The following is a 57,671-nucleotide window of genomic DNA, read 5'->3' on the forward strand; positions in this document are numbered from 1 at the left end:
CCGGGGTTTGGGCCACGTATTTCAAGGATTCGCCCACCAAAGCGCGAAACCCCAGGTAATGGTGAGTGGCCATTAATTCGTCCCAGGTGTTTTCTTCCCCGGTCGTGATCGGTCTTACCACCAGAGAGTCAAGGTTAATCTTCATGAGATGATTATAGATCGCAAAGAGGAAGAAAGCCAGATAAATTTTCCCTCATTCATGGGGCGGGTGGTATTTTTGACTTTGACGGAGTCCTGTCCCTCATTCATGGGGCGGGTGGTATTTTTAACTTTGACGGAGCCCTGCCTTCTCTTCGATCTTCTGGTAAAGATCGGCTATGGCCTGATCTAAAAACTCAAGGTGTGGACGCATACCGAAAAGTAGCTGAGTCGCCTCCGGACCAGCGGCCCAGCACCCTACTTAGCGCACGGGGCCACTCCCCGTGAAAGTGGATAAAGTTGGTCCAACTTTTTTATTATATTGCCATACTAAAGCAATTTTTCCTGCTGAGCCCAAAAAATCGTCTTACCGGCGCGACACATTCTCTTAACAGTGCGGATCTCCCTCTTCCGGGCCTTCTCCTTCTATCTGGAAGTAGGTGCTGGCTATATCCTGGCTATATCAAAGAACAGAAGGTCACCCGTTTTCATCTTCTGTTGGCGCCACCTAGCGGCACGAGTGTCTGTTTTAAGGGAGTAGCGCAAGACAAAGAAAAATTCGAGAAAAATCTTAGCCGAGGTTAATGCCTGGACGGACCCGAGTGTGCAATATTCTAATTGCAGACCTCCAGAGGTTTCTGTAAATAAAGTTACTTAGGAGGCGACAAAATGGCTGAGGTAAAAATCAGGGATTTGAGGGATTGGCTAGCTGAAGTGGAGAAGCTGGGGGAAGTAAAGCATATAACCTAAGGAAGTTGACCCCAAGCTGGAAATGGGCGCCATAACCTACATGAACGGCCAGATTCCCGGGCACCCAACTCTCTTATTTGAAAAACCCAAGGGATACAAAGGAAACTTCGGAGACGTGAAGATTTTATTTAACCCCATCGGAGGAAGCATCAACCGTCTTTCCCTGGCTATGAGAGCCAAACCAGGCCGTACGCCAATCGAGCTGGTTGAGTATATTAAAGATAATTTTACAGTTAAGATACCCCCAGTCACAGTAGATCCAAAAGATGCTCCTATTTACGAAAATGTATTAGAAGGTGATCAAATAGATCTACTTGCCTTACCAGTTCCCCAACACTGGCCAAGAGATGGAGGCAATTATATCGGCACAGCGGATGCCATTATCACCCAGGACCCGGAAACCGGCCGTATCAACCTGGGCACTTATCGTCAAATGGTTCACAGTAAGAACTGTGTAGGATATTATTCTTCACCAGGCAAGGACACGTTGCTTGACCGTGAAAAATGGTGGGCCATGGGCAAACCATGCCCGGTAGTAAGCGTCTACGGTATAGACCCGTTACTCTTTGTTATCGCGTCTACAGGGTTTCCGAAACAGGAGTCTGAATATGACTATGCCGGTGGCATTAATGGAGAACCTATTGAGGTAGTTCCTGGAAAGTATACCGGTTTACCAATTCCTGCGCGGGCGGAACTGTGTATTGAAGGTTTTTCCTATCCCAATAAGGGAATGCCTGAAGGCCCATTTGGCGAGTTCACGGGGTATTATGGACGTCCTGGTCATGCCAATACGCCCTACATCGAGATTAAAGCGATGTATTTCCGCAACAATCCAATTATGACTGCTGCATTAATGGCAGACAAGCCTGGTTCGAATGAGTGTGGTCTTGTCGTAGGGCTTATACGCGGAGCGAAGGTGTGGCGCGATCTGGAAGCCTGCGGCATTCCTGGCGTCAAAGGGGTATGGTCGGAACCTGCTGCGGCAGGCGGATTTGGCCTTACCGTAGTATCGTTGAAACAACAATATCCCGGCCACGCCCAGCAGGCTGCTGCCATTGCAGCTCAATGCGCTGGCGGCGCTTACTATTCCAAGTTTATCTATGTAGTTGATGAAGATATCGACCCGTCTGATCTCCACCAAGTAATATGGGCAGCCTCAACCCGTTGCCGGGTATCAGAAGATATCGATATACTTCGCAACACCTGGTCAACGTATCTGGATCCTAGCAAGAATCCCCCCGAAACTAGACCATTTGGTTCTAAAGCGCTCATTTATGCCTGCAAAGATTTTGCAAACTACGAGGTTTTCGCAAGGAGGACAGGATTAACTAAGGAACAGTACAACAACGTCTGCGCCCGTTGGCAAGAACTTGGGCTCCCCGGTAACCCACCTGCGCTAAGGTACTTTGACGACCTCAAGTAGTTGATGCAAATGCCTGGGGCGGTTCTACAAGTTACCTGTGTCACTTAGCTTGCAGAACCGCCCCTCTGCAAAAGTTGGCAGAGACGGTTCTCATTCAAGCAGAGCGCTAGTTCGTCCACTCAAAATCTATAGCTTAAAGCCAGCCGTAACCTCCAAGCCCTCCAAGCGCCTGATGCTTTTTGCCGGCAAGCAAGTCTTTTTCGGAAGTTTCAAAGACAAAAGTAGAATCAGTTTCAGAAAGAAGGGGGGACGCCGATGACATGGCCTGCAAGGGTGGCGGAAGCCAAGGCAGCAACACTGGATAGAAAGGTGTTGTGGCTTGGCATCGCAGTTTTATTGGGACTGATACTGTGGTTTATGCCTACTCCTCCTGGTCTTACTGTTGCAGGAAAGCATGCACTGGCAGTAGTTATCTTCACCGTCTTTTTATGGGTTTCAGGGGCTGTTCCTACAGGCGTGGGATCGCTCTTAATGATTGGAATTGTAATATGTCTGATGCCGAAAGAGGTCGAACCGGCCAAGTTCTTATCATTCTGGTCGCAGGACACAATGTGGTTTGTATTGGTGTGCTTCATATTTGGCGCTGTCATGCAAAAAAGTGGTCTCGGTAACCGTCTGGCCACTATGTGTTTTCTCTTCGCAACCTGTTTTTGATTGACATTGCTATCTTTGGCCTGAATGCTATCTTTTCAGTAGTGGGCATGGGCGCTTCTTTCCCTAAGATTGCCCTTCTTTTGCCCTTGGTCACCTCAGTTGCCGCTCTATCCGGTATGAGCAAGGAAGACCCCTATATTAAACACGTAGCGCTGATGATCAACGTTCTGGCCAACCAAACCGGTGTGCTGGTGTACTCCGGGTTCATATTGAATCCTGCGCTTGGACCGCTCGGCGGGTTTCAGGTCAATTACACCACTTGGTTCCAGTGGTTTTTTGTGCCCGGGCTGGTTTTAAATATTGTTTCATTTTTTGTTCTCTACTTCTTGTTCGTGCCTCGCCAGGGCACAAAAGGATTTGACCAAGAAGTTATCCAGGAAAGACGAAATGAACTGGGACCTCTAAGGAAAGAGGAGATTAAAGCTATCACCTGGCTGGCTTTCGCGGTCATTCTGTGGGCAACTAGCGGTTGGACTGGCATTCAAACCGGCTATGCGGCTGTTCTGGTAGCTGCCTTACTGATGCTGCCTGGAATAGGAATGATTAGCCTCAAGGAATTTGTTCAGGTAACCGATTGGAACACGGTATTCATGCTGATGGGAGTGCTTTCCATAGGAGCCCTAGGCGCAACCGGGTTTGCCAAATGGCTCTGGAGCCACATACTTCTCAGCCAGATGCCTGACAACCCTATGATAGTTTTGATAATAGTCTCGTTCCTGGTTGAAATACTTCACATCCCTCTGGGCAGCCTCGGAACCACGCAGGCTCTGGCCGTCCCGTCACTGGCAGCCTACGGGCCTACGGTCGGGATGTCCAACATACTGCTAAGCATTGTCGCTTACATGTCGATTGTTGGCCAGTTTTTCTTCGTCTACCAGAACGCTGCCTTGGTAGCGGGGCAGGGATATAGGCTTTGGAAGCCCAAGGATATTCTCAAGTTCGGAGTAGCTATGTTCTTCGTTACTCCAATTACTCTCGGCGTTATTCTCTACCCGTGGTGGGCGCATATGGGGTGGATACATTAGAAACGGCCTCCTTTGTCCGCAGTTGGCATATAACATCCGTGAGAAGGGAGAGGGGAATCCAGTGTCGAATTAAAACTGGTTAGATGAAAAGTTTGAGCATCTTGTGCTGCACGGGACTGAGCGTAAAGAATCGGCTTGTCAACTGCAGTCTTAACCTTGGGGGGAGCGGCATGGCCAAGTTTAAATCGCTTGAGAGCCCCCGCTTCGATCAAGCTTTGGAAGGGCTCATGTCCAGCCTAAAAGCAGAGTACGTAATTCTTAAGAAAAAACGCTTCCACGTTCTTTCGGTCGGCGAGAGTGGCTATATTTGGATAATCTTTTCAGGATGGATGCTGGCAGTTAGAAGTAGTCCGCAAGGCCGGGTGAAAGGCATGGGATTGTTCGGCCCCGGAGACATCTTGGGTGTCAGCGGCCTTGGTGGTAATTCGAGGGATGTTCCTCTTTATGCCGTGACCGACACCTTGGTTAAGCGTGCATTTACACAAGACCTTAGACGCGCAATGAAAGATGACGCCAGATTATGCCAGTACATGTTGAACTATATCTGCAGGCGTTATGCTGAGCTGCTTGATGAGTTGGAGGACAGTACCTTGTTACCGCTTGGGGATCGCGTGAGGTCCTTCCAGAATAAGATCTCAGAGAAAGTGCCGGGTACTGCTCACATCAGCTTGTCTGAACAAGTGGTTGCCTGGGCAGTGGGGGCTCACCCGGTTAGCGTTTGCCGTGCCCTGAAGGGCGAGTAGGTTTGTCTTCCTCAATACTATACCAATGCAGTAGTTCGATACGACTGTCTAAGTAGCCCGGGTGTGCAGAAACATGGGGCTCAACAGGTTGGCGGTTTGTTGCACTGATGCTTACTTTTTACAACAACCCTACAACTATTGATGACATGATCAACCACTTGATTGGGAAGATCATGAGGGTATTCAACCTCAACTTCGATGCTTTTGTTCCGTGGAAAGGGGTTATCGAATAGTTGGCGCGCAGCGGCACGACACCTCAAGCTACATCATACCATGTGGAGTGTCTAGAATGAGCAGGCGGAAAGACCAGCAGAGCTTATTGCCCATTGAAACTCGGAAGAACCAGCATGTGGAGATTGCCCTGAGCAGGGATGTGGAGCAGGAATTCTCCTGGGGCGGATTTCAGGATTATCAGTTAGAGCATTGCGCCTTGCCAGAACTATCACTGTCAGAGATCGATACTTCGACTGTTTTTCTGGGAAAACAGGTTTCTTTACCGCTTGTAATCTCACCGATTACCGGGGGCACACCAGAGACATTCACTATTCTACGGACGCTGGCCGAGGCTGCGGAAGAGAAGAAAGTGGCGTTGGGGGTGGGATCCCAGCGCATAGCAATGGAGAATCAGAGGTCAAGCGATTTCTTTCGAATACGGGATGTAGCGCCCAGCATTCCAATCTTGGCTAATCTTGGTGCAGTTCAGCTGAATTACGGCCTGACTGTTTGCCACTGCCAGAAGGCAGTTGATATGGTAGAAGCTGATGCGCTAGTATTGCACCTGAACCCTCTCCATGAGTCCCTGCAAAACGATGGTAACACTGATTTCCGAAACTTACTGCCAAAGATTGACTCTGTTATCAAGAGCATTTCTGTGCCGGTGATTATTAAGGAAGTCGGTTTTGGCATTTCATTACAGGTGGCGAGGAAACTTGCCAGCATTGGGGTCGCAGCAATAGACCTTGCCGGTGCAGGTGGTACCTCGTGGCCTTTGATCGAGTCATCCAGAGCCCTATCAAAAGAACAGCAACAGCTTGCGCTTTCATTCACATCATGGGGTCTTCCTACAGCTTGGCTTCTCGAACAATACAGAAAAGAGCTAAGGCCGCTTGGTGTGCAGATAATTGCGAGCGGCGGCATCCGAAGTGGCATTGATATTGCCAAAAGTATTGCCATGGGCGCTTCCATGGCCGGGATTGGTTTGCCTTTTTTAAGAGCCTCTGCCGATGGCACTGCATCGGTAACCCGTCTGATTGATCGGCTGAGAACGGAACTCTTGCTCTCGATGTTTAATACTGGATCTCCAAATATTAAGGCCTTATCAAAGGCGAGGGTAATTCCCCTGAGAACTTGATCTCTGTTCGTGGTAGCCTAAAAGGCCACTATGGTAACAGAAGGGGTGCTGTTCTCACCTGGCCCGGAACTGGGCGGCGGATCAATTTTGTTTGCTTGTTGCTATCTGCTGGGCTTCCATGCAGGCGCGCCTTCGCGGGCTTACCACGTTTTCATCCTCCGGCCACAGGCGGGATCAAAGTGACTTCATCACCGGGATTAAGCGGCGTAGCCATCCCTTGCAAGAACTGGATATTGCGACCATTCACCAGTACGGTGATGTCCGGGCGCAGAAAGCCATCTTTCAAAAACGCTTCTTGGCGAAACCGTTCCCCTAGCCGCTCTCCTAAGCGTTGAATGAGCTGTTCCACATTGGCGGCATCGCAGTCTACTTCTTTTTGCCCAGCCACCAATCCAAGAAAGTTGAGCAACCGCACCCGCATACCTGGTTCGCCCCCCTCAAGCAACTGCTCATCTTCTCCACTGCCGTCGTACAACCTCAGGCTGGCAAACGCAAGTAGCGTTAACTCTTGGAACTTGAGGTACTGCATCTTTCGACATCAGCCAACTTTTTCCTGCCTAAGAGAAACGATTCTCCTGCCCATGCCTGTGCGGTAGCGCCCATACTCTGGATGCCAACAATTGCTTGTTGCCGGTGGGGACCTTCGCCTTTCTGCCCTTCTCTATCGGGATCTTTAACCTTCGGTTACAAGAATTCCTGAACTATAGAGTCGCGCTTCCCGGACAGCCTGAAAAAGTCCACCGAGGCGGTGTAGAATCCCTTTCTCTTCAGCCGCCTCAGCACCTCGTGGGCGAGGGAAGTCTTGTCTTCCTCGGAGACCGGGCCACCGAGGGGAAATAGTTTTCCAGGCAAGGCCAACCCTCCAGTCCTGGGTTTCGTTTATTACTAACTACGTAACAAAATATTACATGATGGATAATAAGAGTACAATGGCCCAGCCGCCCGGAGTGCCAGTCAGGTGGAGCCGAAGTTATATCGCCCCCTCCTGCCGACACGTTCTACGTAGTGAAGCTTGAGTTCACCATCGTCGGCAAATTCCCTCGGTTGGCCCCAAGGGCTGTAAGTCCGGGGGCAAGGAGGCCCGGTACCCGCCCTGAATTGTGCGGGACTGGCGCCCCTTGCGCTCCACGATTTCCTAAGCTTTTCAGTTCCCCTTGAGCTTCCCGGCTATGGCAATGGCTTTGTCAGCCACTTCTTGAGGATTTCTGCCCAGGACTAGGATTACCCGCTCCAAATTGACCCGGTCGGGAGTGTCGATGACATCCGGGAGATAACTTTGCCGGGCCAACAGCTTGCGCAGTTCGCCATCAAACTCCTCCTCCGGCTGGATGAAATTGGAGGGCCCAGGCACGGCTACCAACCGGAGACCTAGGTCCCGACATGCCTGGCGGATAGCCGCCGTACTGGCAAAGTTGGCCACGCACCTGGCTTCGGGGAAAAATTCCCGCACTGTGAGGATGGTGCTGCCCATGCGGCGGGAGGCGCCCATTTCTGGCTTCCCCAAGGTGGCCACTTGCCCCCGGAAACGCAGCATGCGCCCGGGAATACCAGCTACATCATCTAAGCCTTTGGCATCGGCCGAGGCATAGGCAAAGTTGGCGCCAATTTCCGGAAGCAAATCGACAATATTGGCAGACTTCAGCCTTTCAATAGCCGCCTCTAGTTCAGCAATTAATTGCGAGTGGGGGGCTTCTTCAGTTGGCTCGTTGCCCTCAGTCATGGCTGCAAAAAATACTTCCCAGAAAGGATCTTCTGGGGGAGCTACCAATGGCTCCTCTCCGGTGGCGGTAACCCATGCTCGCCCCTCGTCCTTGGGTACTACCTTTCCAACTACTGAAGCTTCAATTCCGGCCTCTTGGAAAGCCCGCAGCATAGCTTCGGCTTTTTCGGGATCGCAAGTCATGACCATGGTGCCCTCGCTGATGGAAATGTAAGGGTCAAGTCCAAAGTAATCACAGGTCACCCGTACGTCCTCTGGAACTAAAACCTTGTCTCGTTCAATCCGCAAACCCACTCCCGAGGCTTCAGCCACTTCCCATAGCCCCCGGGCCACCCCGCCCTCGGTGGCGTCGTGCATGGCGTGCACTCCTCCCACCTGCATGGCAACGGCTGCGTCCTTCACCACCGACATTTGGAAGCGGCGTTGGGAGGCTTTCTCTATCAGCTCCAGCGCTACCCCATCTCGGCGCATCCTCTTGCCAAGCTCAGAAGCCAAGATCCCGCTAGCCTCAATGGCCGCTCCCTTGGTAACGATGACCGCATCGCCCACCTGAGCCCCGCTGGGCAGCACAAACTCACTTCCGGTTCCCCAAACAGTTATGCCGCCGATGGTGGGAGTCACTACCGAGGGATAAAAGCCAGTGTGCCCACCTACAATGGCAATACCTAGCTCGCGTGCGGTATTGCTAATACTTTGAACTAGCCTCCGGATGTAGTCTTCTGAAGTACCTGGAGGTATGAGCAAGGAATAGGTCATAAACTGAGGCTTAATGCCCAAGACAGCTACGTCGCTAGCGCCAATGTGAACGGTAAACCAACCGAAATCCTCGGGAGTAGAGGCGGGCGAAGGAAAAATCGGGTCCTCGGCAATGGCCAAGTACTGCTCGCCCATTTTTAAGATGGCGGCGTCCACTCCCATGGTAGGCCCTACCACCACCTGGGAAGATTCGGCTCCGATGAAAGGTAGAATGGATTGGCGAAAGAAACTGTCGTTAACTTTTCCGATCATGGTTTTCATATTGTGCATGGCAGGAAAGCTGCCCGTCTTCCTCCTTCTTTCAAAGTGGTTTTATCCCAGAAAGTCCTCGCCCCCGCCTAAAAAATTCGGCCCCTCACCTGGGTGGCGAGCGGCCGCTGTCATTTGCAATCACGGTCTATCTCTCCCTCCGCAGGTATTACCCTGATCAGGTTCAGCGGGTCAGGTGCTCACAGCCCTTTCTCAGCCCCTAACAGGGGCTCCCCGTCGTTTCTAAGTATGCAATTGGTTAAACTTCCTTGTGCTTACATTATAGCACCTGAGCGCTTCGGTGCCAACGCTTATTCTTCCACCTCTACCGCCGTACCGCTGGCAGTAATCATGAGCATTCCTTCCCGGACTACTTCATAGTCCAAGTCTACTCCCACTACAGCATTGGCGCCGGCCCGCCGGGCTTGATCCAGCATCTCGCTCAAGGCAATTTGCCTGCCTTCGGATAGTTTAGATTCATAGGCTCCAGAGCGGCCGCCAACGATATCAGTAATGCTGGCCAGAAAATCCCTAACGATATTGGCTCCCATGATGGCCTCCCCGAAGACTACCCCCAGATAACGCTTGATCCGCCTACCCTCAATGGTATTGGTGGTGGTAACAATCATTATTCTTGCCCGCCTTTCGCCAAGGGTTTCTGAGCGCTTTCATGTTACCACACTGCCCCCGCTCCGCCAAGGCTCAAATCGATAGACTCATGGTTACAAGTATGTTAGGATCAACTTATCCGATGGTTCCATGGTTCGAAGCTGAGTTGAGAGAGAAGGGCTCGCGATGCGCACCGGAATCGCCAACCTGCCCTTGCATGGGGGAAAATGTCCACCCTGGCTGTTCGAGCGGATGACCAAGCTGGCTGCCGCTTTGGTGGAAGTGATGGTGGCCGACGCCGGCCCGGATCGGGTACTGCAGCGCCTGGCCGACCCCTTCTGGTTTCAGGCCTTTGGTTGCGCTTTAGGCTTCGACTGGCATTCTTCTGGCCTTACTACCACTGTCTGCGGCGCCCTGAAGGAAGCCCTAAAGGGCAGGGAATGGGATACCGGCATCTTCATCGCCGGGGGTAAGGGCAAGACCAGCTTGCGCACTCCAGAAGAACTGAGGGATTATGGGGAAAGGTTTCCCCTGGCAACCAATCCCGATAAGTTGATTTATGCCAGCCGGATGGCCGCCAAGGTAGACAATACCGCCGTCCAAGACGGCTATCAGCTTTATCACCACACTTTCCTTTTCACCGCCTCCGGGTTATGGGCGGTAATTCAGCAGGGAATGAACGAGTCTCTACGTTGGGCCCGCCGCTATCACTGGCTTAGTACCAAGGTTAGCGATTTCACCTGCGAGCCGCACCTGGCCGTGTGCTGCGACCACACCGCCATCACCCTGAACTTGGTAGCGGAGGAGAGCGGGGCCGCCCGCCAGGTTATAACCGAAGTAGCAGGAGAAAAACCGGAAAAGACTTTAGCAGACTTAAAAAAGCTGGGCGAGGCCCTTCGCGCCGCCCGCCGACCCAAGCTACCGGCCGGCACTCCCGCTTCCCAAGCCTCGCTTACTTTGAGCCTTCCCGCTACCCATCCCATTACTTTTCGCGACCTGCACCCCTCTAGCCTCAACCGAGTATTACTCCGGACCTACTCCCGGCCGCCCAAAGACTTCAATCAGCTCCTAGCTACTGAGGGGTTGGGGCCCAAATCATTGCGCGCGCTGAGCCTCTTGGCCGAGCTAGCCTACGGCACTCCGCCCAGTTATCGCGACCCAGTTAAGTATAGCTTTGCCCACGGGGGCAAAGACGGCTACCCTTACCCGGTTGATCGTAAGACTTATGATCAATCGGTGGAATTCCTGCGCCAAGCCCTCAACTCAGCCAAGGTAGGGCGCACCGAGAAGATTCAAGCCTTCCGGCGCTTAGCCAAGTTTGGCTAGGGAGCGTCCGGCCTCACCTTTGCCGCAGAGAAGTGATTCGATAGCTGAGTTGAGCTTGCATGGCCTGCTGGAGGAAATAGATGAGGCCAGCCAGCATCAGCAAATCGCCTAAGCTGCTCCTCTTGGGAACTGGAAAAGGCACGAGGATAACATCCGCCAGCCATTTTAGCTTGGTCTGGTCCGAAATCAACCCGTGGGCCACTACCTGCCCGCTGGTCAGCTCATGGACCAAATTTGCTCCCAGGCCAGTTGCGTCTACTGGCATAATCCCTCCATTGGCGGCAATTACAGCCAGGTTCATCAGCGCCCCCAGGGCCAACAACCAAAAGCCTGGCAGGCGGTAGTTGGCAACCAGAAAGAGCACTAAGAGAGCGTACACGGCCCCATAGAGCCATAGCTGAGCTCCCCGGACCCAATCCCACCCCCAGGCCGGACCCCAGTCCAGCACTACCCTTACTAGTAAAGCCAATAGCGCTATCCAGATGGCAGCGACATCAATTGAAGCTAAGCGCCTCAAGCTACCCTTGCGTAACCAACCAATGATTAGTCCTAGCCCGATGGCTACTAAAATGATCAAATGGCCGTCTCCTCCGTAAAAACATTCATTTCCCTCGTTATACGCCTTTGCCGGCCGCTTCCCCTCTCCAGCCCAGGTGATACTACCTTAGCCGCTCCGTCCAGCACTCAATCCTTGGGTCGTGGGACTTGGCAGGGCATTGGTTATCGAGTCGGGACCAGGCCTACTCCTAGGTGGCATGGGAAGGAGCAGGCGCAGAAATCCCACCCGTAGAGGAGCTAATCTTACCCGCCACCTGGTGGTCAAATCCCAGGCGGTCATAAGCACGAATGAAGGCTTGCACCAGCGTGGGGTCGAGCTGGGTTCCAGCGCTAGCTTTGAGCTCCTCTAGGGCGGCCAACGGGCTCATGGCAGCCCGGTAGGGGCGATTAGAAGTCATGGCATCGAAGGCATCGCAAACAGCAATGATGCGTGACCCTAAAGGAATGGCCTCGCCGCTCAAACCGTGGGGATAGCCACCTCCATTCCAGTGTTCATGGTGGTAAAGCACGATTCGATAGGCGTCCTTAAAGAAACGCAGTTTCTTGGTAATTTCTGCCCCGACCGTAGTGTGGAGCTGGACCTCATTCATTTCCTTCTTGTCCAGCCTGCCCGCCTTATTGAGCACCCCGTCGCGAACTGCAATCTTGCCGATATCGTGGAGCAAAGCCACGTACCGCAATTGCTCCAACTCCTGATCGGGAAGATTGATCTCCTGAGCCAAGGCCACCGCATACCGTGCCACCCGCTCCGAATGGCCGTAGGTGTACGGATCCTTAGCATCCATGGCGGCGCTAAGGGTTTCAATGGTGTCCAGGTAATTCTGGCGCATATCTCGGTAAAGTTGAAAGGCATGACGGGCTAGAAGCAGCGGTATAGACAAGAGCAAGACCCCCGCCGCCCCCATGCTTATATAAACAGTAGCCAGCAAAACCCCTAGCGGAGCCAAACCTATGTAGTTGGGCACCGCCCAGCGAATGTTGGCGCTCAAGATCCGGTGGATGCGGTCACCGCTGGTCAGGGATATGATTACTATTACCGCCCCAGTGTTAATGACCAGACTTACTAGCACCGCTCCTATCAATGGCATCCAAGGAAATGGGCTTAAAACCGAGGCCTGTCCTCCTAGGCTTTCAAAGGCCAGCCCGCCCAAGCCGGCCGCCAAAGAAAGTTGGCCTAGGTTAAACAAATACTTATACCAAGGGATCTTGATTCCGAAGTTCTTGATGCTTAAGGCATCCGAAGCAACCACAAGTAGGGTGGCGGGGGCTGCGCCCCAGAGAATTAGAGCGGCAACGTAGAGGCTAAAGCCAACGGTTACAACTCCGCCCTGCGGCAGTTCGACCGGCAACGAATCCGCTACTACCAGCAAGATGAAGAACAGCAATAACTCCTTCCAGTCAAAACCCCCCAACCAGACTTCCCGGGCCAGATAGGTCAGAAGGGCTACCCCGGCTATGGTTATTGCTGCTATATAAATTCTAGCCTGCCGCGGTAGTTCGCCCACAAGTCATTTCTCCCCGGAGTTATCTGATCTCCAGCAGTAGCTGGCAACCCTAATTCCCACTGACTGTGTTAGTATCGGAAGCAGGCGAATGCAAGGTGAGGCTACGCTTTTATCTTCGGCTTAGGGATACCACTTGAAGAAGGCGCCGCCAGCTAGTACCAGCGTGACCAAAGCGGTGAGGATCTTCAGGATGCGCATCTTCATCCTGTTCACTCCTTCATCTTAAGCTCCGGCCTTTCGGCCGGGCATCGCTCCGCTTTGAGGTCCGCTCCGCTCTTTTCCGCTTCGCTAGGTAGCACTCCCGACCCCCGCATCCGCCCCCATCCGATACTTGCCGATCAAAACTCTTCAGCTAGAGGCAACTAACCCCCCTTCTGCAAAAGCGCTAACCTGCGATTGAGAGCTGCCAGTGTGGCCCGACCAGCTGCCTCCCGGTCATCGCCGTGGCTAAAAGCAGCTCCAAGCAAGGTCTCCACATCCCGGCCGGACACCCTACCAATGCAGACCAGTATAACTTCTTGTTTGGCTAGTACCAACTTGGCAATATCTTCGATAACAAATTGGCCGGGGTCCTCGAGATAGGCTTCCACCGCCTCCAAGGTAGCTACGGCTGCCAACCGCATCTGGTTGCGGGGCGTGCTAAGACCCGCAACCTGGCCCTGGTATACGTGTCCCCCCAGGGCTATTTCCACCCGAATCTCGGCCGAGGTGCCGCTCACGGTCAAGGTCATGCCCACCCAGCGCGGGCGAATGATAGGCAAGGGGTGGACCGCATCTGGCTCTTCCCCTTGAACCCTGGCCACGCTAATCTTACGATGGTCAACTTCCACCCCTAGGCGGGCCATAAGCGTCGATTCAATATCTCGAGCTATTTGCTTGGGATTAACGCCCGATTCGGCCACCGCATGGATCTCGGCAATCTCGCCCCGGAGATCAGTTTTGACTCTAGCAGCAATAATGCCCTTAATTTCTCGGATCACTTCCTCATACACCTGTGGTCCAGGTCCAAGGCGTTGCGGCTGCTTGACCTCATCCAAAAGCGCTTTTCCCTCCCGCACCAGTGTTGGCCTAGTATTCGACATAGATCCTAACTTTTCCTCTAAATCCAAAGCTAATCCAATAAAATTAACAAACAAATAAGCCGAGCCACTTATGCAAGCCGCTCGGTTGACTGCTTACATAAGTGGTCGGCTTATAATCGCAATCTGGTCGATCCGGCCTTTGAGGTCAGGCCTGGACTATTCGGGCTCGATCAATCCGTAGTTGCCGTCCCTCCGGCGGTAAACCACGTTGATCTCATCAGTTTCGGCGTTGGCAAAAACAAAGAAGCTATGCCCAACCAGATTCATTTGCATGATTGCTTCTTCTACCGACATGGGTTTGAGGGGAAACTTCTTGGTACGGACAATTTTTCTCTGTTGCTCTTCCGCCTCCGCCTCGCCCAAAGCCAAGTTATTGGCGTTGACCAGATTTTTAAGGCCTTGCTCCCGCACCCGCTTGGCCAGTTTAGTCTTGTGTTTCTCTATCTGTTTCTCTAGCTTCTCCAATACCAGATCGATCGAGGAGTACATATCCCCCGTCTCTTCTTCGCCTCGCAAGATCAAGCCGTTCAGAGGAATCGTCACTTCGGCCACGTGGCGATCGCCCTCAACTGAGAAGACTACCTGCACCTGGTCTAGAGAGCCAAGGTAGCGCTCCAGTTTTCCCAGGCGCTTGGCCGCGTAATCCCGAAGCGCATCAGTGACGGGTACGTTCTTGCCACGTGTAATCAGCTCCACTATGTACCTTCTCCTTTCCCTTGTGTTACCCCACCGGAAGCTGCTGTTATTGCTTCCAAACTGGATATATTATTCCCTTTATTTGGGTAGAATCCTTCAGTCCTTTCCCTTGGTTGCCATATACTAGAAGCCCCGGTGCCTAGCACCGGGGCGATTTGGCTAACTTCGGATCGGCTCGCGTTAAAGCCTTACTACGTTAGCAGCCTGTGGGCCTCGCGGACCTTCGACAATATCGAACTCCACTTCCTGGCCTTCGTCTAGGGTCTTAAACCCCTCACCTTGGATGGCAGAGAAGTGAACAAACACGTCACTACCGTCATCCTTGGTAATAAACCCATAACCCTTCTTTTCGTTGAACCATTTGACCTTGCCGTGCATGTTGAAGCATTCCTCCTAAACTTAACTCCCTCGGCCTTTAATCTGGCCCGCGAGTGACTTCATTATAACCCTAGCTACAGATACTGTCAAACTTTTAGAACCACTTGTGTAAATTTCCAGCCGGGTCGCTGGTCCTCGCTGGAAATCCCATGCTGAGCCACCTAAAGCTCCATCTCGGCCTGCGATGACTGGGAAAGCGGCAGGGCACAAAGCAAATATTTCCGGGCCAGCCCCTTCGCTCCCACCGACGCTAAAACATCGGCTATTCGCAGGTAATCTTGGCCCCGGCGAGGCGAGATCAGGAGCTCTAATTCATCAGCCACCGCCTGCTCGCCGCCAGTCGCTTTTACAACCCGAGCCAGAGAATAAAGCGGCGGCAGCCAAACCGGGTTGGACTTTAGCGCTTCCCGAAACGCCCGGGCAGCCTCCTCTTTGTGGCCCAAGCGCTCCCAGGCCAACCCCAGCCCGTGCCAGGCCCGAAAAGTGCCAACCCCATTGACCCCGCTATAGTGGGCGGAAGCGTCTCCCCATTGCAAACATGACTGATAGGCAAGGGCTGCTAGTTCCCATCTTCCTTGCTTAGCCAAAATCTCGGCCTTCAGGAACAACAGGTCGGTGAAGCCGGGAAACTGCTTCAAAGCGTTGTCGATCCAGGACAGGGCTGGTTCCAGCTGGCCCAGCTCCATCAAGCAGATGGCCCGCTTATAAGCTACGTCCGAGGCGTACCCAACCGCCTGCTCTAGCCGGAGATTGCTTAGCTGCTTTAAGGCCTCTTGGTATTTGCCCTCCTGGAAGTCTTCCACTGCCAACGCATACTGCCAGTAAGGGTTGGCTGGGTCCTGCCTTCGGGCTCGCTCGAGCAGCCGGCGGTTGCGAGCACTCTTCTTTTTCGCCCCTACCCGCGGATCCAAATAGCCATAATGAAGGATAGTCACATTAGTAAAGCGAATGCTGTCAGGTCCAGCTTGCTCCCGGATGGAGTCAATTACCTGCTCGTGAATTATGCCTCTAAACCTATACTCGGGCCGGCGCCGGAACAGCCGGCAGACATTGTCGGTCACAAAATCAGGTCCCACCGTTGATCCGTAGTAGTTGGCTATGCGTAGGCAATAAGCCTCCACGTCCTGGCGCCAAAGTAGCCGTCGCAGGACTGGGATATCCCTGGCTTGCAATTCCTCATCGGCATCCAATACCAAGACCCAGTCGCCTCGGGCCTGCTCCAAGGCATAATTGCGAGCACGAGCGAAGTCCTCGGGCCACGGCAAGGAAAAAACCCGGGCTCCCGCCTGTTTGGCCACCGCAATAGTTCCATCCCTGGAACCAGTATCGACTACCACAATGTCGTCCACCGCCTGGACAGCGCTGGCCAGACACCGCCCCAGGCTTTCCTCTTCATCGCGGACGATCAGGCACAGGCTGAGGGTAGGACGAGGAGAGGTCAATGTCTCCACCGCCTGGCGTAGCACTTTAAGCTCAGGCCACCGGCGGGCTAAACCACGGCTTTCCTCAACCCACCGGTCAAGCCGGTAGCGTATCAGTCTGATCCAACCCTCCTCAACCCATGGCGTCGCCTTAAGCTGCGGCAGTATTTTCGGCAAGGCACAAAAGGCTTCGTCCTCCCCTCCTTCCCCCAATTGCAGTACCCGAAGAAGAGCTTGAGCTGCCGCTTCCAGTTCCCCCAATTGGCAACAGACTCTGGCTAAAGCAATCAAGGCTCTCCAGCTACCTACCCCCTTTTCGCTGGTAAACCAAGGCGGAGCATCCCCCATGGCCAGGCAGCGCTCCAAAGCCTCCTTTGCTGCGTCCAGCTGCCCCAGAGCGCCTAGGATTAACCCCTCCTGAAAGGGTAGGTCAGTATAGGCAGGAAACTTGGCCTCGGCCTCCCGGCAAGCCGAGAGTGCCTCTTCTAAACGGCCCAAAGCCATCAAGCAATCAATGCGCCTCTTCTCCAGCAACGAGGCAAAGCTCCAGGCCGGATCCAGGTTTTGGCGTGCCTTTTCATAGCTGGCCAGGGCTTCTGTCAGCTCACCAGCCCGCTGCCGTTCCACTCCCAGGTTGAAGAGGACAAAGGGATCATGCGGCCGCTCAGCTAATTCCAACTGTAATAGGCGGAGATTGCGGCGAATCTTGTCTCCGCTAGCCACTTGGGCGGCCAGGTAGCCAAAATGTTTCACTCGCACCCCAGCTATTTCGATGCACCCTTGGTTAGCAGCCACAATGCTGGGCAGGATCTGCTCGTGAACCCGGCCCTGCCAGCGGTACTGGGGTCGCCTCCGAAAAAGGCGCAAAGCTGGGCTTACCACTTGCCGGCCCCGGTCATCGATCAGGCTATGGATTACAAGAAAGTAGGCCTCTACTCCCGGCCGGGATAGCAACTCCTTAAGGAGAGGAGCATCCTCAGGAAAGAGAGTCTCATCGGTATCAAGAAATAGGACCCATTGTCCACCCGCCTTGGAGAGAGCAAAGTTGCGAGCAGCGGCAAAGTCGTCCCGCCATTGGTAGCGATAAACGCGCGCCCCCAACCGCTTGGCCACCTCTTCGGTAGCATCGTTAGAACCGGTATCCACTACCACTATCTCATCCGCCACTGCTTTCGCACCAGCCAGACAAGCCTCAAGGCTTGGGGCCGCATCCTTGGCAATAACGCAAAAACTTAAGCTGGGCGGCATTAGGAATCACCTCGAGATAGGCGCTCCAGGCTCACATCAATTGCCTCTTTCAGCGCCGCCAGCCGCAAGCTTTCGGGGAACTGGCGTTCCCCGTCTGCTAACCAAGCCGCGGCCTCCCGTAACCGGGCTTCTACCAAGAGAAGGCTATTCCTGGGGGTGGGATTGAGCTCCGCTGCTTGTTGGTAGAAGATGGCTGCCTCTCGGTGGAGTCCTTTAGCTGTGCAGATTCTACCCATGGCCAAGCACATCATTTCATCAGCTACTTTGGCTTCCAGCGCCTTGAGGTAAAAGTCGGCCGCCTCCGCTACCCACCCATGGCGGTAATAAAGGTGGCCCAAGCGAAGATAGTCCGCCCCACCCTCTAAAGCCGTGACTATCCGCAGGGCCAAATCCACGTGGCGACGGGAATGAGTCTCCAAGAGCCGCCCCAGAAGATTCCAGGCTTCCCCTCTCTGTTCAACATCCCCGGGCTTGAGCTGGGGCGGAACGGAATCCGCCTCACCCCCCAAACAATAGGAGTAGGCTTGCCAGACATCAGCAACCGCCTCCGTGGCCAGGGATGCTAAGCGCCGCAACAATGAATTCATGAGGCGCCAGCGCTCGCCAAGCGAGGCTGCCAGGATAGCTAGTTTTAGGGCTTCAGAATGGGAAGGACTGGGGAGCCATGCCTTTAGCGCCATGCGCAAAGCTTCTTTCCAATGCCCAATTTGCATCAGGCCCCGAGACTTCAACAGATGCCAATCCTGGACCCCGCCTTCTTCCCAAGCTGGATCTTCGGGAGCAGGAAGGAACATTAACGCCGCTTGGCCTTCTCCGGCATCCAATAGCGCCTGAACCAGGCTCTTTTGTCCGCTATGAACGCCAGGAGATGTCAGCTGCCGAACCGCTTCCGCCAGCTTCGCTCCCCCCAACCCCCGGCCGCGTAGCTCGCTTATAAGGCCACTCCACGCTCCCCCGTGCTCGGGCATCAATTCCAAGGCCTTTAGAAAGCATTGGGCTGCCTTTCGTCCCTGACCCAGCTCCCCATAAATCTGCCCAAGCATCGCTAGAGCAAGGGGACCGTTTACCCCCACCGTGCTCACATAGCGACGAGGAGGATCGGCCATTTGGCAACAATGCTCCAGGATCTGAATTGCCTCCCGGTAGCGGCGCAGGCACCTTAGGGCCAAGGCCCGCAGGTAAAAAAGCTCCGGATAGTCGGGAAAGCGTTGGCACTCTTTCTCGAGAACGCTCAGGGCTTGCTGTGCGTCACCAGCATCCAAGAGGGCGATGGCCAGGTGACGCACCAAGGTGGGATAAAAATTGGTCTCACGGGGTAGCCGGTGGTAGAGCGGCCAAAACAGCTCCAGGGCCCCCTTGACATCCCGCTCTTGATAGCGAGTGATCCCCAAGTGATAACGCAAGAAGACGTCATTGGGGGTACAAGCCAGCGCTGCCTCCAGAATGACTCGGTTCCGAGCTGCTTTAGCCGCATTCTGTGCTTGTAGATACCCGTGGTGGCGGACGACTACCTCAGCTTCCAGGATGCGGGCTTGAGGGCGCGCCGACAGAATTGACGGCAGTATTTGTTCGTGGATAGCCCCAACAAAGGCATATTCAGGCCGGCGCCGGAAGAGACGCAGGTTGAGGTGGCGTAACACCTGAGCCCCTGGCAGATCAGTAGTAGGGCTTTCCACCTGAAAAAGGTAACCCTCCACCTGGTCCTCAGCTTCCAGCAAGCTGGGTATCAGCTCTTTTCCACCGGCCAATTCCTCATCGGCATCCAAGATCAGCGCCCAGTCGCCGGTAGCTCGGGATAGGGAGACATTGCGGGCCCGGCTAAAATTTTCCTGCCACGGGTCGTGGTAGACCAAGGCTCCCAACTGCTGGGCCAACTCCGGGGTACCGTCATGGGAGCCCGTATCAACTACGATGACCTCATCCACCAGACCTCGGGTGCTTTCCAAGCAACGCTTCAAGCGGGGAGCTTCGTTCTTTACGATCATACAAAGACTTAGGGTTGGCCGTCCTGGCATACCCTACCACCTTCTTCTTAAAGCTAAACCCCTCGCGCCTAGACTTGCGCGTTGTAGAAGATGTCCAGCGTAGTGGCGGCCGGAGCAGCATAGGCAATCCGGGTATACTTCATGAACACCCGGGCCACATAGGCTTCGATGGTGCCAGCCGCCAGGGTCTGAGCTGCGGTATCGATATACCAAATATTGGCATCCGGACTGGCTTCAATGCGGATGGTAGCATCCTGGGTGCCGCTGTTATAAACGGCAAAGGTGTATTTGCTCATTTGCGACGTGTCTTGAGCTGGCACAAATGAGTAGTCAGTGCTGGTGGCAACGTTGAGCCAACTCAACTCGGTAAAGGCCCGAGCCTGCAGATTGGTCTGCAGGTTGTTGTTGGCATCCTGGGCCAGCGGCGAATCGGCCGAACCATATACCCGTACGTGGTCAGAAAGAGTCAGGTCCCGGATGTCTAGATTGCTAGCGGTTACGCTTACGACATCAGAAATGCTGGCCACCTGGAGCAGGCCGTCGCTGGTCTGCGCCAAGGCCGCGCCTTGATTGCCATAAACCATTACATGATCAGTAAGGGTCAGGGCCCGGATGTCTAGGCTGGTAGCAACGACGGTAACCGCTTCCGAAATGCTGGCAATTTGCAGAAGCCCGTCGGTAGTCTGGGCTAAGGCAGCTCCTTGGTTGCCAAAGATTTGGGTGCGTAGCTTTTCCGGCTCGATGTTGAACACAACATTGTTAGGCATTTTGCTTCTCCCTCCTTTCTGGTTGGCCTTTCCTTGTATCCCGTTCTCTATCCAGGTTATGAAAGAAATAGAAGCGAGGTGCTTATCCAACTGCAAAGATTTAGGCCTGGGACTGAAACCATATTACTAGGGAAGTGGTGGTTATGGCCTGGTAAGCCAGGCGGGCATAGCGAAGAAAGAAGCGAGGAGCAAGAACCAGAAGCTTTCCTGCCAGTATTGGTTGTTCCGGCGTATCATCCACCCAGTTAAGACCATCGGGGCTAATCTGCATCCTAACCGAAGCAGTGGCAGCGCCGGTATTCAGGACGGCATAGGAGTAGACCCGAAGGGTAGAAACATCGCGATCAGCAGTAAAGGCCCATGTTGGTGTGGCTGTGACTTCTTCCCTAAATTCAGCATAAGCCCGCTGGGCCACTTGGACCTGAGCTAAGCCTTCTGTAGTAGTAGCCAGCGGTGAAGGGCTGCTGCCATACACCCGCACCCCATCGCGAAGGGGGCTAAGGTCGCGAATGTCCGCAGCAACCGTGGCCTGAACGGTTATGGGCAGGGGCCCGGCCAACCGCACCGGCTTTAAGATCTCCCCCACCGTGTCCACATGGCGGACGAAGACTCGACCCTTCTCATCCAAGCGCAGCGCCCGGACGGGGTAAAGGCGATAGGCCTTGATTGCTTGAATACTGATCCGGCCCGGCCCAACTATCCCTACCTCTAGCCAGAAAGAGGCGGTACCGCTGGCGGTAGTAAAAACCCGAGTAAAGGTCTCCGGCTCAAGACCTGGTCTTAGCAGGAATTCGATCTGCGTGGTCAGATAGCCAGCCGCCGTACCCATGTATACCCGCAAATAGCATTCGCTGCCCGGCGGGTCAGCCTGGAGTTGGACCTGAACTTTCCAACGCTGGATTTGGCCAGCCGGTACCGCTACCTCTCGCTCCTGCAGCACTCCTGCCGGCGGACCCGACGGGTGGACGATGACCACGGAACGCGGCCCAGATGGGGTGCCAACCCACTCCCAAGTGGTAGCGGCATCGCCTCCGACCCGGAGCCAGCCATCGGGAAAATTGGGTTCCGCCTCCTGGGCCCATTGGAAATCACCATTATAGACTTGGTCGATTAGCTCTCTGCCTCTATGCACCTGTGTCCCCCAACCCTTCCCAGGCTTCACTGCCATTGTATGCCAGACCTAGGTAAAGGGTTAGCGAATCGCCCAAACCCCTGTGGCAACAGCCGCAGTTTTGGGGTTGTGGGCAAGTTACACTCAACTCTAATTGGGCTTAGCGGGGAACAAAGTGCTGGGAGTAGAATAGGTCGAACCAACCGGTTAACTTCACTTGCCTCAAGCCGTGGTTGATCTTGGCCCTTAGGAATTCGTCGTCTTTCCCTATGGCTATGGCCAGCGGTATCTCTGAGCTCTCCTTGGCGGAGTCCGCCGTCGAGTCGGCTCGCAATCCGCTTTTTGTCAGCTCCAAGCCAGCCAGCACCAATCCCGCCTGAGGATGGCGATCCAGGATGTATACCAGCGATGGCCGGTCTCCGAGCAGTGCTTGGATTTTACCCGATAGCAGATCTTCCCAGGCTTTATCCAGGCTGGGATAGGGTTGGAGCTGAGCGTTATTAGGCAAGCCCTTCAGTTGCTTCTCCTTTGCCAACTGAGCAGTCGGCCCTACCACTCCCACCTTTTTTCCTGCCAAATCCCCTAAGGCTTTGATGGTGGCGCCTCGGGGCGCACAAAGGGCCAGCCTAACTGTCAGATAGGCATCTGAAAAGTCAACCTCTTTGGTAAGCCCCTCGGTAGGAGAAAGGGCGCCAATGGCTGCATCGATGGTTCCAGCTTTGAGGGCTGCCCATAAGCCTTCTTGATCCAAAACTTTGACTTTAACTTCCATGCCTTCCGCTTGAGCTATAGCCCGGATCAGTTGTAGGTCGAAACCAGTGAGCTCGCCGGTTTTCGCATCCCGATAAGTGAATGGTGGATGGGTGGCAGTGGTACCTACCCACAGAATGGACTTAAGCCCGGCCTCTGGCTGGCGAGCGGCTGGCTGGCTACCACACCCCTGTAGGCTGAAGACCGAAAGACTAGCCACCGCCAACCATAGCAAGGCTGCGATTATGTATTTCCCCTTGTTACCCTCATCCAATCCCAACCAGCCCCTTTTTCCCAAAAGTTTCCTCGCCCTCCGCTCCGTCCAGCCCTCAACCGTTCGCGCAGCCCCCGTTTGGTTTTTCATTGCTCGGTTACGGCGCCTGGCCGCATGGAACAGCACGGAGAGAATGAGATGACCCTCCTCTAGCATTCCATGAGGAGGGCCGGTGCTATTCGCCGTCGAAAGACCCTAGCGCAATTCGACAAAGTGGATTAACGGGGCTTGGGATTCTGTGGATAACCTTGTTCATAAGTGCCCTTTTCGGGCCTCTGGCTGTGGATAAGTTTGCGGATATGCGAATGTCGGCGGAAATGGAAATTTCTGTAGCGATCGCTGTCGAAATTTTATTCCCATTTCCAAAACCGAACCGCTACCACTAAGGTGGCCACCGCCCAGGCCACCAGAACCAAAAGGTCGGTGGGCAAAGAGTACAGAGGCGTAGCTTCCACCATGACCTGGCGCAGGGCATCGCCCAGGTAGGTGAGGGGCATGGCCTTTAGCACTGGCTTTAGGAACGCCGGCATGAATTCTACTGGGAAAAAGATGCCGGAGAGAAACATCATGGGGAACTGCACCACGTTGGCCAGCCCCACCGCGCTTTCCTCAGTCTTGCACAGCGACACCAACAGATATCCCAGGCTTACAAAGGTAGCCGCGCCCAGCACTACGATCCCGAGGACCTTGAGCCAACTGCCAATGACGGTAACATGGAAGACCAGATAACCAATAACCACTATGGTTAGAGTCTGCACTAAAGCCATGAGGAACCGTACACTGATCTCCGCACCTAGGAGCGTCCACCGAGGCAGCGGGGTTGCTCCCAGGCTCTTTAAGATTTTCTGTTCCCGCAAGCTGACTAGGTGTAAGGCCCCAAAAATACCTAGCTGCATAAGAGCCATAGCCAGGATGCCCGGGAGGAGGTAATCAATGGTCCTTAGTTCCTTGGGTTGGACTGCTTGGGACTGAACCCTAAAGATCTGGGGGCGATGGGTGATGCCTCTCTCGATGCCATCCAAAACTTGCGCGATTACTGGCACGAGTACTTGCCCCGAAGCCTGCTGGCTGGCATCGTAATATACGGGTATCTGCACCGGCTGGCCGGAGGTCACCGCCGGCCCCACTTCCTCGGGTATAACGATTACCGCCCGCCGGTCCCCCTTGGTCAAAGCATTGAGCTCCTGGTCCCTGGTTCCTTGGTGAATCTTAAACGAAGCAATTGACCCCAGGGCGCGGGATATCTGCTCAGCAACCGGGTCTTGGGACTCAGCCACCAACCCAACGTCAAAGCTGCTGGATCCCTCGTTGGCAAAAACCGCTCCGAAGATGAGAATGAATATAACCGGGAACACCAGGAACCAAAAGATAGCCATCCGGTCCCGGACCAATTCTTTGACATTAGCCACAAACAGCTCGGCGAAAGTCTTCATTCCCGGATCCTCCTGCCTGTAAGCTTTAAAAATACGTCCTCCAGGGTAGCCCGCCTGACCACCACATGATCGATGGGGCTTTGACCGGTGGCTTCTTTTTTCCTAGTTGCATAGGCCATCAGGGCGGCGATGGTACCAGCCACATCAGTACTGTACAGGGTAACCTGGTCGCCCTCCACCTGTACCCGATTTACCCCTGGCAAGTGCTGGAACTCATCTCCATCAGTAGCCGGAGAATTGGTAAACTCGATGGCTTGCTCTCGAAAATTCTCATCAATCAGCTCGGACGGCGATCCACAGGCCAATACCCGGCCATGGTCAATGACCAGCACCCGGTCGCATAGATGCTCCGCCTCATCCATGAAATGGGTGGTGAGAAAGACGGTCTTGCCTTGGCGCTTAAGATCCAGGATGGCGTCCCAAAGGGTGTGGCGCGCTTGCGGGTCCAGACCAGTGGTGGGTTCATCTAAGAACAAGATATCACCGCCGCTGACCATCGCCAGCCCCACTGCCAGGCGTTGCAGCTGCCCACCGGACAGGGCTTTAGTTTGGACGCGAGCTTTATCCGCCAATCCTACCCGTTCAAGTATTTCTGGTAGCGAGATTTTCCGAGGATAAAAGCTGGAAAAGAGCTTTAAAGTCTCGAGGACAGTAAGGCGGGGGTACATCCCTCGCACTTGCAACTGCACGCCAATGCGCGACTTTACCGCTTGTGGCTCGCGGCCAGGATCTTTCCCCAATACCAGGACCTCGCCGGCGTCCCGCTCCCTTAAACCTACTAGGATCTCCACAGTGGTGGTCTTGCCGGCGCCGTTTGGTCCCAGCATGCCGAAAATTTCCCCGCTTTCCACCGCAAAGTCTACCCCGTCTACGGCCCGGACTGGGCCATAGCTCTTACGCAGTCCGGAAACGGTGATGCTTTCCACCTGACATAATCCCTCCCCACTAAGGCGTTTCCCCAGTAATCATTACACCATTAAGCCCAAAATAGTTTCCCAAAGCCCGGTTAAGGTTAACGCGCCAAGGCGATACTAACGCTGGTAAGTTAAGAAAACGAGAAACTTGGGTAAGAAAAGGGGTGAGCCCACTAAATGTTGCTGCCGCTTACGGCCAAAAATGTGGTTTTGAAGCTGCTCGGGTTCGGATCAGTTTTGGCACTGGGAAAGAGTTTGCGCCCCACCCTCTACCCGTCGGCCCCACCCATCCTGGCTACTGCCACAGTCCTGACCTTGGTAGGAGCGGTAGCTGACCTAGTGATCGTGCCTAAATTGGGCAACCTGCCTTCACTCAACCTTGGCTTTCCCGGCATGACCAGCATAATCTGGGGAACGGCCAAGCTGTGGCCCAGAACCAACGTTTCCTTGGCCCAGGCAGCTACCTTAGCCCTTATGGCAGCCCCGATTGAGTACATCTTACATAGGATGGTTTTACAAAATATAGGCCGGCAAAGCGCCGGCCACCGCTAGCTGGATCTACCTTCTCTTAGAAAGGCAGCCAGAGCTTTATCCGCCCCCATGATATGCTGGGTTAACCAGTCCACCACCTTACGGTTGATAACCACCACCAACCTTAGGGTAGCCCCTTCACTCTCAAACTGCTGCTTGAGATTGCCGATGTCCTGGATAAACTGATCGTGTAACTGCTTGTGGGTTGGGTACTCAGGGTAATGATGGTCTTGTTGAAGTTTCTCCTCAGCGCGGAAATGGGTTTTTACATAGTCTTCCAGGAAGTTGAGCATTTCTTCCACTACTTCTTTGCCTTTACCTTGGTTACATGCCTCAAGCAGCTGGTTGATCCGCTTGATCAATTCCTGGTGCTGCTGGTCAATTAGGTCTACACCGGTGGCAAGGCTGGCGCTCCATTGCATGGCCAAGACGTCCCCCCATCAAGTTAGTTGCCATAGAGATTCGGCGTTGGCTCTAGTTTTCCTTCACTTTGCTTTAGGAGCTCGATGGGGTGGACGGCAGATATGCCGGTGTGGCCCCAAAGCTGAACTTGGCACATCCCGCACTCGGTGGCTACCAGACGGGCATTGCTGGCAGCCAAGGATTCAACCAAGGAGCGGGCGATGCGCCGGCTAGCCGGATAGCGTTCTTGCTTCAGGGCATAGGTCCCCGCCGCCCCACAGCAGCTATCCGCTAGCGGTACAATATTGAGGCCGACCACCCGGCGCAGTAGCTCAAGTCCAGGAGCTCCAATGCCCTGGGCGGCCAGGTGGCAAGGCAGGTGATAGGCCACCGGCAACCCCGGCGGCCGGGGCGACCGCTGACCGCCGGTTACGGAATTCTCCAAGACAAACTGGCAGGCGTCGACCACCGACCGGCTTAGGCTAAAAGCAGCAGGTCCCGGAACCAGGCTAGGATAAACCTCCTTTAGCACTAGGGCACAGCTGGGGCATAAAGCCAAGACCGGCAGGTCCGGATGCAATGCCCTGCCCAGAGATGGAGACGGTAGCAGAGTCAGCAGCTGCTCAAAGTGGCGCAGGTTACTTCCGGCCCACCGGGTCGCTTGCCGGCTGTCTCCGTTGGCCAGAGCCGGGAGGCCACAGCAGGCTGAATCCAACAGATAAAGCTGGCATCCCCATCCACTAAGAAGTCTTTTTAAGGCCTGGAAGGCTTGAGGTCGGCAGTAGCGATAGAAGCAACCCAGAAAGACCGCCACTACTTGCGGTAATGTTGGGGTGAAGCTACTTAGCTGGCCGGGCCGGTCAAGGTGGCCAGGTTCAGGTCCGGCCGAAGCCGGTTGAGCGGCAGCTACCCTAACCCACCCAAAGGTAGTTTCCGGGCGGGAGCTAAACCGGGGTAAAGGCTGGTCGGGGCTTATTCCTAGCCCCCAAGCCAAGGCCTTCCGGACCAGGTGGCGCCGCCCTAGCCAGTTAACGACCCTGGCCAGCAGCGCCGCCCATCGCCCCCACGATGACCCCCGAGCCAAAAACCACTTGCGCAAAGATAGCATAAGACTAGGGAGCTTAGCTTTAGGCCTCCAGGACTGGATCAGATCCGCTACTGGTACTCCAGCCGGGCAAGCGATTTGGCAGCGCCGGCAACCGTTGCAACCCGCCAACGCCGAGTAGGGCGGCACCTGATAGGAAGGATGTCGTCGCCACCAGGCCACCAGCGACTTGGGACCAGGAAAGGTGGGGTCTATACCATAAACCGGGCAAGCATCTAGGCAGATGGCGCAGCGCAGGCATGCCTCAAGAGACCAAGAAGCCCGAGCTAGCCCATGTTCTTCGCCCCAGCTTGGAACTTGCTGGCCTGTTGCCATGACGCCCACCTACCTACCTACTTACTTACTTACCTAGTAAGCTTTGGCCCCTTTTATCTTTTCCCAGCGGCGGCTTGCAGGCCGGCCCAGTAGCCAGTTATGACCGCCACCGCATTTCCCCACCACCGCTGGGTGAGATCGATTCCCGTACCCACGGCCGCCCTGCCCGCCGGCCAGAAATTAAAGTTTATCCAACTTGGGTTCTCTTGAGCTAAAACTGTATCCCGAAGGCCGCCGGCCCGGTTAACCTCCGCACCTCCGCCTACCAGCCCGCCAGTTGCCAGGATTAAGCTCCGGCCTTCGGCCCCATATGGGGCACCAATGCCAGTGACTGCCGCTTGCCACCTGTTCCCTACCCTTTGAGCTACCACCGGAAAGCCAAGCACCAGGGTTATTCCCAGTTCCCGGGCACGTTGCCGCAAGGCCTGAGCCACCCGCAAACCCGACACCGACGGCGGCAGCGTAGGTATTTCCACCACTCGGCAGCCCAGCAACGCTTCCAGCTGCCCTATGATCGAGCTACTCTTTCCCAAACCCAGGACCGCCGGGAAACCGAGGGCGTCTCCTCGACGGGCGACTGACCCCTTGCTCATGAGGGCCTGGCGGATCTGGCGGCCTAACCTTAACAAGCAGGAAGGGTTCTCGGAAAACTCATTCTCGAAATACCGGGCCAGTTGGACGGTCGACCAACCCTGGACCCCAACGCCTAAGTCTTTTAGTTTTAAGCGCACCAGGTCCAATCGGCCATCCCAGTCCGGCTGAGCCATCAACGCTGGGTAAAAGCCTTGCAACTCTTCCCAAGTGATGATCGGAAACCGGGTAGGATTGCCTAGCTCCGGTGGCACCAATAAGCTCTCCGGAGCCCCCCATACCGGTACCCTATTGCCCCAGGCGTCAATCATCCCATGGGGAGTTCCTTCCTGGCCGACCCAATAAGGCAAGCCTGCCGCCAAAAGCTCTTCCCGCAAAAACGCCAAGGCTTCCAGGACTTGCTCCGGTGTTAATCTCAGCAGGTGAGCTAGCTCTTCCAGATTGGGGCGGCTGCCCGGCGGCCCAGCCGTAATGGCACCCGAGGAAAGTTCCAGCAAACCCCACCCTTGGGCCAAAACGGCCACCCGTACGCCCCGCCGGGCAGCCGCCAGGGCTGCCACCAGCCCGGCCAACCCGGCCCCTATTACCAAGACATCAAATCGCTTCCAGTAGTTGGGCTTGAAGGTTTCCCTTGCAGCGGCCGGCTCCGCCGGCTTCGCTGGGCCAGGAAGCGCAGACTCCCAAGCCGACCTGGTCTCCAGCAGGCCTTTGGCCCCCAACCTCAACAGCTCCGCCTGGAGCAACTGAGTCCCCCGCGCGACCGGCTGCATGCCCCGAAGCCGCTCTTCCCAGAACTCCCTCAGCTGCAGCCGCCCCTCCAGGGGCGAAAGCAGTCCCGCTGCCACCAGCTCTCCTGCCGCCCGGTACCCGCACCAAAAGCCCTGACAACTGCCCATGCCTAGGCGGGTCAAGTGCCGGATTTTCACTAGACTAACAGCTTTGCCCTGCCCGCTTCCCTGGGATGGATGGCCAGCAGCGCTAAGGAGCATTTCTTTGGAAACCCCTTCGCATTCGCATATCAGGCCTAGCTCCCGGGCTGGCTCCAGCTTTGCCCCTGTCAGCTTAGCCTCAAGCCCATAAGACTTTCCCATTATAACCTTTCTTGCTTCCTTCGCGCCGGAGCCGAACATTATTAAGTCAGCAGCCTTCTCCGCCATTAGCCGGGCAGTTATCAGCTTCCCACCTACTACCGAATAGAATCCCCATAGCCCTTCTTGTTGCCCGTGATCGATGATATGAAAATCCCGGCTTATGGCCCGCCCCGATTTAGCGTTGCCTTTACAGCTGCTATTACCGCTGCCGCCAGCCCCGCCGCCAACCGGCTGCCCAGCACCTGCCTCCGCTGCCGGAGCACATAGGGGCCTAACCCCCGAAAAGGCTCTGATCAGGCGTTCCCGATCGAGCGCTGGTATCAGCTCCCGTCCCAGCTGAAGCAGCTGCTCAATCTCGGTGGACGTAGCCTCAAAAGCACTGGGCTGCTCCACCGCTAAAGCGGTGGTGCCGAGAATCGATGCCGTACGGTGGGGCAACAATATATCTCCGTCCCCTGGGGGTCGCAGTCGATTGAGAGCCCGCTGCACTAATCGGCGGCCAAATACCAAAAGGGTGCCTTTGGAAAGAGCCAGGGGTACCTTACAATTAGCTAGCTGGGCTACCTGGGCCGCCCAAGCGCCGGCCGCATTGATTATGGCCCAACCGGGCAAATACTGTTTTTCCCCGGTCCTGGTGTTGGTTGCCCATACCCCCGCCGCTCGACCCTCAACCACCTCTATGGCTTCCACTCGGGTGTGGGGATAGTACTCAGCCCCCCGGGCCAGGGCTTCGGCTACCACCTCCCGCACCCACAAAAAGGGATCGATGGCCCCGTCCGGCACCTGATAAACAGCCGTCACTTCTGGACTTAAGAGCGGTTCCTGTTCCCGAGCTTCAGCTAAAGCGATGGAGCGGACTGGAATACCAAGGTGGCGACAGCCTTCCAGCCACTCCTGGACATAATCAGGGTCATCTTGGGCCAGCGACACAAACCAGCCCCCAGTGGGATCAACGGCAAAGCTGGCCAGGCGGCGCAAAATTTGATTCTCCCGCCAGCATTCCTGAGCAGCAGCCGGATCGGTGACAGCATAGCGGGCTCCGCTGTGGAGAAGCCCATGGCATCGGCCGGTGGCCCCAAAGGCCAATTCTTCCTGCTCCAAAAGGCTAGCGGCAACCCCTCGCCGGGACAATTCCCAGAGCAAAAGCGATCCGGTGGCCCCACCCCCGATGATTATTACTCGTCGGTCCTGGCTTTCAATCACTACCTGCTCACCCTTTGATGCTCCCATTCACCTTTAGTGCCTGCCAAAAAGAAAAGCCCTACTGGCCTGCGCCCCTACAGCGCCGGCTCGTAGGACTTCTCGCCTTCTCCAGCCCTAACTATCAACTTTATAGATACAAGATATAGATACAAGAATAGACATACGCCACCCGGGCCGAGAATCCTGCCTGCAACCCCACCCCATTAGTCGCCAGTATAATTCCAAACTGCCCGGTAGCTAGTACTGACCGCCAAAGCTCCAGCTGCCAGCGCATCCCTGGCTTCTTGAGGCTTTCGGATCAGTCCTCCGGTAATGATGGGAAGCTTAAGCGACTGGCATATTTGGGCAATAATCCGGGGCGGGAGCACCCCCGGCAATATCTCCACCGCGTCCGGGTGGCAGGACCGGGCCATGCGCACCCCAGTCCGAATAGCATCAGTATCTACCAGGAATAGTCGGATTATGCTGAGCAGGTTTTCCGACTTTCCTGCCTCGACTAAATTAGCCCGGGTGGTAATGAGGCCGTCAGCACCCAAGCGGGCTAAGTACCTGACTCCTGCCGCATCCTTACCCAGGCCCTCAATTAGATCCAAGTGCACCAGGATGAACTTACGCCGCCGGTGGACGCTCTCAATGGCTGCCGGTAGCGACATTAAGTCGCCGCTAAGTAGGAAGATGGTGCGCAGGCGAGGATGGCTTACCACCTCCGGTAGGTCTTCTAGCCGCCGCACCGCAGCGATGAGTGGAAAGGGACCTACCAATTCTTCTAGGCTTGGTTTCTGGGTTGACCTTGACGGCCAGCTCTCCGTGGTCATGTTTGCCCCCTGCCTACCCGCCCTAACCAGGCTAGCATTCCAGGCTAGCATCAGCTTGTCAAGCCCGGCCAGGACCATTATATCCTGAATATTGCCGGCCCGCCACTACCCTTCCACCCTCGCTGCCAAACGGCCAGGCTACCTTGGTGACAGCAAGGGTGGAGGCGGGCCAGCGGAGACTCCCAGCCAACGAGGGTGCCAGGAAGCATAGTTCGCCAGCGCCCAAACTTCGTACTTGAGATGCTAGGCGAAAGAACCGATAAAAAACTTTTCTTATTTTCTAGCAGGAATGCGGGCACATTTGTTTAATTATAATAGCGTGGAGTTTTCCGACCTTTAGCATCGATAACTTGACCAAGGCCGGGCTGGGAGAAGGCTGAGACAGCCCTTACTAAGCGCCAACCCAAAACCTAGGGCGCTCTGGTAAGGGCTTACTTAATTCCTGGGTTGCTATTCTAAGGCAGTGCCTTATGGGAGTAGCTGCACAAGCAGGCATGAAAAGGCACGTAGGGGATGCTGGGGCGCTGGTCCGGAAGCGACATTAAGCCGAGCGGCTAAGCCACCTTAGCGACGGCGAGGGTGGAGGCAGGTCAGACCCAGCACTCAACTCACGAATCCAGGCATGAGGTCCGCCTTGGGCAGGCAGCAGGTTAATTAGAGTGCTGTGGTCTGCCGGCAGTTGAGTGCTGGGGGAGCCGGCCACGGACATGGAAGTCCGATTGGCCGGGTAGCCTGCCGGAACCTGAGCTGGAGCTTTAGGTGGCTCCGCGCAGGATTACGGAGCGGAGGAACAGCGGGCCAGCTGGAAATATGCTTTTGGGAGGAGGCAAAGAAAATGGAGGAAGGCTGTAAAGTAAAGCTTTGGTCGCCATCGGAAAATCTTTCTCCCCGGGTCAAGAAGCTGCGCGATGAATACTTTAGCTACCCCCACCGAGAATTTAAGAATACGGTTCTAGCTTACACTACTGGAGCTCCTTGGGACCGGGTATATCGCAACTACGAAGACTATGTAGTTCCAGAGATGGTCCCCTTCATGAGCGGGATAGCGGACTCCCTCTTGGCTCTAGCCCAACCGGTAGATCTGCCGGCCAATTTCTTCAAAGAGCCCCTGATCGTGCGCCGGGCTTTATTTACCCAGGCGGTGCTTCGCCAGATCCCGGTGGATATTTTGGAGGGAGAGCTAATTGTCGGCGGCCGCTTCAATACCGCCATGTCCACCTGCCTCAACCAGGAAGAAACCCAAGCCTTTGAAGCCGTCTACCAAGAATACTGCGCCAAGACCGAACGCCTGATCAACCTCGGCATCTCCAACTGCGGAGCAGTGGGCTGCCACATCATCCAGGACTTCAAGCGGCTTTTGTCCATTGGCTTTAAGGGAGTTGAAGCCGAAGCTAGACGCTTATTGCAGGAGACCAGGGACCCTGAGAAAAAAGCTTTCTATCAAGCCATCATCATCTCCTGTGAAGCAGTCAAGGAATTTACTGCCCGCTATGCCGCCGAGGCCCGCCGGCAGGCAGAGGCCATCGGCAAAGCCGATCCAGTCCGTCAAAAGGAGCTTCAGACCATTGCCGCCATCTGCGACCGGGTGCCCTATGAGCCACCCCAGACTTTTTATGAGGCGGTTCAGGCCTGTTGGTTCATCCACATGATTGACATGATTGCCGAGGGTTACCACGGAGCTGGCTTGTCGTATGGCCGCTTTGACCAATACCTTTACCCGTTTTATGCGCGGGACCTAGCCGAGGGTCGAATTACCCGCGACCAAGCTAAAGAAATCCTACAATGCTTCTTCATCAAGCACAACTATGCCTATGATCGCCAGCCCGCCCACGGCAAGCAGGGCATCAACTCTGGCTATGGCCAGCTAATAACCTTAGGCGGTATGGGACCCGGCGGGGTAGACCTCACCAACGACCTCACCTACTTGATGCTGGAAGTAATCATGGAAATGAACTTACTAGAGCCCAAGTGCACCTTCCGAATACACCAGGGAACTCCTGATCTCTTGTTTAAGCGCATCCTCAAGGCCATCCACCAAGCCCAGGGATCACCCTTCCTGCTCAACTTTGATGAGCCCAGCATCCTGGGCTTGGAGAAGGAAGGGATTTCGCCCGAAGAAGCGGTTGACTATGGGGTAGTAGGCTGCATCGAGAACACGTCTGCTGGCAACGACCTCTCCGGCACCGTTGATGTCAACATTAACATTGCCAAAGCGGTAGAGCTGGTTCTCAACAATGGCCGCTGCCTGCTCACCGGCGAACAGATCGGCCCCGCCACTGGGGATCCTGCTAGCTTCGCTAGCTTTGATCAGTTTTTCGCCGCGTACAAGGCTCAGCTTCAGGCCATCATCCAGCAAACCTTAGAGGTAGCCTCCACCTGGGACGGCTTACGAGCTACTTACGTTCCCGTCCCCTATCTTTCCGCCACCATTGGCGGTTGTCTAGAAAAAGGCCGCGACGTCCGGGCCGGAGGAGCCAAATACAACTTCATTACCGTGGAAGGCGTAGGCATCGCTACCGCAGCCGACTCGGTAGCGGCAGTGAAGAAACTGGTATATGACGAAAAACGGCTGACTATGGAGGAGCTAGTAGAAGCGCTCAAGGCTAACTTCGAAGGCAAAGAAGCGCTACGGCAGCTGCTTTTGAATCGCGCTCCCAAGATGGGCAATGATGACCCCTATGTTGATGATATCGCTCGGGAAATATCTCGTTTCTGGGGACATGAGGTACAAAAGCATGTCTCCCCCATTACCGGCCGTCGCTACATGGGCGGTTACCTCTCCTGGAATTATTTTGTGGGCATGGGAGCAACCACCGCTGCCACCCCCGATGGCCGTAAAAACGGTGAGCCCCTGTCCAACGCTGTAGCCCCCGCCCAGGGCCGGGACGTAAACGGACCCACCGCCGCCATCAAGTCGGTTACCCACTTGGGATTTGATGCTCAACCGCGCGGAGTCTCCTATACCATTACTTTCAACCCAGCCATGCTACAAACCGAAGAGCAGTTGGCCAAGTTGGGAGCGCTGCTGAAAGCCTACGGTCAGCTGGGCGGAACCTCCATCCAGCTCAATCTGATCGACCGGGAAACCCTGATTGACGCCCAGCAGAATCCCGAAAACTACCAAAACCTCTTGGTTCGGGTCACCGGTTACAATGCTTATTTCGTTACCCTGGGGCGAGCCATGCAGGATGAGATTATTGCCCGCACCGCCCATGCGGTTTAGGTGCCTACGAAAGAAGTATCAAAATGCGGAGATGCTGGCGTAAGGCGACTTTGGGCGAGTCGCGCGAGCCGTTGGCGGGGCCGGGCCCGGAGGTGGGGCCGACCCAGCACTCAACTTACGAACCTGGTAATGGGGTTACCCTGCCTAGAAAGCAAGTGTCTATGGGCCATGGTATCTTTTTGTAGCTGAGTGCTGGGGAGGCCGGTCGGGTTAGTCAGTTGAGTGCTGGGCGCCGAAGGGTGAGGAGAAGCCATACGGATCGCTGGCGAAGCATCTTGCGCCGGCGCCAGCGCCCCGGCATGGGGAACGTTTCGGAAGAACTGCAGTTTAAGCGGGAGGGGAAAAGGTTGGCAGACATAGAAACCACCGCCCAGCTGGTGGCAGATCCGGGAACAGCAGAAACAGATATGGATAGAGACGAATTGGCGGTTTCGGGGCTGGTGACCAATATACAGAAGTATTCCACCGAAGATGGTCCCGGCATCCGCACCACCGTCTTTCTCAAGGGCTGCCCCCTGCGCTGCCTTTGGTGCCACAATCCCGAAGGCCAGGAAACTAGGCCGGAATTAATCTATTACCAGGTCCGCTGTATTGGCTGCGGGGCTTGCGCTGAAGTTTGCCCCCAAAAGGCTATTACCCCCGACCCGGCCACCGGCTTTAGCCCTGACCGCCGCCGCTGCACCGGCTGTGGGACCTGTGCCGACGCTTGCCCGGCCAAGGCGAGAAAGCTAATGGGCAGCCGCCTCACCGTAGCCGCATTGTTGGCCGAGGTGGAAAAGGACGTTATCTTCTATGTCCAGTCGGGCGGTGGGATCACCCTTTCCGGCGGAGAACCCACCATGCAACCTGACTTCTGCCAAGCTTTGCTCTTTTCGGCCCGAAAGCGGGGCATCCCTACCGCTTTAGATACTTGTGGCTGGGTTAGTTGGAGCACCCTCAAAGAGATGCTCCCTGCGGTTGACCTAGTCCTGTTTGATCTCAAGCAGATAGATCCCGAACTGCACCGCAAACAGGTAGGAGCGAGCTTGGAACCCATTCTAGCCAATCTTCAGCGCCTGGACGCCGCCGGCAAAGCCATCTACATTCGTACCCCAGTGGTACCCGGCTATACCGACCAAGCGGAAAACATTGCCGCCATCGCCCGGTTTTTGAGGCCGCTTGAGCAAGTGCAGGTTTGGGATCTGCTTCCCTTTCATCAGCTAGGGGAAGCCAAATACCGACAGCTGGGAAAGAAATACGCCCTGGCCAACCTTAAGCCGCCAACCACCGAAACCATGGAGAGGCTGGCCGCCATCGCCCGGTCAGAGCTAGGCCAGTCGGCCGGGCGCATCCAAGTCAATGTCGGAGTCAGCTGACTAGAAGAAACAGCGCCTCAGCTAGAAATATATGTTTTGCGGAGGAGGGTTTATCATGGCTAAGATGCCAGACGTAGTAATGCAAAAGTTTCAGGATCTGAAGAATCCCAAATTCATGGCTACCGTGGATGCCGAGGGCAACCCCAACGTGGTTCCGGTACTTTCGGTCACCGCCATTGACAACCAGTACCTTATCTTTGCTGACATCATGATCAATAAGACCAAGAAGAACCTCCTTGATAACGGTAAGGTGGCTGTAGCTGTCATTACCGATAAGGGCGAAGCCTACCAGGTGAAAGGTAAGTTTTTAGGGTTCCAAACCTCGGGGATGTTGTTTGACGCCGTAGCTTCGGCGCCGGAGCTGAAGTACAATGCCTACTTTGGCCCCAATGGCGTCGGCGTCATCGAGGTGACCGAGGTTTACACCGCTACCCTGCCCCTGCCTGGAGAAAGAATAGCCTAAGGAGGTAGGATAGCTTGCCTGAGTTCATCTTGGCCCTGGACCAGGGCACTACTAGTTCCCGGGCCATAATTTTTGACGCCTTTGGCCAACCCATTGCCCAAGCCCAGCAGGAGTTCCCCCAGCATTTTCCTCAGCCGGGTTGGGTAGAGCAGGACCCCAATGATATTTGGGAGAGCCAGCTGGCCTGCGCCCGAGCCGCCCTCGAAAAGGCGAGGCTGACAGCCAAAGATATTGCCGCCATCGGCATAACCAACCAGCGGGAGACTACCATTCTTTGGGACCGCAAGACCGGACAACCAGTGCACAATGCCATCGTCTGGCAGTGCCGCCGAACCGCTCCTCTGTGCCATGAGCTCAAGTCCCGGGGCCTAGAGCCAATAGTGCAAGAGCGCACCGGGCTGGTCATCGATGCTTACTTCTCCGGTACCAAAATCCAGTGGCTGCTCCAGACCTACCCGGAGATAAGAAAGCGGGCCGAGAAGGGTGAAATCGCCTTTGGCACGGTTGACTCTTGGTTAGTATATAAGCTGACCGGCGGACGCTTGCACCTTACCGACTATACCAATGCTTCCCGCACCCTCCTGTTCAACATCCATGACTTGAAATGGGATGAGCTGCTCTTGGAAGAACTAGGCGTCCCCGCTGAAATCTTGCCGGAGGTTCGGCTCTCTTCCCAGCTATACGGGGAAACTGACCCCCATTGGCTGGGAGGACCCATTCCTATCGGCGGAATTGCCGGCGACCAACAAGCAGCCTTATTTGGACAGGGTTGCTTTAATTCCGGACAAGCCAAGAACACCTACGGCACCGGATGTTTCCTTTTAATGAATACCGGAAGCCAGGCAGTCAACTCCCGGCACGGGCTGATTACCACCGTTGCCTGGGGTATCCCCAACGGCCAGGCTCGTCCCCGCATCGTTTACGCCCTGGAAGGCAGCATATTTGTAGCTGGAGCCGCCATCCAATGGCTCCGGGATAGCCTGGGCCTGTTGGAAACCGCTGCTGCTAGCGAGACCTTGGCAGCCTCGGTGCCGGATAACGGCGGCGTCTATTTGGTGCCGGCCTTCACCGGCTTGGGTGCCCCTTACTGGGACATGGAGGCCCGAGGCACTATCGTGGGCCTGACCCGGGGAAGCACTCGGGCCCACCTGGCTCGGGCCGCTTTGGAAGCCATTGCTTATCAAACCCGGGATGTTCTCGAAGCCATGGTTGCCGACGCCGGCACTCCTTTAAACATTCTTAAGGCCGATGGTGGGGCTACTGCCAACAACTTTCTCATGCAATTTCAGGCCGATATCCTGGGAGTGCCGGTACAAAGAGCCGCCATCGGTGAGACTACAGCTTTGGGCGCAGCTTACTTGGCCGGCCTAGCTTCAGGCTTGTGGACCCTCTCTACCTTGCCGGGAACCCGAGCCGGAAGCGAAGGTTACTTTGTCCCGGCAATGGATGCCATTAGCCGCGAGGCGCTTTACCAGCGCTGGAAACAAGCGGTAGCCCGCTCCCGCCAATGGGCTAGCTGACAGGCCTTGGCGAGATTTACCAAGAGGGATAACCACCTCTGCCTAGAACTGTTTATAGCACATTAATATTCCAGCCATTCCGGACCCGACCTCAAGTTGTAAGCGCTTCCGGAAAGGCAAAGGGGAGAGGTGGTTATGCCTAAACCAAAAGCTTGGCTGGCTGGGACTCTGTCGGTAGTGTTAGCAACCGGATTGTGGGTCGGATGGGACGGCAGCGCCGCAGCCGCCACCCAGACCGGCGCGGCTAGCGCTACTGCCGCCAGCGCCACGGTGGCCTACAGGCCGGCAACCATTGCTTATCGGGTTGCCCCCGGCGATACGCTGTGGCTGTTGTCCCAGCGCTACGAAACCTCAGTGGCCGCCATTATCAACACCAATCGCCTGAGAAGCAATTACCTGCAAGTAGGCCAACCCCTGTTCTTACCTATCCTCTACCAGCCAACCCAAAACCAAGGTTATTACCTCTACCGGGTCCAAAAAGGAGATACCCTTTGGCTCCTGGCCCAGCGTATTGGTACCATAACCGTGAGCGATATTCAGCGAGCCAATGGAATAACATCCGATTATTTATGGGTGGGACAAGCCTTAAAGATACCTGTAGCCAAAAGCGGGTATCAAGCCTACCAAGTTCAACCAGGCGACAGCTTATACTTGATAGCTCGGAAGCTAGGAACCACCGTGGATGACTTGGTAAGGGTCAACCGGTTAAGCGGCTACGACCTCCTGGTCGGCCAAGTGCTGATGCTTCCAGGTCAACGTAGTAAGCCGGCACCGCCGCCCACGCCCGCTCCCCAGCCCGGCCCGACCCCGGCTCCGGTCCCTCAGCCAGGACCACAACCAGAGCCCCAGCCCGCTCCGGCCCCCCAGCCACCAGCGGCAGAGCTATCGGTTTACCGGGTAGTAGCTGGCGATACCCTCTGGGGCATAGCTCAGAAATTTGGTACCACCCAGAATGCCATTTATCAGACCAACCGCCTCCATTCTGATATCCTCATGCCCGGCCAGCCCCTCTACATACCCCCAGGGGCCGAGCCGGTACAAGTTGAAGGTCCACGAGGAACCCAGAAGCCCGGTTATGGCGAGCTTCTGGAGTGGGATTGGGCGCGATGGATTTATAACCCCGGCTGTACAGCTACGGTCATCGACTTCTATACCGGCAGGAGCTTTCGGGTTCGCCACCTGGGCGGCTCCAACCACGCTGACTCTGAGCCCCTCACCGCCGCTGACACCGCGGTGATGAAGAGCGTTTTTGGCGGGCAATGGTCTTGGGCCAAGCGACCTATCCTCCTGCGAGTGGGTGACCGGCTTTTGGCCGCCTCCATGGCGGGAATGCCCCATAGCGTTGAGACTATCTATGACAACAACTTCCCCGGTCATTTTGACCTCTATTTCTATAACAGCCGTAGCCACAACACCAACGCTCTCGACCCGGTCCACCAGGCCAACGTCCTCACCGCCGCTGGCCAATAAAGCGCAAACTAGCTACTTGCCATAATCCGGCCCTGCTCTGGCCAACAACCGGGCAGGGCCTTGATTATGCCGGCGGCTCAGAACTGGAGACGGCCTCGCATCGAGACCAACGGCTATCTCTTGCCCAGCTCTCCCAAGACGACCAATGCCGCCATTATAGCTAAGGCCGTGCCTTCACATGGTCTGATTTGAGGATCTCAAAAGCGTGATGCTAAAGTACGAGCTGGTAAAGAAATGCCTGAAGAAAGCAAATGGTAATACTAAGGCCAGGCAGGAATAAATTAGCAACATAGAGAACTGATAGAGACAGGCTACGCGAATTGTCTCCAACCTCACAATGGGTCGCATATGGAGTGAAGTAGTTGAACCTCTGGGACACCTTGAGTCAATCCATCAATTACTTTCTCCCCTGGGGCGGGTGGGGATTATTTGTTTTGGCTTTCATGGAGGCATCCTTCTTCCCCGTCCCCCCCGATGCCCTACTTATCCCCCTAGCTATCCTCCGACCCGGCCGGGCCATATGGTATGCCGCCATCACCACGGTAGGTTCAGTTATGGGAGGATATTTTGGCTATGTCCTGGGAGTCAAATTTGGCCGGCCCTTGCTCCGGCGATTGATTTCCGAGGTCCGGATGCAGCAGGTGGATGACCTGTTCCAGCGGTGGGGCGGGTGGGCAGTGCTTGCCGCAGCCCTTACTCCCATCCCCTACAAGGTCTTTACCATTGCTGCCGGCATCGCCCGGATCAACTTGATAACCTTCGGCATTGCCTCATTGGCAGGCCGGGCCCTGCGCTTTTTTGCTGAAGGGGTGGTTATCTTCATCCTGGGACCAATGGCCCAAACTTACCTGGCCGAGTACCTGGATGTTGGGACCGTGGTGCTCCTGGCCGTACTGGTAGCTGGCTACCTATTGGTAAGAATGGTGCAGGCCAGACGACCAGTAGTCATTCGCCGCCAGGATTTTCAGAAAGCCCGGGCCCGCAGTCAAGGTGCTCTGGCAAGCCGGAATTCCCGAGCCGGATATGAGGGCTATCCCAGGGGAGAGAAGAAATACAGGTAATGAAAAACCAGCTATTTGGCCCCTGCCCGGCTATCCCTGGGGAGGTTCCGAAGGGTAGGTGCAAGGGCTGGTCGCTGGAAGTAAATGGTTTTTGGGAGGAGGGTCGTCGATGGAATTGATGCGTCACATTTGGGCTCTTTCCCAGGAGATTGGCCCGCGCGGTTCTACCACCCCAGCCGAGGCCCGCGCCGCCGACTACATAGACCAAGAGATGAGTCGCTGGGCCAGTGAAGTGCGCCGGCAAGAGTTCATGTCTCCAACCAGCTTTTCCTGGATTTACGGCGCCCTTTACCTTTTAGGAGGGCTAGCCGGGTTGTTGTACTGGGTTAATCATTGGCTGGCTACAGCCATTAGCCTCTTGGCCCTTATCCTTTTTGTTATGGAGAATAGCTCCCGGGGAAGCTTCTGGAAACTCTTTCCCAAAAAGCCCAGCCAAAATGTCATCGGCATAGTTCGGCCTAAAGGCGAGGCTACCAGTAGCACTTCTTCCTCGCCCATCTCCATACCCAGACCCATTCCCAAGCGGGTGGTACTGGTAGCTCACCACGATTCCTCCCGCTCGGCATCCATGTTTAGTCCCGAGCAAGTTCCCTATTTCCGCCTGACCTTTCTCCTGGGCACCGCCTGCTTAGCTGTGGTTCCCTTACTCAACCTGCTTAGCTTGGTCTTCCCTCGCTGGCTTTGGATACCCTATGCTCAAACCCCGTTTTACTTGTACCTTCTGGCTGCTTTCCTGCTGATGGTGCACCGGGAGCTAAGCGGCGAGTATACCCCTGGAGCTAACGACAACGCCTCGGGAGAAGCAGCTATGCTAGCCGTAGGGGAAAGATTGGCTCAGGAAGGGCTCAATCACATCGAGCTTTGGTGCGTCTCCACCGGATGCGAAGAAGTAGGAACCATCGGCATGATCTACTTCCTAGATGAGTATGGCCCCCAACTTCGGGATGCCTATTTCATCAACCTCGACAACTTGGGTACCGGTACCGTCAAGTATACCACCGGTGAAGGGATGCTAGCAGTCTACCCCTGCGATGAATATTTAGTCGGGGTGGCCCGGCGCGTTAGCGCGGGCCACCCCGAGTGGGGAATCCAAGAGGCTGTAAACCAGATCATGATGACCGATGCCAATCCCGCCCTAGCTCGGGGATTTCGCATTCTCAGCATCCGGGCCGAAGATGAAAATGGTTTGCTGCCTAACTGGCACTGGTATACCGATACTTATGACAATATTGACCCCAAGACCATGGGAGTGGTCGCCAACTTCCTTTACGCTTTGGTCCGGGCCATTGAAGCCGATTAGGCTTCTTCTTGGGCGGCACCCGCACCACCCATGCCTGCCGCCCGCAGTTCGGCGCCGGCCGAGCCAGTGGGTTCGGCTGGTGCTCTCACCCCCGACACCCTTACCTCGGGCGCCCCTGCCGGCGCGATGCTTGGGTTTATCGCTACCCTCGCCATTCCCGGCTCTGCCGCTACCGGCCGCAACACCGCTTCCTTCCTGGCGACTTTCTTGGCTAACTTCTCCTTCCGCTTTTCCTCCCGCCGGGCTCGGCTAGCCTCCAGGAACCGCTCGTAGGCGGTTATAGTGTTGTTAACCATTAGGTTCCAATTGTAGTTCTGGTGCACTGACCGTAAACCGTTTTCAACTAAACGGCCGGCCAGCTGAGAGTCGGAAAGGATCTGGATGATCCGGTCAGCCAGCTCCCGGTGATCGCTCCGGCCTACCACGAAGCCGTTGTAGCCATCCTTCACCACCTCAGGCATACCGCCCGAATAAGTAACCACCAACGGCTTTCCTGAAGCCATCGCCTCCAGCATCACCAGCCCGAACGGTTCCTGATTGATGGAGGGATAGATACAGACGTCGCAAATCTTGTAGAACTGGGGCATCTCGTCCCAGGAGAAAAGCTTGATAAACACGTGGTCTCGGAGATTAAGCTCGTTGATTAGGTCAGTGATCTCCTTGATTTCCTTGGGCTGATGGCGGCACCAATCGACAATGTTGCCGCTGCCGGCCATGGCCAAAACTGCGGTAGGGAATTGCCGGCGCACCAGGTCTAAGGCTCGGACGCTAACATGGCAGCCTTTGGCTTTACCCATGCGCGCCGGGTGGAAAATAATCTTTTTGCCTTCCAGCTCTGGATACTGGTTGCGAATAGCTTTTTTCTCTTCCGGGGTAGCCGGGGCAAAGCGCTCGGTATCGATGCCGTGGTAGACTACCCGCAAGCGATCTTTGGGGTATCCCGCCTTCTCCATCTCGCGCCGGATGTAATCGCTGACGCAGATGATGCCGTCCCAGGCCGAAGCAAACTGGAGCATCTCCTCAGCAGTCTCATCCTCCCACACGTTGTGGGCAGTAAGGATAAGGGGAATGCCCAACCGCTCCTTAATCTCCACCAAAATTTTGGTGTGCAAAGGGCTAAAGTAGTGCATGTTGTGGGCATGGATGATCTGGGGTCTGGTCTCTTCTACAAAGTTATGGATCTCGCGCCGGATGGCATCTTCCTTGGCTCGGATGCTCTCGGGCGTCAGGTGGTTTAAATCCATGAGCGGGGTGCGCCGGATGCGCATGCCTTCCCAATGGTAATCCTCGATCATGTCCGCGTCGCTGGCCGTACCAGTAAGGAGGCTAACTTCCAACCCCTTGCGAACTAGACCCTTACCTAGTAAAACCAGGTGAGTTTCCACCCCTCCGATAGTGGGCGGAAAGGCCCAGTGCAGTTGCAGAACTCGCATGCCACCCACTCCTTCCAAAATACGTGCATTATGCCAATATCTACCACTTAGAATGTATAGCAATAACAATTTTCCATGGACAACCTTGGTAAGCGGCGCTGGCAAGAAAAACCTCGATCAAATGCACCCAAGAAATTAGCACTCAACATAAATGAGTGCTGAAGGACCTGCTATCCAAACTTTTAGTTTACCGCTTTCTTGAGCCAATGCCAATAAGCTCCTGTTCCCTTGGAATTCAATTACCAAGCGCCTCGGTTAGTTTGAAGCAAATGGCTCCAATATATGCAAGCAGACAAGCTGATACATAGGCTAGAACCGGCCATAGATTAGCTGGTAGAGGATCTTGGTCAGCTCAGCCCGGGTTATATACCGTTCAGGACCAAAGGTCCCGTCCCCATAGCCGCTGACGATGCCAGCCTGATAAGCGCGATCGATTTCCGCTCGGGCCCAGCTGTATCGGGTGTCAGAGAACGGGGCCCGGGGCACAACCGTCCCAGTCTCCGGCAGCAAACGGCTAATCATAACCGCCAGCTGGGCCCGGGTCAAGGGCTCGTTGGGATGGAAACTGGTTTCGGAGTAACCCATTACCACTCCGGCCTCGGCAGCAGCGCCAACATACGGGCGAGCCCAAGCCATATCCTGACCCTGCAAGTCAGCGAACTTACTGGCGGCTTGGGCGTTAGGAGTCAGGAAGATCCTAAGCTCTTGCCCCTCTTCTCTTGCGGCCTCGGTTGCCCTTACTATCATTTTGGCGGCCTGAGCCCGGGTAACCAGCTGGCCAGGCTGAAATTGGCCATTGGCATAGCCATGGATGACCCCGATATAGCCGAGCACCGAGATGAAATGTTCGGCCCAATAACCGTCGATGTCGGTAAAGCGCCTAGCAGAGCCCTGGATTGAGGTCACAGGAAGTTTTAACCCTTGCTCGAGGGCCTGCCGAAGGGCGCTGGCCGTAGCCGGGCCATAACATCCATCTACATCGAGCCCCATGGCCTTCTGCAACCTAGCTACGGCAATCTCGGTAGGAGCATCATAGGTCCCATTCACCTCTAGATCCACACCCAGGGCCCGTAGGCATTCCTGCAACCTGTTGACTTCCTCACCCCGGGCTCCCCAAGGTAATCTGACCGTGGGCACCACTAGACCGCCGGGGCCCTGCTCGTGAGCGCTGTAATAGGCTCGCAAGCCATTGAAAATGCCCTGGGCCAAGCGCTGTTGAAAATACACGTCCTTGAGCAGGCTTTCCTCCTCCGGGTTACTTATAAACACCCCTTCAATTAGCACGGCCGGCATCGGGCTTTGGCGCAGTACATAGAAATTGGCGGAATGAACTCCCCGGTCAAAGCGAGAGATGGAGCTAACCACTGCTTTCTGCACATAACTAGCGATGGCCTGGCTGGTAGCCACATAGGGAGAGCCAGGAGCACCACCCACCTTATTGTTATAGTAGTAGGTCTCAGTGCCGTTGGGCCTCGGGTCGCCAAAAGCGTTGTTATGTATGGAGATAAAAAGCTTGGCCCCTGCTCCTCGAGCTTTGGTAACCCGGTCAGATAAAGACACGTCGTAGTCACCATCCCTAGTCATGACTACCTTGACGCCCTCGGCCTCGAGGAGTTGGCGCAGGTGCAGGGCAATAGCCAAGTTAGGAATCTTCTCTTTAAGTCCAGTCGGTCCTATTGCCCCGGGATCCGATCCTCCGTGCCCGGGATCTACAGCAATTATAGGTGGTAGTGCCGCCCAGGCCCAGGCATTAAAAGGCAGGAGCACTGCCATTATTAAGGCCACTGCTCCTGTCCCGATCCGCGCTAATTTGCTAACCCTGAGATTAGATCCTTCCCGCCTCATGGTCAAAGCCCCCGTGCTTTCTCTTTATGGCCTCCTGCCGGCGAACCGGTCTTCGGCCGTCATTCTGGTATTCAATTCCCAGACCCGTAATCCTGCCTTACATTTGCTATTTCGACAGAATTTGGTGTAGGCTTGACCAGACCTAACGGTTATTATCATTATCCTAGCGGTACGGACGTACCGGTTTGGGAAGCACGAAGACCAGTAAATGCCTTGACCACTTCCACTACCACTATGGACATGAAACTTAAGCCCACTACTATCAGCCAATCGCTGGCAGTCAACAGGGCGGTGTCAAATATCTCTCTAAGCGGTGGCACCAAGATTACCGCCAGCTGCAAAGCAGCTGATAAACCGAAGGCACCGACCAGATAGCGATTGGACAGTAGCCCCATCTTTACCAGCGACATTGGCCCTCGTACATTGAAAGCGTGGAAGAGCTGGGAAAGGCTCATGGTTAAAAAGGCCATGGTGTGGGCCTCCACCAGGGATCGCCCTCCTGCTATAGCCAGAGCATAAGCCGTAAAGGAAAGTCCGCCGATGAGTATGCCTTGCCAACCGATCTGTATACCTAAGCCGCCGGCAAAGATGCCCTCCTTGGCTCCCCGCGGTGGCCTCTGCATAACCCCCTTTTCAGCCCCTTCCAAGCCCAAAGCTAGGGCGGGAAATCCATCGGTGACCAAGTTCAGCCAAAGGATCTGGATAGGAGTTAAGGGGCTTCCCATACCGATGACGATGGCCAAGAAAATGGCAACGATCTCACCGATATTACAGGAAAGGAGGTAATGGATGGTCTTGCGAATATTGGCATAAATAGTTCGCCCTTCTTCGATGGCGTTAACGATAGTAGCAAAGTTATCGTCCATGAGTACCATATCCGAGGCTTCCTTAGCTACTTCCGTTCCGGTGATTCCCATGGCCACACCGATGTCGGCCTGGCGGAGCGCAGGAGCATCATTTACTCCGTCGCCGGTCATGGCTACCACCTGCTGATGGGCCCGGAGAGCCTTGACAATTCGAAGCTTGTGGTGAGGCGAAACTCGGGCATAGACTGAGGTCTTTAAGACCGCTGCCTCCAATTCTTCATCACTTGCTCTTTCTAGGTCCAGCCCAGTTAGGACCTGGTCTCCCGGACGGTAAATGCCGATCTCCTTGGCTATAGCCACTGCCGTAGTCTGATGGTCGCCGGTGATCATAACCGGACGGATACCCGCCTGGCGGCTAACCTCTACCGCCCGGGCTACTTCTGGCCGGGCCGGGTCTTGCATGGCAAAAAGCCCGACAAAGGTCATATCGGACTCCACCGCCTCGGAACTCATCTCCTCCGGCACTTGCAGCCAAGACCGGGTGGCCAGCGCCAAGACCCGCATGCCCTGTGAGGCCAGCTTAGAGTTGGCCTCTAGAAGCTTCTGTTTGTCCGCATCATTCAGGGGAGCAACCTCGCCATCGGGACCGTACCAAGACTGGCACCGTTCCAGCACAATATCAGGAGCTCCCTTGGTAAAGCTTACCACAGGCGCACCAAATCGGTCCGGCGGTACCTGGTGAAAAGTGGTCATCATCTTCCGGTCCGAGTCAAAGGGTACCTCGCCCACCCGGGGGTAATCCCGGTTGAGGCCCTCTCGGGTGAAACCAGCCTTGGCAGCGGCTACTACTAGCGCCCCTTCGGTAGGATCACCAACGATTCGGTAATGGCCGTGATTATCCTGAGTTAGCCAGGCGTCACTTGCCAAGGCTCCGCCTATAAGCATCCGCTCCAGAGCCGGAGCAAAGCTGCCTTGGATCCCGGTTGCATCCAAGGCTTGCGCAGCTTTCTCCCCGGTCTGGTCAACGGCTTCCTCAGAACCCTCTGTCACCGGCTTAGACTCCGGTCCAGAGTGGACGACGGCAATAAATTCGCCTCGAGGGGCGTAGCCAACTCCCGTCACTTTCCAAACCCCTTCCGAGGTATAGATCTGGGCCACAGTCATTTCATTCTTGGTCAGGGTGCCGGTCTTGTCCGAGCAGATGGTCGTGGCTGTACCTAAAGTCTCTACGGCTGCCAGCTTGCGGATGATGGCCTGGCGCCGGCTCATCCGTTGCACCCCCAGGGCCAAGACGATGGTGACCACTGCCGGTAGGCCTTCCGGCACCGCCGCTACCGCCAAGCTTACCGAGGTCATGAACATCTCCAGCAGCTCTTCGCCCCGCAGTAGCCCGGCTATAAACACCACCGCTACCACAGCCAGGGCAATGACTCCCAAGTATTTACCGAGTTCGGCCAAGCGGCGTTGCAAGGGGGTGGGTTCCTGCTCCACCTGCTGAAGCATGCTGGCGATGCGCCCAATTTGGGTGCGCATGCCGGTATCCACTACTATGGCCTGGCCTCGTCCGGCGGTGATCACTGTGCCCATGAAGACCATGTTCTTTTGGTCGCCTAGCGTCACCTCCTGGCCTGATAAGACCTCCGCCGTCTTTTCCACCGGCACCGATTCCCCGGTTAGGGCCGATTCGTCCGCTGCCAAGCTAGCCACCTCAATCAGGCGGGCATCGGCCGGGACATAGTCTCCGGCTTCCAGCAATACTACATCCCCAGGCACCAAATCCGCCGCCGGCACCTGATCCGGCCTGCCGTCGCGCAAAACTTTGGCCATCGGCTGGGTGAGCTTTTTCAGGGCTCGCAAAGCTTGCTCGGCCCGGCTCTCCTGAAACGCCCCTAAGGCAGCATTGAGAACCACGATGACCAGGATTACCCCGGAATCTTCGATCTCTCCTAAAGCTGCCGATATGATGGCGGCAGCAATGAGAATTAGCACCAAAACTTCTTTAATCTGGGAATAGATCATTTGGATAAGGCTGCGCGGTGGTGGCTCTTGCAACTGGTTGGGCCCGTACTCCCCCCGCCGTTTGGTGGCTTCATTGGCCTCGAGTCCTTGTTTCAAGTTAGAATTGAGAGCCATAGCTACCTCTTGAGCTGATCTTTGGTACCATTTCTTTTCAGCTTGGACGTTGGCAACTTCTGGTAGGATGGCGGCACTAGCTTCGGACGCTGGTGTCGACAACAACTTATCCTCTCCCCTCCCAAGTTTAGCCGTAGACTTAAGTTGTCTTGCCTGCAAAAGGGGACAGATCAAAAAAGACCTTTGTGCATCCTCAGATGCCCAAAGGTCTCGCTTCCGGATACCCCAACTGGGGAACCCGCCAACCTAGCGGGAGGTAGCCTCCGATTGTGCCTTGGAGGTCTAGCTCCGTACTGGCGCTAGGCCGGTAAGTCGCTACTCCCCTTTTGCAATACTAAGGATAACATGGCCTTGTCCAAACCGTCAACCATTTCTTCTCGCAAGAGTCACAACATGCAAACAAATTCTGCTGCACCTAAACTAAAGCTTTCAGCCCGAGCAGAAATTAAATATACTAGTAGCTAGAAGTGCTGCGCCTGCCAGGCAGGTTCCGCCCATGTATGCTTCAGAGGTGCCGAGATATGAATCCGAGCCTGGAAAGGCTTTTAAATGCATTTGATCAGTACCGGCACGCCCGGCTGCAGTTTATGAAAATCTTGGGCTGTCCCGCTTCCAACCGGGATCCTTTGGCGGAGTTCAGTGAACGTCTGGTGGCAACGCTGGTGGGAGGGCAGCTGGCTGCGAGCAGGGTTCAGAAAGGCTATGATGTGGTTGGATCTCAGGGGGAGCGGATTCAGGTCAAGTACTTAGCTAATCCTCCTGGGCGCTGGGTCAATGAACACCATTTACGCTTTACCGCCGACATGGACCAGTATGCTCTGGTGTTGTTTGAAAACCTGGACGCCAAGGCGGTAGTCATCTTTCCCCAGGCTACTTTATCCCAAGTTGGCCAAGCTCTGGGCAAGCACCACCCCCATCAGGACCACACCCTGCAGCTCACCCGGCATAACTGGCAGCAAATCCTTGCTAGCCCCGAGGCCTTTGCCCGCTTAGGGGTAAAGATTTATTGCCCTATACCGCCTGGCGGAGTACCATCCGAGTAAGAGCCGTGCACCCCAGGCCTGCCCTTTATCGCCCTTTCTCAGGGTATGCCCACGTCCCTTTCCTGGTCTTCTGCTTTGCTCAGGTATTCTACGATGGCTTCATTTACGATTTCTGAGTACCCTCGCATCCCTCTTTTGGCAGCCAAGGCCATCAGTTTGGCCCGGGTCTCATTGCTGATCTCAATGGTGGTGCGCATATCGTTCACCTCACCTAAGCATTCTAATACTCACATGCTTGCATGTTTTAATTATACCAACCGCCACGTGTTGCCCCTTGAGAAATTTGAGGGTATTCCGACAAATTGGCTTCGCTTCGGAGACTGCTTCTATCCAGCTCGAGTGTGATTACTGAGGTTTAGAGGGACATTAAAGCCTAGGAACACGTTAGGCAGCAGATAAGCTTAGGTGGACTTACCAGCCCTAGATTCTTTACGTTGTGACCGAACCCCGGGGATCGATAGCAAAGCGCTAAGGGTAGTGAAGAGGGCGCCAGCCAGATAGGCGTCCCGGAGGGCAGGGACGAAGGCATGATAATGGGCCTCCCTAGAAGCAAATATTGCCCCAGCCAAAGCTACCCCTAAGACCATGCCCACATTGCGGATTACTGATAGCACTCCGGAGGCAATCCCAGTCCGCTCCCGAGGGACGCTCCCCATCACCGCGCTGTTGTTGGGAGATTGAAAGATGCCGGTGCCAAGTCCAAACAAAGCCAGGCCGGCCACTACCAGCCGTAAGGGCTCAGCGGCCTGAGAACCGACCCTGGCGGTTATACCCCCAGCCGCTGCTCCCCCGCCGCTTCCGCCCAAAGCCAGCCAGCCCAAAGCCACCGCGCACAGGCTAGCCCCCAAAATCGAAAGGCCACGAGTACCGATCCGGTCCGATAGGGCCCCAGACCAGGGAGCAGTGAAAAGAACTACTGCTGGGAAAGCAGTCATGAGCAGCCCTACTTGTCCGGGGAGCAAGCCCAAGTAATCCCGAAGATAAAAGGGGGTCAAAAAAACCAGAGTATACTGGCTCATGAAGTTAAACAGCGCTGCCAAGTTGGCGCAGCTGAATAGCCGGTTCTTAAAGAGGCTGAGATCCAGCATGGGCTGGGGCACCCGCCGCTCCCACAGGACGAACAACGCGGCGCCTACCAAGGCCAAAAGCCCAACTGCCAGGCTGGTAGAGGACCATAGACCCCAGCTGGGGAGGCGGTTGACCCAGAGCAAAAAGCTAAACAGGGTCACAAAGGCTAGAACCGCTCCTAGGCCGTCAAAGTGTTCAGTTGGCCGAGGCCGATCAGGTGGTAGGAGCCGCCGCGACCAAAAGAAGCCGATGATGCCAATGGGAACGTTAATGTAGAATACCCACCGCCAACCCCACCAGCCAGTAATCGCTCCGCCCAGGGATGGCCCCAAGGCTAGCCCAAATGCCACTGACATGCCGTTTAGGCCCAAGGCCCGGCCCCGCTCGCTAGCCGGAAAGGTAGTGGTAATGATGGCCGGGATGACTGCCATGAACATGCCGGCTCCAACCGCCTGGAGAGCACGAGCGCCGATCAAAAACCCCATGGAGGGAGAAAGGCCGCACAAAGCCGATGAAATCACAAACAGGATGATGCCCCCTAAGAACAAGCGCCGGTACCCCCACATATCCCCCAGCCGACCATAGCTCAACAGCAAGCTGCTGAGCACTAAGAGATAGGCCATGGGTACCCATCCAGCTAGAGACATAGGCGCATGAAAAAACCCGGCTATGGTAGGGAGATTGACGTTAATAATGCTGGCATCTAAAGGGCCCATGACGCCCGCCGCCAACACCGCTGCCAGCACCCGCCAACGCCTAGGGTCGGCTGACTCCGTCATCAGCGCCTGCCCCGTCCTCTTCCCCACTGAGGTCATCCCCTTTCCCAATAGCTATTCACCCGACCGTCGATCCCCTGCAATTTCAGTTGGACTTCACGGCCATGCCCCCCAAGCTGAATACTAGGTTAAGGACCGGCGAAAACCCCGTCGCGGTCTTTCGTAGCTAGCATTCAACGTACCCAGGTTGGTTGTACGGCTTAGCGTGAACCAGTAGGCTAGCTACGACTTATGTTAATTCGTTTCCTTACTAACTATTTCCTGCTTGTCAAACTCTCCTAGGACATGCTAAAAAGAGAAGGGTCCACCCATTCATCCCCTGGAAGGGAGATATCTATGTCCATCCTACTCGCCTTTAATGCTGTCCCCGCCTCGGCCCGAACTGGAGCCTTCAGCGAGTGCCTAGCTCCCCAAGTGGTTTCCGCCATTAGCGCACCCTTGGCGGAAGCTGGACTAGACATAATCCTTTGCAACTTGTACTCACCCCGGGATTTGGTAGAAACGCTGTCCGCTCACCCAAACATCAAGCTAGCCCTGGTACTGGCAGAAGGTTACCTCAAGTTTCCCTTTACCTTGCACAACGGCACCGGTCCCGCTCACATCCGAAGATTGCTTAGAGCCTTAGGAAAACCCTTTTCCCATTCCGGGCCCGAAGCCATGACGGTGTTAAGGCATAAAGACATTACCTACCAGGTGTTGTCTGAGGTAGGAATAAGGGTTCCTTTCTACTTTAAGGTTGAGGCCAGCCTGGCTGTAACCAACAGGATAGAACAGCTCCCGCCGCCTCATGTGCTGCCCTTTCCGCTGTTCGTCAAGCCAGCAGGAGGAGGTGCCAGCCTGGGCATAGACAGCCAATCCATAGTCTACACCCCTGAAGAACTGGAGCGGCAAGTAAGGAAAGTGGCTCAAAGTTTTAAGGCCGATGTCATCGTGGAAGAATACTTGCCTGGACGTGAATACACCATTGGGGTTATCGGTAATGAACGGCCTACAGTGCTGCCAATCCTAGCTTTTCCGCCCCACTACCCCATTCGCACTACCCAGGTCAAGCGTAGCGAGCACGAGCAAAGGGATCTGTTTGAGCTTTTTACCTCTTCCCATCCCCTTTACGCTCCCCTGGCGAGCTTGGCTGAGACCATATTTCGGACCGTAGGGGCCCAGGATTGTATCCGTATCGACCTCAAAGAAGACCAAGAGGGCCGGCCGGTGGTAATTGATGTCAATGGTACCCCGGCCTTGGCCCCTACCTCGTCCCTGGCCTTTGTGGCCAGCGCCGCTGGTCTATCATACTCTGAACTCATCAACCTGGTGTGCGGCGAGGCCATGCTGCGAAACCAGATTGACCCGCCCCCGGATATGGCCGCCATCCTTAGCGCCGCCTACGTCAAGCTGGAAACCTACCGCCAGCAGGTAGCTTAGCTGTGGGCCCTACTGCTCCGGGTTAGGGAGCGGGCCATGCGCTCCAGCCTGAAGACGGTCATAAATTCCACATTCTTGTTGATCCAGGGCTGCCGGTATGTCGGTATCTTCTAAGGCTCTGGCCTCATATCACTTCTGTCCCTGATTCTAGGTTGCTTCCAGGCCGAACAGCGCCCGGCCAAGCTGCTGCCAGCCAAAAAAGATATTCATCGCCACAAATGCTAACCGCCTTTAAGTGTCACAGTTGAGATAACCAGGCAATAAGGCCGGTTACTCGTATACTTTTTCCTCAACGGCATCAGCTTCAGCCGCATCGGCTTCTACGTCCCGGCCTAGCACACCGGCCCGGTCAAATTCTTGGTAGAATTCATGTTGTATAATTAAATCCATGACTTCGTTGGTACCGGTCCAAATCATAATTAGGCGGGCATCGCGAAGCAACCTCTCCACCGGGTAGATGCTCGTGTAGCCGATTCCACCCATGACTTGCATGGCATGATTAATGACTTCCCAGGCCGACTCGGTAGCAAACTTTTTGGCCTCGGATACCATGCGCCGCTGCAAAGAGGAAGGCATACCTTCATCGATGGAGCGAGCGGCAGCATAGACCAAGGATCGCGCCGCATCCAGCTTAGTGATGGAGTCGGCGATTTTAAAACTTACCGCTTGAAACTCTTTAATGTGGCGGCCGAAAGCTTTGCGCTTGGTGCTATAACGGGTAGCCACCTCCAGCGCCGCCCGAGCCATGCCAATGGCTCCGGCGGCGCTGGTCATGCGCTCAGGAATCATCATTTGATAGAAAATCGGTGCGGCTCCGTGGAGTTCGCCCAATAGGTTTTCTTCAGGAACGAAGGCATCCCGAAACAACAGCCGGCCCGCGCCCCCACCTCGGGTACCCATGAGCCCATAGACGTGCTTGACTTCCACCCCCGGCCCCCGGTCAACTATGAAGGCGCTGATGGCCTGATGGGGAGCTACCGCCGGATCTAGGTTGGTGCGAGCATAGACCATAAAGTAATCCGCTCCTTCGGCGCCGACCACAAACCGCTTCTGGCCATTTAGGATAAAGCCCCCTTCTACCTTCTCCGCCTTGGTGGTAGCGCCAAAGAAGTCAGAGCCGCCTCGGGGCTCAGTTAAAGCCTCGGCAGTGCAAAGCTCGCCAGCCAAGGTGGGTCGAAGGTACTTCTCCTTTAGCTTGGCGCTTCCAAAACGGTTAATAGCCTCACCCACAATGGTGGGTAGAGAATAGAGGCAAGCCAGGGAAGTACCAAGGACCCCCACTTCTTCAAGAGCTACGATTTCTGAACTCCAGCCTAAACCTCGGCCGCCGTATTGGCTCGGAAAGCGAAGGCCCAACAAGTTCTGTTGCCCTAAGGCCCGAACATAACCCCGAGGGTAAACTATCTTCTCAGCGTCCATATCCAAAATCAGTTGGCGGTCCACACGGGCAACAAACTGTCTAACTTCATCGCGAAGCTTCCTTTGATCCTCATTTAACAAGAAATCAAACAAGTCTGACAACCCCTTTCCCAAGCGTTCTTAAGCCGTGCCCTACCAAGCCGCTTTCAGGTTACCCGGCTCAAGTCCCCTTCGCGGGCATCCCCGCCCCTACGGAAGGCCTCAGGAATTCTCCGGCCTCTCCCAGTGCTCCCCAGACCCTCGGCAATTCTTGTCTGCTACAACAAGTCCTGGCACTTTCTCCCCGGTCACTCCGGCCAGCAGAGCTGACAAAGCAGGACTTTCCAACTTGCCGTCCCTTGCCTACACCTCCCCTAGTTCCCTCGCCTTTTTTAACCCCACTCTTCTCCTCAAGGAGCTTGGCAAACTGCTCTCGAAACTCCAGCATTTCCGCTTTCAGCTGCTGGAACTCGTGAATCATCTCGTCAATCTCCCTGATTTTGGTCACCATATTCGATGGTACGGACCAGCTGCATCTTCTGGGTAGGATCGACTTTCCGCCCCCGAGCTTCAATACGTGGTGGCGCCCATGCCGCAACCGGGAAAGGGCTTTTGAACCCGAAGCTCACACTGCTGCATCCCTTGGCTGGTGTCGGCGGCGGAACTCAGTAGGGGCCATCCCATGGGCTTTGCGAAATACCCGGGCAAAGTAATTGGCATCGTCATAGCCCACCTGACGAGCAATTTCATAGATGGGAGCATCAGTATTAAGGAGGAGATCAATGGCTTTTTTCAAGCGTACCCGTTCAAGATACGCCTTAAAACTGGTTCCAGTTTGCTTGCGGAAAAGGGTACTGAAGTACGACGGGCTCAGACAAACAGTGCGGGCTACTTCCTTTAGCGTAATGCTGCGGCCCAGATGCTTTTGTACGTATGCCTCAGCTTCAGCAACCATTTGCTCCGCGTGACTCATTCCCGTTTGGCTTGCCAGGACAAGAAGAGCAGTGATGGTTTGTCGCATCCATTCCCTCAGGCTTGTTTCTCCTACAACTTTCGCTAACCAGCGCAGCTGCCGACAGCTCAAATGGAGCACCTCCCTGGGGTCGACCATACGGCTCAAGGTAGCCCGCGAGGCTATGGCCAGGATCTCCGCTGCCCTTGCCTGCCTTTCGCCAACGTAGGGGGAGTTGTGGATAACCTCATCTAGAAGCTGCAGGGCCAGATGGATTGCCTGGTCAGGCCTGCCCAGCCGGATGGCAACGGCAAGCTCTTCCTCCTTTTCCCACGGGTAAACCCAGTTGGAGGGGCCAGCTGCCTTGATGCTACTGAAGCTCAGCCACGGCTCCCGGAGGCGATTCCGGGTAGCCTTGAGGAACTCCAGGGCCTGGAGGGCCTCAGCATACGAGACGGTTAAAGAAGAAGGATCCGGTACGGGCCTGCCGATGCCGATCAAGGTGGTGGTACCGCACCTTTCCAGGAGGCCTGAATACATCCGTTCCCCAAGCTCTGCCACCCTTTCAGGCGACGGCTCCTCAGCAGAAGAAGAAAGGAGCAGTACCAGCCTGCCATCCACGGCAGCTCCAAAGGCGCCCCACGGCCAGGCTAGATCCTTGGCGGTATCGATCCACTCCCGCCAGTCTGCTCTGCCGTCTTGGGACTCTATAACTAGGCAGACGTGATGCAATTGGCAAGACTGGGAATTGCTTCTATGGGACGGTTTAGCTGAGGGATCGGCCTGACTTCCGGTCCCCTGGGGAATCAGTGCATGGACTAGGTACTGCTCAAGCAGTTGGCAGGTAGACTTAAGGTTGGCAGCAGCACTTCTTTGTGCTTCGCTAGCGGCAAGGGAATCGATGCAACGTTGGAGGGCCTGGTGGAGCTGTTCGTCTTCTACCGGCTTGACCAGGTAATCAAAGGCTCCATGCCGCAGCGCTTCTTGGGCATAGTCGAAACGGTCATAAGCAGTCAAGATTACCAGCCGAGCTTCTGGAGAGACTTCTTGCAGTTGCTCCATAATCTCTAGGCCGCTCGGGCCCGGCATACGAATATCCAAGAAAACGAGATTATGCCTGTGTTTAGCGGCTGCAGCCAGTGCCTCCCTCGCGTTGGCCGCTTCATCTATGCGTTCCCAATTCACTCCTGACTCGCTCAGCATGAGAGCAAGGCCCTGGCGCACCACTGGCTCGTCATCAACGATCAGTGCTCTAAGCTGCATCCCTTCACTTCCCCCATGCTGTCAATATAGGGCAGAAAAAGACGGACTTCAGTGCCGTTGCCGGGGGAGCTCTGCAAGGTAAGGTCGCCCTGTTGGTCAAACATCAGCCGGTACCGGTGGTACACGTTGAGGAGGCCAGAGCTGGTACCATTAAGCGACCGCTTCATGGCACGCCGGATGGCCAGCACCTTCTCCCGGCCCATGCCTACCCCATTGTCTCGTACGCTGAGGCACACTCTCCCGCTCTTATCCAGGCAGCCACTGATCCATATGGTTCCGCCCGACTCCAGCGGCTCGATGCCATGGACCAGGGCGTTTTCCACTAGAGGCTGTAGTGACAGCGGCAAGATGAGTACCCGCAATAGGTGCTCGGGCACCTCCTTGGCTATGTGGAGGCGGTCACCGAAGCGCACCTTCTGGATGGAGAGGTAGCTGTCCACCAGCTCCAGCTCTTGGGCCAGCGGGATCAGGGGATCCTTGGGCCGGAATGTCAGCTTCAGAAGCCGTGCCAGCATCTGGGTCACCTGTCGGGTCTGGGGAGCGTTCTCGATCAGGGCCAGCATGGCGACTGTGTTGAGGGCATTGAATAGGAAGTGGGGGTTGATCCGGGCTTGCAGGGCTTTCAGTTCAGCCTCCCGGCGGAACTTTTCCGCCTCGGCCCGCTCTCTGGCAGAGACCGTAATAGCTACTTTGACAAAACAATTGCTAAGAGCGTCGAGTATTTCGCCAGTGACTCGGAGCCGCTCGTGATTCCAGACGGGTAGCTCGCAGAAGGCTCTTAATAGTTCATTGCTATCGACGCCTATCTCTCTGGCAAGACAGGAGATGGTCTCCAGCTGCTTCTCTGTTGGCTTCTCGGCTACGATCTCGCCGCACACCAGGGCTCCGATGCATTTGCCTTCGACGGCTATGGGCACTGTGATCCGCCTCGCCTGAGCATGGCAGTGGCTATAACGGGCGCTCATGTCGGCGGAGCACTCGACAATTGCCTGCCTGGCCGATGCCTTGCAGCGCTCTCGTCCCGCCGGAGTGCTGCGAACCAGTTGGCAGAACCGGCATGGCTGCTTAGTATCGGGAGTGAGGATGTATTCCCCGTCGAGATCGACAAACTTTAACCATAGGTCGAAGAACTCTCCTATGGCGTCCACCAGGGGCTGGAGGATTCTGATTGGCACTGCCAAGGGGTTAGACTGCGCCTTCTTGGCCATATTGGCTGCCTCCGTGCTCCATCCTATCTATCAAAATCCGTTTTCTAGATATTCGCTCTTTTGTTGGTTTATCCTGCCGGCTGCGCTTCTAACTGGGCCCGTTAAGCCAGAAACTTAAGCCTTCGGAAACGTAGCCTTGTGCCTACACTGGGTTCGGGGTTCAGCTGGAAACTTTTTTGATTAATGAAGACAAATTTTCGGTGCTAGTTATCTTGTGCTATTGCTTATAAGTAATAATTACTATTTTTTTTAGGAAATCACAAACGAATCAAGGTTAGCAATATGAAAATTCAGAGGTTAGAGGCCGACGGGGAGAGAATAAGCTCCGAGGATCCGTTGGGAGGGCCTAGGGCCGCTCGCCAGTTTGGATAAGCTATCACCTGGCAGGCCAAGCCCACTTTTACGAACCACAATTAAGAAAGGGGGTATAAAGGTGGCCAAGTTAACGGAAGAAATGAAAACTGTTCTCAAGGTGGTAGGCAAGGGTGGAGCGGTGGTACATCTTACCACGTGCAGCGCTGACGGGGAGCCGAACATAGTCGGCGAGCGATTTGTTACTCACTACAAGGATGAATATATCCTCATCGCCGAGATGTACGCTCAGAAGACCAAGGTGAACCTGAACGAAAACCCGGTGGGATGCATCTCTATTGCCAACCCGGTGCGCGGCCACACGTGGGTATTCCGGGGTCCCTGCACCATCATCCGCCACGATGCGCCCGACAACTACCAGTGGTACGGAATCAAGGCTGGCGAGGTGCTCGAAGAGTGGGGCAACTGGGCGGAGAAAGAACCGCCCGACGAGGTGCCGCCGGATATCAGGCCTCCCAAGCTGGTGCAGCGGGGCCTGATTGCGCTCAAGGTGGACGAGGTGTACAGCTGGGCGCCCGAAGAGGCGGGACGCAAGATCCTTTAGGCAGGAGGGGTGAGAATGGCTGTGCCATTGACGCCGCGGATGAAGGATTGGCTAGAAACGTTGGGAGCACACATTGCCACTGCGACTAGGTCAGGCTTTC

General features: G+C 55.4%; 45 protein-coding genes, 2 pseudogenes and 1 riboswitch (1 of these 48 running past the window's edge). Of the genes and pseudogenes, 18 read left to right on the forward strand and 29 right to left on the reverse strand.

The genetic code is table 11. The annotated features are described in order from the left end of the window. The first annotated feature begins 886 nt into the window (after nt 1-886). The 5 genes and pseudogenes from H5U02_01100 (at nt 887) to H5U02_01120 (ending at nt 6,084) form a co-directional block, all read left to right on the forward strand. Nucleotides 887-2,311: pseudogene (locus tag H5U02_01100) on the forward strand (UbiD family decarboxylase). 255 nt (nt 2,312-2,566) lie between these two features. Further along, nucleotides 2,567-2,965: an anion permease gene (locus tag H5U02_01105; protein ID MBC7341048.1), complete on the forward strand. Its 399-nt coding sequence runs from the start codon at nt 2,567-2,569 to the stop codon at nt 2,963-2,965. Continuing rightward, nucleotides 2,938-3,990, forward strand: coding sequence for an anion permease (locus tag H5U02_01110; GenBank protein MBC7341049.1), 1,053 nt, complete (start codon nt 2,938-2,940; stop codon nt 3,988-3,990). Before H5U02_01105 ends, H5U02_01110 begins: the two co-directional genes overlap by 28 nt. 170 nt (nt 3,991-4,160) lie before the next feature. Next, nucleotides 4,161-4,733 (forward strand): Crp/Fnr family transcriptional regulator, encoded by a 573-nt coding sequence (locus H5U02_01115; GenBank protein ID MBC7341050.1) that lies wholly within the window; start codon nt 4,161-4,163, stop codon nt 4,731-4,733. A 289-nt stretch (nt 4,734-5,022) separates the two neighbouring features. Next, nucleotides 5,023-6,084 carry a type 2 isopentenyl-diphosphate Delta-isomerase gene (locus tag H5U02_01120; GenBank protein MBC7341051.1) on the forward strand — a complete coding sequence of 354 codons (1,062 nt, stop codon included), beginning with the start codon at nt 5,023-5,025 and terminating at the stop codon, nt 6,082-6,084. A gap of 151 nt (nt 6,085-6,235) precedes the next feature. Here the strand turns inward: H5U02_01120 and H5U02_01125 are convergent, their stop codons facing one another. The 4 genes and pseudogenes from H5U02_01125 to H5U02_01140 all read right to left on the reverse strand — a co-directional run bounded on the left by H5U02_01125 (nt 6,236) and on the right by H5U02_01140 (nt 9,438). Continuing rightward, nucleotides 6,236-6,613, reverse strand: coding sequence for a MoaD/ThiS family protein (locus tag H5U02_01125; GenBank protein ID MBC7341052.1), 378 nt, complete (start codon nt 6,611-6,613; stop codon nt 6,236-6,238). A gap of 179 nt (nt 6,614-6,792) precedes the next feature. Beyond that, nucleotides 6,793-6,936 (reverse strand): annotated as a pseudogene (locus H5U02_01130) (ATP-binding protein). 292 nt (nt 6,937-7,228) lie between these two features. Further along, nucleotides 7,229-8,812, reverse strand: a complete 1,584-nt coding sequence (locus H5U02_01135; protein MBC7341053.1) for an AIR synthase — start codon at nt 8,810-8,812, stop codon at nt 7,229-7,231. Between the two features lie 135 nt (nt 8,813-8,947). Next, nucleotides 8,948-9,056, reverse strand: a riboswitch (TPP riboswitch). A 64-nt stretch (nt 9,057-9,120) separates the two neighbouring features. Next, entirely contained in the window at nt 9,121-9,438 is a 318-nt protein-coding gene (locus H5U02_01140; protein ID MBC7341054.1) for a YbjQ family protein, read from the reverse strand. A gap of 166 nt (nt 9,439-9,604) precedes the next feature. Between H5U02_01140 and H5U02_01145 the strand changes: the two genes are divergently transcribed. Beyond that, entirely contained in the window at nt 9,605-10,744 is a 1,140-nt protein-coding gene (locus tag H5U02_01145; GenBank protein MBC7341055.1) for a DUF763 domain-containing protein, read from the forward strand. Between the two features lie 13 nt (nt 10,745-10,757). Here H5U02_01145 and H5U02_01150 read toward each other — a convergent pair whose 3' ends face one another. The 12 genes from H5U02_01150 to H5U02_01205 form a co-directional block, all read right to left on the reverse strand. Next, nucleotides 10,758-11,321, reverse strand: a complete 564-nt coding sequence (locus tag H5U02_01150; GenBank protein ID MBC7341056.1) for a DUF5317 domain-containing protein — start codon at nt 11,319-11,321, stop codon at nt 10,758-10,760. A gap of 169 nt (nt 11,322-11,490) precedes the next feature. Next, nucleotides 11,491-12,807: an HD-GYP domain-containing protein gene (locus H5U02_01155; GenBank protein MBC7341057.1), complete on the reverse strand. Its 1,317-nt coding sequence runs from the start codon at nt 12,805-12,807 to the stop codon at nt 11,491-11,493. Nucleotides 12,808-13,169: 362 nt separating this feature from the next. Next, entirely contained in the window at nt 13,170-13,889 is a 720-nt protein-coding gene (locus H5U02_01160) for a hypothetical protein (GenBank protein ID MBC7341058.1), read from the reverse strand. Between the two features lie 156 nt (nt 13,890-14,045). After that, the gene (gene raiA / locus H5U02_01165; GenBank protein MBC7341059.1) at nt 14,046-14,585 is read right to left on the reverse strand and encodes a ribosome-associated translation inhibitor RaiA; all 540 of its coding nucleotides are present in this window, start codon (nt 14,583-14,585) and stop codon (nt 14,046-14,048) included. 180 nt (nt 14,586-14,765) lie between these two features. Further along, nucleotides 14,766-14,963 (reverse strand): cold shock domain-containing protein, encoded by a 198-nt coding sequence (locus H5U02_01170; GenBank protein MBC7341060.1) that lies wholly within the window; start codon nt 14,961-14,963, stop codon nt 14,766-14,768. Between the two features lie 161 nt (nt 14,964-15,124). Then, complete coding sequence (locus tag H5U02_01175) at nt 15,125-17,632, reverse strand: glycosyltransferase (GenBank protein ID MBC7341061.1); 2,508 nt, start codon at nt 17,630-17,632, stop codon at nt 15,125-15,127. Beyond that, complete coding sequence (locus tag H5U02_01180; GenBank protein ID MBC7341062.1) at nt 17,632-19,647, reverse strand: glycosyltransferase; 2,016 nt, start codon at nt 19,645-19,647, stop codon at nt 17,632-17,634. The genes H5U02_01175 and H5U02_01180 overlap by 1 nt, the downstream gene beginning before the upstream one ends. A 38-nt stretch (nt 19,648-19,685) precedes the next feature. Beyond that, nucleotides 19,686-20,384, reverse strand: a complete 699-nt coding sequence (locus tag H5U02_01185; protein ID MBC7341063.1) for a hypothetical protein — start codon at nt 20,382-20,384, stop codon at nt 19,686-19,688. A gap of 100 nt (nt 20,385-20,484) precedes the next feature. Continuing rightward, the gene (locus tag H5U02_01190) at nt 20,485-21,516 is read right to left on the reverse strand and encodes a hypothetical protein (protein MBC7341064.1); all 1,032 of its coding nucleotides are present in this window, start codon (nt 21,514-21,516) and stop codon (nt 20,485-20,487) included. Between the two features lie 139 nt (nt 21,517-21,655). After that, the gene (locus H5U02_01195; GenBank protein ID MBC7341065.1) at nt 21,656-22,519 is read right to left on the reverse strand and encodes a transporter substrate-binding domain-containing protein; all 864 of its coding nucleotides are present in this window, start codon (nt 22,517-22,519) and stop codon (nt 21,656-21,658) included. Between the two features lie 350 nt (nt 22,520-22,869). Then, on the reverse strand, nt 22,870-23,952 hold the full coding sequence (locus H5U02_01200; protein MBC7341066.1) for an ABC transporter permease: 1,083 nt from the start codon (nt 23,950-23,952) through the stop codon (nt 22,870-22,872). After that, complete coding sequence (locus H5U02_01205; protein MBC7341067.1) at nt 23,949-24,878, reverse strand: ABC transporter ATP-binding protein; 930 nt, start codon at nt 24,876-24,878, stop codon at nt 23,949-23,951. Before H5U02_01205 ends, H5U02_01200 begins: the two co-directional genes overlap by 4 nt. 165 nt (nt 24,879-25,043) lie before the next feature. On the opposite strand from H5U02_01205, the gene H5U02_01210 reads away from it, so the two are divergent. Next, nucleotides 25,044-25,418, forward strand: coding sequence for a DUF2512 family protein (locus tag H5U02_01210; protein ID MBC7341068.1), 375 nt, complete (start codon nt 25,044-25,046; stop codon nt 25,416-25,418). Here the strand turns inward: H5U02_01210 and H5U02_01215 are convergent. The 4 genes from H5U02_01215 to H5U02_01230 form a co-directional block, all read right to left on the reverse strand. Further along, nucleotides 25,415-25,825: a hemerythrin family protein gene (locus H5U02_01215; GenBank protein ID MBC7341069.1), complete on the reverse strand. Its 411-nt coding sequence runs from the start codon at nt 25,823-25,825 to the stop codon at nt 25,415-25,417. The two genes, H5U02_01210 and H5U02_01215, sit on opposite strands and share 4 nt — an antisense overlap. A gap of 17 nt (nt 25,826-25,842) precedes the next feature. Next, nucleotides 25,843-27,219, reverse strand: a complete 1,377-nt coding sequence (locus H5U02_01220) for an anaerobic glycerol-3-phosphate dehydrogenase subunit C (protein MBC7341070.1) — start codon at nt 27,217-27,219, stop codon at nt 25,843-25,845. Between the two features lie 53 nt (nt 27,220-27,272). Beyond that, complete coding sequence (locus H5U02_01225) at nt 27,273-30,131, reverse strand: FAD-dependent oxidoreductase (protein MBC7341071.1); 2,859 nt, start codon at nt 30,129-30,131, stop codon at nt 27,273-27,275. A gap of 176 nt (nt 30,132-30,307) precedes the next feature. Then, nucleotides 30,308-30,919 (reverse strand): glycerol-3-phosphate responsive antiterminator, encoded by a 612-nt coding sequence (locus H5U02_01230; GenBank protein MBC7341072.1) that lies wholly within the window; start codon nt 30,917-30,919, stop codon nt 30,308-30,310. 835 nt (nt 30,920-31,754) lie between these two features. On the opposite strand from H5U02_01230, the gene H5U02_01235 reads away from it, so the two are divergent. The 7 genes from H5U02_01235 to H5U02_01265 all read left to right on the forward strand — a co-directional run bounded on the left by H5U02_01235 (nt 31,755) and on the right by H5U02_01265 (nt 41,311). After that, nucleotides 31,755-34,142 (forward strand): formate C-acetyltransferase/glycerol dehydratase family glycyl radical enzyme, encoded by a 2,388-nt coding sequence (locus H5U02_01235; GenBank protein ID MBC7341073.1) that lies wholly within the window; start codon nt 31,755-31,757, stop codon nt 34,140-34,142. A 239-nt stretch (nt 34,143-34,381) separates the two neighbouring features. Continuing rightward, complete coding sequence (locus H5U02_01240) at nt 34,382-35,497, forward strand: glycyl-radical enzyme activating protein (GenBank protein ID MBC7341074.1); 1,116 nt, start codon at nt 34,382-34,384, stop codon at nt 35,495-35,497. Between the two features lie 55 nt (nt 35,498-35,552). Continuing rightward, the gene (locus tag H5U02_01245; GenBank protein ID MBC7341075.1) at nt 35,553-35,960 is read left to right on the forward strand and encodes a pyridoxamine 5'-phosphate oxidase family protein; all 408 of its coding nucleotides are present in this window, start codon (nt 35,553-35,555) and stop codon (nt 35,958-35,960) included. A gap of 14 nt (nt 35,961-35,974) precedes the next feature. After that, a complete protein-coding gene (gene glpK / locus H5U02_01250; protein MBC7341076.1) occupies nt 35,975-37,480 on the forward strand; it encodes a glycerol kinase GlpK in 1,506 nt (501 codons plus the stop codon). A 135-nt stretch (nt 37,481-37,615) separates the two neighbouring features. Then, complete coding sequence (locus H5U02_01255) at nt 37,616-38,950, forward strand: LysM peptidoglycan-binding domain-containing protein (GenBank protein MBC7341077.1); 1,335 nt, start codon at nt 37,616-37,618, stop codon at nt 38,948-38,950. 362 nt (nt 38,951-39,312) lie between these two features. Then, nucleotides 39,313-40,011, forward strand: coding sequence for a DedA family protein (locus H5U02_01260; protein MBC7341078.1), 699 nt, complete (start codon nt 39,313-39,315; stop codon nt 40,009-40,011). 109 nt (nt 40,012-40,120) lie between these two features. Next, nucleotides 40,121-41,311: a M28 family peptidase gene (locus H5U02_01265; protein MBC7341079.1), complete on the forward strand. Its 1,191-nt coding sequence runs from the start codon at nt 40,121-40,123 to the stop codon at nt 41,309-41,311. Here H5U02_01265 and H5U02_01270 read toward each other — a convergent pair. The 3 genes from H5U02_01270 to H5U02_01280 form a co-directional block, all read right to left on the reverse strand. Beyond that, entirely contained in the window at nt 41,308-42,744 is a 1,437-nt protein-coding gene (locus H5U02_01270) for a glycosyltransferase family 4 protein (GenBank protein ID MBC7341080.1), read from the reverse strand. The two genes, H5U02_01265 and H5U02_01270, sit on opposite strands and share 4 nt — an antisense overlap. A 309-nt stretch (nt 42,745-43,053) precedes the next feature. Further along, nucleotides 43,054-44,589, reverse strand: coding sequence for an N-acetylmuramoyl-L-alanine amidase (locus H5U02_01275; protein ID MBC7341081.1), 1,536 nt, complete (start codon nt 44,587-44,589; stop codon nt 43,054-43,056). 158 nt (nt 44,590-44,747) lie between these two features. Then, nucleotides 44,748-47,633 carry a cation-translocating P-type ATPase gene (locus H5U02_01280; protein ID MBC7341082.1) on the reverse strand — a complete coding sequence of 962 codons (2,886 nt, stop codon included), beginning with the start codon at nt 47,631-47,633 and terminating at the stop codon, nt 44,748-44,750. 416 nt (nt 47,634-48,049) lie between these two features. Here H5U02_01280 and H5U02_01285 point away from each other — a divergent pair, with 416 nt between their 5' ends. Continuing rightward, nucleotides 48,050-48,571 carry a hypothetical protein gene (locus H5U02_01285; protein MBC7341083.1) on the forward strand — a complete coding sequence of 174 codons (522 nt, stop codon included), beginning with the start codon at nt 48,050-48,052 and terminating at the stop codon, nt 48,569-48,571. Between the two features lie 38 nt (nt 48,572-48,609). On the opposite strand, the gene H5U02_01290 is transcribed toward H5U02_01285, so the two are convergent. After that, nucleotides 48,610-48,768, reverse strand: coding sequence for a hypothetical protein (locus H5U02_01290; GenBank protein ID MBC7341084.1), 159 nt, complete (start codon nt 48,766-48,768; stop codon nt 48,610-48,612). 204 nt (nt 48,769-48,972) lie between these two features. Continuing rightward, nucleotides 48,973-50,418, reverse strand: coding sequence for an MFS transporter (locus H5U02_01295; protein ID MBC7341085.1), 1,446 nt, complete (start codon nt 50,416-50,418; stop codon nt 48,973-48,975). Between the two features lie 333 nt (nt 50,419-50,751). Here H5U02_01295 and H5U02_01300 point away from each other — a divergent pair, with 333 nt between their 5' ends. Then, nucleotides 50,752-51,834 (forward strand): hypothetical protein, encoded by a 1,083-nt coding sequence (locus H5U02_01300; GenBank protein MBC7341086.1) that lies wholly within the window; start codon nt 50,752-50,754, stop codon nt 51,832-51,834. Between the two features lie 270 nt (nt 51,835-52,104). Here H5U02_01300 and H5U02_01305 read toward each other — a convergent pair whose 3' ends face one another. From H5U02_01305 to H5U02_01320, 4 genes are all read right to left on the reverse strand, one after another. After that, nucleotides 52,105-53,346 (reverse strand): acyl-CoA/acyl-ACP dehydrogenase, encoded by a 1,242-nt coding sequence (locus tag H5U02_01305; GenBank protein MBC7341087.1) that lies wholly within the window; start codon nt 53,344-53,346, stop codon nt 52,105-52,107. A 67-nt stretch (nt 53,347-53,413) separates the two neighbouring features. Further along, a complete protein-coding gene (locus H5U02_01310) occupies nt 53,414-53,713 on the reverse strand; it encodes a hypothetical protein (protein ID MBC7341088.1) in 300 nt (99 codons plus the stop codon). A 144-nt stretch (nt 53,714-53,857) separates the two neighbouring features. Next, a complete protein-coding gene (locus H5U02_01315; protein ID MBC7341089.1) occupies nt 53,858-55,447 on the reverse strand; it encodes a response regulator in 1,590 nt (529 codons plus the stop codon). After that, nucleotides 55,429-56,655: a PocR ligand-binding domain-containing protein gene (locus H5U02_01320; GenBank protein MBC7341090.1), complete on the reverse strand. Its 1,227-nt coding sequence runs from the start codon at nt 56,653-56,655 to the stop codon at nt 55,429-55,431. The genes H5U02_01315 and H5U02_01320 overlap by 19 nt, the downstream gene beginning before the upstream one ends. 433 nt (nt 56,656-57,088) lie before the next feature. On the opposite strand from H5U02_01320, the gene H5U02_01325 reads away from it, so the two are divergent. Together H5U02_01325 and H5U02_01330 are read left to right on the forward strand one after the other, a co-directional pair. Next, nucleotides 57,089-57,571, forward strand: coding sequence for a pyridoxamine 5'-phosphate oxidase family protein (locus H5U02_01325; GenBank protein MBC7341091.1), 483 nt, complete (start codon nt 57,089-57,091; stop codon nt 57,569-57,571). A gap of 15 nt (nt 57,572-57,586) precedes the next feature. Continuing rightward, nucleotides 57,587-57,671: the start of a pyridoxamine 5'-phosphate oxidase family protein gene (locus H5U02_01330; protein MBC7341092.1), read on the forward strand. It continues 329 nt past the right edge of the window; 85 of the gene's 414 nt are visible here — the first part of the coding sequence; the start codon lies at nt 57,587-57,589; its stop codon lies beyond the right edge, outside the window.

It is taken from the genome of Clostridia bacterium (assembly GCA_014360065.1).
Taxonomy (GTDB): domain Bacteria; phylum Bacillota; class DSM-521; order Neomoorellales; family JACIYF01; genus JACIYF01.

Bases quoted from the DNA above. Each gene is read 5' to 3' on its own strand.
- H5U02_01295 (MBC7341085.1), bottom strand. From the start codon at position 50,418: ATGACGGAGTCAGCCGACCCTAGGCGTTGGCGGGTGCTGGCAGCGGTG.
- H5U02_01225 (MBC7341071.1), bottom strand. From the start codon at position 30,131: ATGGGAGCATCAAAGGGTGAGCAGGTAGTGATTGAAAGCCAGGACCGA.
- H5U02_01235 (MBC7341073.1), top strand. From the start codon at position 31,755: ATGGAGGAAGGCTGTAAAGTAAAGCTTTGGTCGCCATCGGAAAATCTT.
- H5U02_01255 (MBC7341077.1), top strand. From the start codon at position 37,616: ATGCCTAAACCAAAAGCTTGGCTGGCTGGGACTCTGTCGGTAGTGTTA.
- H5U02_01140 (MBC7341054.1), bottom strand. From the start codon at position 9,438: ATGATTGTTACCACCACCAATACCATTGAGGGTAGGCGGATCAAGCGT.
- H5U02_01145 (MBC7341055.1), top strand. From the start codon at position 9,605: ATGCGCACCGGAATCGCCAACCTGCCCTTGCATGGGGGAAAATGTCCA.
- H5U02_01200 (MBC7341066.1), bottom strand. From the start codon at position 23,952: ATGAAGACTTTCGCCGAGCTGTTTGTGGCTAATGTCAAAGAATTGGTC.
- H5U02_01310 (MBC7341088.1), bottom strand. From the start codon at position 53,713: ATGATTCACGAGTTCCAGCAGCTGAAAGCGGAAATGCTGGAGTTTCGA.
- H5U02_01300 (MBC7341086.1), top strand. From the start codon at position 50,752: ATGTCCATCCTACTCGCCTTTAATGCTGTCCCCGCCTCGGCCCGAACT.
- H5U02_01290 (MBC7341084.1), bottom strand. From the start codon at position 48,768: ATGCGCACCACCATTGAGATCAGCAATGAGACCCGGGCCAAACTGATG.
- H5U02_01315 (MBC7341089.1), bottom strand. From the start codon at position 55,447: ATGCAGCTTAGAGCACTGATCGTTGATGACGAGCCAGTGGTGCGCCAG.
- H5U02_01105 (MBC7341048.1), top strand. From the start codon at position 2,567: ATGACATGGCCTGCAAGGGTGGCGGAAGCCAAGGCAGCAACACTGGAT.
- H5U02_01320 (MBC7341090.1), bottom strand. From the start codon at position 56,655: ATGGCCAAGAAGGCGCAGTCTAACCCCTTGGCAGTGCCAATCAGAATC.
- H5U02_01115 (MBC7341050.1), top strand. From the start codon at position 4,161: ATGGCCAAGTTTAAATCGCTTGAGAGCCCCCGCTTCGATCAAGCTTTG.
- H5U02_01160 (MBC7341058.1), bottom strand. From the start codon at position 13,889: ATGTCGAATACTAGGCCAACACTGGTGCGGGAGGGAAAAGCGCTTTTG.
- H5U02_01210 (MBC7341068.1), top strand. From the start codon at position 25,044: ATGTTGCTGCCGCTTACGGCCAAAAATGTGGTTTTGAAGCTGCTCGGG.
- H5U02_01125 (MBC7341052.1), bottom strand. From the start codon at position 6,613: ATGCAGTACCTCAAGTTCCAAGAGTTAACGCTACTTGCGTTTGCCAGC.
- H5U02_01180 (MBC7341062.1), bottom strand. From the start codon at position 19,647: ATGCCAGGACGGCCAACCCTAAGTCTTTGTATGATCGTAAAGAACGAA.
- H5U02_01285 (MBC7341083.1), top strand. From the start codon at position 48,050: ATGAATCCGAGCCTGGAAAGGCTTTTAAATGCATTTGATCAGTACCGG.
- H5U02_01135 (MBC7341053.1), bottom strand. From the start codon at position 8,812: ATGATCGGAAAAGTTAACGACAGTTTCTTTCGCCAATCCATTCTACCT.
- H5U02_01170 (MBC7341060.1), bottom strand. From the start codon at position 14,963: ATGCACGGCAAGGTCAAATGGTTCAACGAAAAGAAGGGTTATGGGTTT.
- H5U02_01265 (MBC7341079.1), top strand. From the start codon at position 40,121: ATGGAATTGATGCGTCACATTTGGGCTCTTTCCCAGGAGATTGGCCCG.
- H5U02_01185 (MBC7341063.1), bottom strand. From the start codon at position 20,384: ATGCCTAACAATGTTGTGTTCAACATCGAGCCGGAAAAGCTACGCACC.
- H5U02_01270 (MBC7341080.1), bottom strand. From the start codon at position 42,744: ATGCGAGTTCTGCAACTGCACTGGGCCTTTCCGCCCACTATCGGAGGG.
- H5U02_01175 (MBC7341061.1), bottom strand. From the start codon at position 17,632: ATGCCGCCCAGCTTAAGTTTTTGCGTTATTGCCAAGGATGCGGCCCCA.
- H5U02_01230 (MBC7341072.1), bottom strand. From the start codon at position 30,919: ATGACCACGGAGAGCTGGCCGTCAAGGTCAACCCAGAAACCAAGCCTA.
- H5U02_01220 (MBC7341070.1), bottom strand. From the start codon at position 27,219: ATGGCAACAGGCCAGCAAGTTCCAAGCTGGGGCGAAGAACATGGGCTA.
- H5U02_01120 (MBC7341051.1), top strand. From the start codon at position 5,023: ATGAGCAGGCGGAAAGACCAGCAGAGCTTATTGCCCATTGAAACTCGG.
- H5U02_01275 (MBC7341081.1), bottom strand. From the start codon at position 44,589: ATGAGGCGGGAAGGATCTAATCTCAGGGTTAGCAAATTAGCGCGGATC.
- H5U02_01245 (MBC7341075.1), top strand. From the start codon at position 35,553: ATGGCTAAGATGCCAGACGTAGTAATGCAAAAGTTTCAGGATCTGAAG.